At 71.3% G+C, this 54,051-nt stretch carries 54 protein-coding genes (1 of these 54 running past the window's edge); 25 read left to right on the top strand and 29 right to left on the bottom strand.

What is annotated here, in order from left to right; all coding sequences use genetic code 11:
* Window positions 1-682, top strand: the 3' portion of a protein-coding gene (egtC, locus tag ACFUNE_RS04050; protein WP_383561963.1) for an ergothioneine biosynthesis protein EgtC. 74 nt of this gene lie to the left of the window's left edge; 682 of the gene's 756 nt are visible here — the last part of the coding sequence; its start codon lies beyond the left edge, outside the window; its stop codon occupies window positions 680-682.
* On the top strand, window positions 679-1,641 hold the full coding sequence (egtD, locus tag ACFUNE_RS04045; RefSeq protein WP_383561961.1) for an L-histidine N(alpha)-methyltransferase: 963 nt from the start codon (window positions 679-681) through the stop codon (window positions 1,639-1,641). The genes egtC and egtD overlap by 4 nt, the downstream gene beginning before the upstream one ends.
* On the opposite strand, the gene ACFUNE_RS04040 is transcribed toward egtD, so the two are convergent.
* The 3 genes from ACFUNE_RS04040 to ACFUNE_RS04030 all read right to left on the bottom strand — a co-directional run bounded on the left by ACFUNE_RS04040 (window position 1,584) and on the right by ACFUNE_RS04030 (window position 4,716).
* A complete protein-coding gene (locus ACFUNE_RS04040; protein WP_383561959.1) occupies window positions 1,584-2,423 on the bottom strand; it encodes a lysophospholipid acyltransferase family protein in 840 nt (279 codons plus the stop codon). The two genes, egtD and ACFUNE_RS04040, sit on opposite strands and share 58 nt — an antisense overlap.
* Window positions 2,420-3,226: a GNAT family N-acetyltransferase gene (locus tag ACFUNE_RS04035; RefSeq protein WP_383561957.1), complete on the bottom strand. Its 807-nt coding sequence runs from the start codon at window positions 3,224-3,226 to the stop codon at window positions 2,420-2,422. Before ACFUNE_RS04035 ends, ACFUNE_RS04040 begins: the two co-directional genes overlap by 4 nt.
* Window positions 3,227-3,462: 236 nt before the next feature.
* Window positions 3,463-4,716 (bottom strand): extracellular solute-binding protein, encoded by a 1,254-nt coding sequence (locus ACFUNE_RS04030; RefSeq protein ID WP_383561955.1) that lies wholly within the window; start codon window positions 4,714-4,716, stop codon window positions 3,463-3,465.
* Between the two features lie 205 nt (window positions 4,717-4,921).
* On the opposite strand from ACFUNE_RS04030, the gene ACFUNE_RS04025 reads away from it, so the two are divergent.
* Entirely contained in the window at window positions 4,922-5,137 is a 216-nt protein-coding gene (locus tag ACFUNE_RS04025; protein ID WP_383561953.1) for a dodecin, read from the top strand.
* Between the two features lie 71 nt (window positions 5,138-5,208).
* Here the strand turns inward: ACFUNE_RS04025 and ACFUNE_RS04020 are convergent, their stop codons facing one another.
* A complete protein-coding gene (locus ACFUNE_RS04020; RefSeq protein WP_383561951.1) occupies window positions 5,209-5,676 on the bottom strand; it encodes a hypothetical protein in 468 nt (155 codons plus the stop codon).
* A 61-nt stretch (window positions 5,677-5,737) separates the two neighbouring features.
* Between ACFUNE_RS04020 and ACFUNE_RS04015 the strand changes: the two genes are divergently transcribed.
* A complete protein-coding gene (locus ACFUNE_RS04015) occupies window positions 5,738-6,301 on the top strand; it encodes a type 1 glutamine amidotransferase domain-containing protein (protein ID WP_383561949.1) in 564 nt (187 codons plus the stop codon).
* Here ACFUNE_RS04015 and ACFUNE_RS04010 read toward each other — a convergent pair.
* Entirely contained in the window at window positions 6,298-6,624 is a 327-nt protein-coding gene (locus tag ACFUNE_RS04010) for a plasmid stabilization protein (RefSeq protein WP_383561947.1), read from the bottom strand. The two genes, ACFUNE_RS04015 and ACFUNE_RS04010, sit on opposite strands and share 4 nt — an antisense overlap.
* Before the next feature lie 194 nt (window positions 6,625-6,818).
* On the opposite strand from ACFUNE_RS04010, the gene ACFUNE_RS04005 reads away from it, so the two are divergent.
* A complete protein-coding gene (locus ACFUNE_RS04005) occupies window positions 6,819-7,010 on the top strand; it encodes a DUF6381 family protein (RefSeq protein WP_383561945.1) in 192 nt (63 codons plus the stop codon).
* Between the two features lie 112 nt (window positions 7,011-7,122).
* Entirely contained in the window at window positions 7,123-9,564 is a 2,442-nt protein-coding gene (locus ACFUNE_RS04000) for an ABC transporter (protein WP_383561943.1), read from the top strand.
* Between the two features lie 8 nt (window positions 9,565-9,572).
* Here the strand turns inward: ACFUNE_RS04000 and ACFUNE_RS03995 are convergent, their stop codons facing one another.
* From ACFUNE_RS03995 to ACFUNE_RS03985, 3 genes are read right to left on the bottom strand one after another with little or no spacing between them, the layout of a single operon-like run.
* On the bottom strand, window positions 9,573-10,319 hold the full coding sequence (locus tag ACFUNE_RS03995) for a succinate dehydrogenase/fumarate reductase iron-sulfur subunit (protein ID WP_383561941.1): 747 nt from the start codon (window positions 10,317-10,319) through the stop codon (window positions 9,573-9,575).
* Window positions 10,316-12,265, bottom strand: a complete 1,950-nt coding sequence (locus tag ACFUNE_RS03990; RefSeq protein WP_383561939.1) for a fumarate reductase/succinate dehydrogenase flavoprotein subunit — start codon at window positions 12,263-12,265, stop codon at window positions 10,316-10,318. Before ACFUNE_RS03990 ends, ACFUNE_RS03995 begins: the two co-directional genes overlap by 4 nt.
* Before the next feature lies 1 nt (window position 12,266).
* Window positions 12,267-12,974 (bottom strand): succinate dehydrogenase, encoded by a 708-nt coding sequence (locus tag ACFUNE_RS03985; protein WP_383561937.1) that lies wholly within the window; start codon window positions 12,972-12,974, stop codon window positions 12,267-12,269.
* A 95-nt stretch (window positions 12,975-13,069) separates the two neighbouring features.
* Here ACFUNE_RS03985 and ACFUNE_RS03980 point away from each other — a divergent pair, with 95 nt between their 5' ends.
* Complete coding sequence (locus tag ACFUNE_RS03980) at window positions 13,070-14,002, top strand: LysR family transcriptional regulator (RefSeq protein ID WP_383561935.1); 933 nt, start codon at window positions 13,070-13,072, stop codon at window positions 14,000-14,002.
* 38 nt (window positions 14,003-14,040) lie between these two features.
* On the opposite strand, the gene ACFUNE_RS03975 is transcribed toward ACFUNE_RS03980, so the two are convergent.
* The 3 genes from ACFUNE_RS03975 to ACFUNE_RS03965 form a co-directional block, all read right to left on the bottom strand.
* A complete protein-coding gene (locus tag ACFUNE_RS03975) occupies window positions 14,041-16,215 on the bottom strand; it encodes a putative bifunctional diguanylate cyclase/phosphodiesterase (RefSeq protein ID WP_383561933.1) in 2,175 nt (724 codons plus the stop codon).
* A complete protein-coding gene (locus ACFUNE_RS03970; protein WP_383561931.1) occupies window positions 16,212-17,030 on the bottom strand; it encodes an SAM-dependent methyltransferase in 819 nt (272 codons plus the stop codon). The genes ACFUNE_RS03975 and ACFUNE_RS03970 overlap by 4 nt, the downstream gene beginning before the upstream one ends.
* 202 nt (window positions 17,031-17,232) lie before the next feature.
* Window positions 17,233-18,192, bottom strand: a complete 960-nt coding sequence (locus tag ACFUNE_RS03965; RefSeq protein WP_383561929.1) for an SCO0930 family lipoprotein — start codon at window positions 18,190-18,192, stop codon at window positions 17,233-17,235.
* Window positions 18,193-18,763: 571 nt separating this feature from the next.
* Between ACFUNE_RS03965 and ACFUNE_RS03960 the strand changes: the two genes are divergently transcribed.
* The 3 genes from ACFUNE_RS03960 to ACFUNE_RS03950 all read left to right on the top strand — a co-directional run bounded on the left by ACFUNE_RS03960 (window position 18,764) and on the right by ACFUNE_RS03950 (window position 20,433).
* The gene (locus ACFUNE_RS03960) at window positions 18,764-18,928 is read left to right on the top strand and encodes a hypothetical protein (protein ID WP_383561927.1); all 165 of its coding nucleotides are present in this window, start codon (window positions 18,764-18,766) and stop codon (window positions 18,926-18,928) included.
* 16 nt (window positions 18,929-18,944) lie between these two features.
* Window positions 18,945-19,712 carry a hypothetical protein gene (locus ACFUNE_RS03955; protein ID WP_383561925.1) on the top strand — a complete coding sequence of 256 codons (768 nt, stop codon included), beginning with the start codon at window positions 18,945-18,947 and terminating at the stop codon, window positions 19,710-19,712.
* A 184-nt stretch (window positions 19,713-19,896) separates the two neighbouring features.
* Window positions 19,897-20,433 (top strand): hypothetical protein, encoded by a 537-nt coding sequence (locus tag ACFUNE_RS03950; protein ID WP_383561923.1) that lies wholly within the window; start codon window positions 19,897-19,899, stop codon window positions 20,431-20,433.
* A gap of 98 nt (window positions 20,434-20,531) precedes the next feature.
* Here the strand turns inward: ACFUNE_RS03950 and ACFUNE_RS03945 are convergent, their stop codons facing one another.
* Entirely contained in the window at window positions 20,532-21,269 is a 738-nt protein-coding gene (locus ACFUNE_RS03945; RefSeq protein ID WP_383563082.1) for a hypothetical protein, read from the bottom strand.
* A 322-nt stretch (window positions 21,270-21,591) separates the two neighbouring features.
* Between ACFUNE_RS03945 and ACFUNE_RS03940 the strand changes: the two genes are divergently transcribed.
* The gene (locus ACFUNE_RS03940; RefSeq protein WP_383561921.1) at window positions 21,592-22,254 is read left to right on the top strand and encodes a class F sortase; all 663 of its coding nucleotides are present in this window, start codon (window positions 21,592-21,594) and stop codon (window positions 22,252-22,254) included.
* 21 nt (window positions 22,255-22,275) lie between these two features.
* Here ACFUNE_RS03940 and ACFUNE_RS03935 read toward each other — a convergent pair whose 3' ends face one another.
* The gene (locus ACFUNE_RS03935) at window positions 22,276-23,121 is read right to left on the bottom strand and encodes a polysaccharide deacetylase family protein (RefSeq protein ID WP_383561919.1); all 846 of its coding nucleotides are present in this window, start codon (window positions 23,119-23,121) and stop codon (window positions 22,276-22,278) included.
* A gap of 163 nt (window positions 23,122-23,284) precedes the next feature.
* Here ACFUNE_RS03935 and ACFUNE_RS03930 point away from each other — a divergent pair, with 163 nt between their 5' ends.
* Entirely contained in the window at window positions 23,285-23,746 is a 462-nt protein-coding gene (locus tag ACFUNE_RS03930) for a universal stress protein (protein WP_383561917.1), read from the top strand.
* Between the two features lie 78 nt (window positions 23,747-23,824).
* On the opposite strand, the gene ACFUNE_RS03925 is transcribed toward ACFUNE_RS03930, so the two are convergent.
* Window positions 23,825-25,045 carry a CapA family protein gene (locus ACFUNE_RS03925; RefSeq protein WP_383561915.1) on the bottom strand — a complete coding sequence of 407 codons (1,221 nt, stop codon included), beginning with the start codon at window positions 25,043-25,045 and terminating at the stop codon, window positions 23,825-23,827.
* 254 nt (window positions 25,046-25,299) lie between these two features.
* Here ACFUNE_RS03925 and ACFUNE_RS03920 point away from each other — a divergent pair, with 254 nt between their 5' ends.
* The gene (locus ACFUNE_RS03920; RefSeq protein ID WP_383561913.1) at window positions 25,300-25,872 is read left to right on the top strand and encodes a sigma-70 family RNA polymerase sigma factor; all 573 of its coding nucleotides are present in this window, start codon (window positions 25,300-25,302) and stop codon (window positions 25,870-25,872) included.
* Here the strand turns inward: ACFUNE_RS03920 and ACFUNE_RS03915 are convergent.
* Window positions 25,806-26,003: a zf-HC2 domain-containing protein gene (locus tag ACFUNE_RS03915; protein WP_383561911.1), complete on the bottom strand. Its 198-nt coding sequence runs from the start codon at window positions 26,001-26,003 to the stop codon at window positions 25,806-25,808. The genes ACFUNE_RS03920 and ACFUNE_RS03915 overlap by 67 nt on opposite strands.
* 111 nt (window positions 26,004-26,114) lie before the next feature.
* On the opposite strand from ACFUNE_RS03915, the gene ACFUNE_RS03910 reads away from it, so the two are divergent.
* On the top strand, window positions 26,115-26,627 hold the full coding sequence (locus ACFUNE_RS03910) for a hypothetical protein (RefSeq protein WP_383561909.1): 513 nt from the start codon (window positions 26,115-26,117) through the stop codon (window positions 26,625-26,627).
* 21 nt (window positions 26,628-26,648) lie between these two features.
* Here ACFUNE_RS03910 and ACFUNE_RS03905 read toward each other — a convergent pair whose 3' ends face one another.
* The 4 genes from ACFUNE_RS03905 to ACFUNE_RS03890 form a co-directional block, all read right to left on the bottom strand.
* The gene (locus ACFUNE_RS03905) at window positions 26,649-27,875 is read right to left on the bottom strand and encodes a sensor histidine kinase (RefSeq protein ID WP_383561907.1); all 1,227 of its coding nucleotides are present in this window, start codon (window positions 27,873-27,875) and stop codon (window positions 26,649-26,651) included.
* The gene (locus ACFUNE_RS03900; RefSeq protein WP_383561905.1) at window positions 27,872-29,362 is read right to left on the bottom strand and encodes a cation acetate symporter; all 1,491 of its coding nucleotides are present in this window, start codon (window positions 29,360-29,362) and stop codon (window positions 27,872-27,874) included. The genes ACFUNE_RS03905 and ACFUNE_RS03900 overlap by 4 nt, the downstream gene beginning before the upstream one ends.
* Complete coding sequence (locus ACFUNE_RS03895) at window positions 29,359-29,721, bottom strand: hypothetical protein (protein ID WP_383561903.1); 363 nt, start codon at window positions 29,719-29,721, stop codon at window positions 29,359-29,361. The genes ACFUNE_RS03900 and ACFUNE_RS03895 overlap by 4 nt, the downstream gene beginning before the upstream one ends.
* A gap of 62 nt (window positions 29,722-29,783) precedes the next feature.
* Window positions 29,784-30,536, bottom strand: a complete 753-nt coding sequence (locus ACFUNE_RS03890) for a LytR/AlgR family response regulator transcription factor (protein ID WP_383561901.1) — start codon at window positions 30,534-30,536, stop codon at window positions 29,784-29,786.
* Window positions 30,537-30,608: 72 nt separating this feature from the next.
* Here ACFUNE_RS03890 and ACFUNE_RS03885 point away from each other — a divergent pair, with 72 nt between their 5' ends.
* Window positions 30,609-30,836 (top strand): zf-HC2 domain-containing protein, encoded by a 228-nt coding sequence (locus ACFUNE_RS03885; RefSeq protein WP_383561899.1) that lies wholly within the window; start codon window positions 30,609-30,611, stop codon window positions 30,834-30,836.
* Here the strand turns inward: ACFUNE_RS03885 and ACFUNE_RS03880 are convergent.
* The 5 genes from ACFUNE_RS03880 to ACFUNE_RS03860 all read right to left on the bottom strand — a co-directional run bounded on the left by ACFUNE_RS03880 (window position 30,829) and on the right by ACFUNE_RS03860 (window position 37,207).
* A complete protein-coding gene (locus tag ACFUNE_RS03880; RefSeq protein ID WP_383561897.1) occupies window positions 30,829-31,689 on the bottom strand; it encodes an Fpg/Nei family DNA glycosylase in 861 nt (286 codons plus the stop codon). The two genes, ACFUNE_RS03885 and ACFUNE_RS03880, sit on opposite strands and share 8 nt — an antisense overlap.
* Before the next feature lie 45 nt (window positions 31,690-31,734).
* Entirely contained in the window at window positions 31,735-32,604 is an 870-nt protein-coding gene (locus ACFUNE_RS03875) for an amidohydrolase family protein (RefSeq protein ID WP_383561895.1), read from the bottom strand.
* Window positions 32,601-33,569 (bottom strand): aldo/keto reductase, encoded by a 969-nt coding sequence (locus ACFUNE_RS03870; protein WP_383561893.1) that lies wholly within the window; start codon window positions 33,567-33,569, stop codon window positions 32,601-32,603. Before ACFUNE_RS03870 ends, ACFUNE_RS03875 begins: the two co-directional genes overlap by 4 nt.
* 92 nt (window positions 33,570-33,661) lie before the next feature.
* A complete protein-coding gene (locus ACFUNE_RS03865; RefSeq protein WP_383561891.1) occupies window positions 33,662-35,020 on the bottom strand; it encodes a wax ester/triacylglycerol synthase family O-acyltransferase in 1,359 nt (452 codons plus the stop codon).
* Between the two features lie 120 nt (window positions 35,021-35,140).
* Entirely contained in the window at window positions 35,141-37,207 is a 2,067-nt protein-coding gene (locus ACFUNE_RS03860) for a SpoIIE family protein phosphatase (protein WP_383561889.1), read from the bottom strand.
* 183 nt (window positions 37,208-37,390) lie between these two features.
* Between ACFUNE_RS03860 and ACFUNE_RS03855 the strand changes: the two genes are divergently transcribed.
* From ACFUNE_RS03855 to ACFUNE_RS03845, 3 genes are read left to right on the top strand one after another with little or no spacing between them, the layout of a single operon-like run.
* The gene (locus ACFUNE_RS03855; protein ID WP_383561887.1) at window positions 37,391-38,227 is read left to right on the top strand and encodes a YndJ family protein; all 837 of its coding nucleotides are present in this window, start codon (window positions 37,391-37,393) and stop codon (window positions 38,225-38,227) included.
* Entirely contained in the window at window positions 38,224-38,733 is a 510-nt protein-coding gene (locus tag ACFUNE_RS03850) for a DUF1990 family protein (protein WP_383561885.1), read from the top strand. The genes ACFUNE_RS03855 and ACFUNE_RS03850 overlap by 4 nt, the downstream gene beginning before the upstream one ends.
* A 28-nt stretch (window positions 38,734-38,761) precedes the next feature.
* A complete protein-coding gene (locus ACFUNE_RS03845) occupies window positions 38,762-40,204 on the top strand; it encodes a lipase maturation factor family protein (protein WP_383561883.1) in 1,443 nt (480 codons plus the stop codon).
* Between the two features lie 81 nt (window positions 40,205-40,285).
* On the opposite strand, the gene ACFUNE_RS03840 is transcribed toward ACFUNE_RS03845, so the two are convergent.
* From ACFUNE_RS03840 to ACFUNE_RS03830, 3 genes are all read right to left on the bottom strand, one after another.
* Window positions 40,286-40,459 (bottom strand): hypothetical protein, encoded by a 174-nt coding sequence (locus ACFUNE_RS03840; protein WP_383563079.1) that lies wholly within the window; start codon window positions 40,457-40,459, stop codon window positions 40,286-40,288.
* Between the two features lie 392 nt (window positions 40,460-40,851).
* A complete protein-coding gene (locus tag ACFUNE_RS03835) occupies window positions 40,852-42,339 on the bottom strand; it encodes an SDR family NAD(P)-dependent oxidoreductase (protein WP_383561881.1) in 1,488 nt (495 codons plus the stop codon).
* 132 nt (window positions 42,340-42,471) lie between these two features.
* Window positions 42,472-43,947, bottom strand: coding sequence for an MFS transporter (locus tag ACFUNE_RS03830; protein WP_383561879.1), 1,476 nt, complete (start codon window positions 43,945-43,947; stop codon window positions 42,472-42,474).
* A 231-nt stretch (window positions 43,948-44,178) separates the two neighbouring features.
* Between ACFUNE_RS03830 and ACFUNE_RS03825 the strand changes: the two genes are divergently transcribed.
* The 6 genes from ACFUNE_RS03825 to ACFUNE_RS03800 all read left to right on the top strand — a co-directional run bounded on the left by ACFUNE_RS03825 (window position 44,179) and on the right by ACFUNE_RS03800 (window position 50,448).
* Window positions 44,179-45,075, top strand: coding sequence for an RNA polymerase sigma factor SigF (locus ACFUNE_RS03825; RefSeq protein WP_383561877.1), 897 nt, complete (start codon window positions 44,179-44,181; stop codon window positions 45,073-45,075).
* A gap of 118 nt (window positions 45,076-45,193) precedes the next feature.
* Window positions 45,194-46,450 (top strand): PP2C family protein-serine/threonine phosphatase, encoded by a 1,257-nt coding sequence (locus ACFUNE_RS03820; RefSeq protein ID WP_383561875.1) that lies wholly within the window; start codon window positions 45,194-45,196, stop codon window positions 46,448-46,450.
* Window positions 46,447-48,072 (top strand): ATP-binding protein, encoded by a 1,626-nt coding sequence (locus ACFUNE_RS03815; protein WP_383561873.1) that lies wholly within the window; start codon window positions 46,447-46,449, stop codon window positions 48,070-48,072. The genes ACFUNE_RS03820 and ACFUNE_RS03815 overlap by 4 nt, the downstream gene beginning before the upstream one ends.
* Window positions 48,069-48,512, top strand: coding sequence for a response regulator (locus ACFUNE_RS03810; RefSeq protein WP_147960939.1), 444 nt, complete (start codon window positions 48,069-48,071; stop codon window positions 48,510-48,512). The genes ACFUNE_RS03815 and ACFUNE_RS03810 overlap by 4 nt, the downstream gene beginning before the upstream one ends.
* A 98-nt stretch (window positions 48,513-48,610) precedes the next feature.
* Window positions 48,611-49,066, top strand: a complete 456-nt coding sequence (locus ACFUNE_RS03805) for an ATP-binding protein (RefSeq protein WP_383563010.1) — start codon at window positions 48,611-48,613, stop codon at window positions 49,064-49,066.
* A gap of 230 nt (window positions 49,067-49,296) precedes the next feature.
* The gene (locus ACFUNE_RS03800) at window positions 49,297-50,448 is read left to right on the top strand and encodes a DMT family transporter (RefSeq protein WP_383561871.1); all 1,152 of its coding nucleotides are present in this window, start codon (window positions 49,297-49,299) and stop codon (window positions 50,446-50,448) included.
* On the opposite strand, the gene ACFUNE_RS03795 is transcribed toward ACFUNE_RS03800, so the two are convergent.
* Window positions 50,418-51,716 carry a peptidoglycan DD-metalloendopeptidase family protein gene (locus tag ACFUNE_RS03795; RefSeq protein ID WP_383561869.1) on the bottom strand — a complete coding sequence of 433 codons (1,299 nt, stop codon included), beginning with the start codon at window positions 51,714-51,716 and terminating at the stop codon, window positions 50,418-50,420. The two genes, ACFUNE_RS03800 and ACFUNE_RS03795, sit on opposite strands and share 31 nt — an antisense overlap.
* A 211-nt stretch (window positions 51,717-51,927) precedes the next feature.
* Between ACFUNE_RS03795 and ACFUNE_RS03790 the strand changes: the two genes are divergently transcribed.
* Window positions 51,928-52,998: a LacI family DNA-binding transcriptional regulator gene (locus ACFUNE_RS03790; protein ID WP_383561867.1), complete on the top strand. Its 1,071-nt coding sequence runs from the start codon at window positions 51,928-51,930 to the stop codon at window positions 52,996-52,998.
* 79 nt (window positions 52,999-53,077) lie between these two features.
* On the opposite strand, the gene ACFUNE_RS03785 is transcribed toward ACFUNE_RS03790, so the two are convergent.
* Window positions 53,078-53,974 carry an arginase family protein gene (locus ACFUNE_RS03785; protein ID WP_383561865.1) on the bottom strand — a complete coding sequence of 299 codons (897 nt, stop codon included), beginning with the start codon at window positions 53,972-53,974 and terminating at the stop codon, window positions 53,078-53,080.
* Window positions 53,975-54,051 lie beyond the last annotated feature (77 nt).

The following is a 54,051-nucleotide window of genomic DNA, read 5'->3' as shown; positions in this document are numbered from 1 at the left end:
GGTCCGCCAGTCGTGGGAACCCCGCCGCCAGCGGAACGGCACGGTCAACGCCGACGGTTTCGGGGTGGGCTGGTACGCGGACGGGGACCCCGTCCCGGGGCGCTACCGGCGCACCGGGCCGGTCTGGGGCGACGAGACGTTCGCCGATCTGGCCCGCGTGGTGCGCAGCACGGCGCTGCTCGCAGCGGTCCGTGACGCGACGTTCGCCGGGGCGGACGGGGAGGCGGCCGCCGCTCCCTTCGCCGAGGGACGGCTGCTGTTCAGCCACAACGGTGCGGTGCGGGGCTGGCCGGGCTCCCTGGCATCGCCGGCGGGATCCCTGCCCCCCGAGAGGCTGCTCGCCCTCGCCGCGCGGAACGATTCGGCACTGATCTGGGCGCTGGTCCTCCACCGGGTGGCGCAGGGTGACGAGATAGCGCAGGCGGTCGCCGACACCGTGCTCGAAGTCGCCGCCGCCGCCCCCGGCTCACGTCTCAATCTGCTGCTCACCGACGGTTCCCACATCGTGGCGACCACCTGGGGCGACTCCCTCTGGTATCTCCACGAGCCGGGCCGCCGCACGGTGGTGGCCTCGGAGCCGTACGACGACGATCCGTTCTGGCGCGAGGTCCCGGACCGCACCCTGCTGGCCGCGACGCGCACCGATGTCCTGCTGACCCCGCTCAAGGAGCCCACCGCGTGAGTCCCTTCCTGCTGACCCGCACCCTGCCTGCGGACGCGACGGACGCGGCGCTGCGCGCCGATGTGCTGAGCGGTCTGACCCGGCACCCGAAGACGCTGCCGCCCAAGTGGTTCTACGACGCGCGCGGCAGTGACCTCTTCGAGGAGATCACCCGGCTGACCGAGTACTACCCGACGCGCGCCGAGCGGGAGATCCTCGTCGCCCGTGCCGGTGAGATCGCCAGGGTGTCCGGGGCGAGGACCCTGATCGAGCTCGGGTCCGGCTCCTCGGATAAGACGAGGCACCTGCTGGACGCGCTGCCGGACCTGCACACCTATGTGCCGGTCGACGTCAGTGAGAGCGCCCTGGCGGGCGCGGCCGAGGCTCTGCTGGCCGAACGCCCGCAGCTCTCCGTGCACGCGCTCGTCGCCGATTTCACGCAGGCCCTGGAGCTGCCCGAGAGCCCCGGCCCGCGGCTGGTGGTCTTCCTCGGCGGCACGCTGGGCAATCTGCTGCCGGCGGAGCGCGCCGAGTTCCTGCGCTCCGTCCGGGCGCGGCTCGCCCCCGGAGACGGGCTGCTGCTCGGCACGGACCTGGTCAAGGACGAGGGGACGCTCGTCGCCGCGTACGACGACGCGGCCGGGGTGACCGCCTCGTTCAACAAGAACGTGCTGGCGGTGGTGAACCGCGAGCTGGGAGCGGACTTCCCGGCCGACGATTTCGACCATGTGGCTCTCTGGGACCCGGACAACGAATGGATCGAGATGCGGCTGCGCGCGCGCCGGGCGCTGACGGTCAAGGTCCGGGAGCTGGATCTCGTGGTGCAGTTCGAGGAAGGGGAGGACCTGCGGACGGAGGTCTCGGCGAAGTTCCGCGAGGAGCGGGTGCGGGAGGAACTGGCCGCGGCCGGTCTGCGGCTGGATCAGTGGTGGACGGACGCGGCGGGCAGGTTCGCACTGTCGCTGGCCACGGCCGACTGAGCCGCGCGCGCCAGTGCCCGCCGCCCGGGCTCGGATCCTGCGGGGACCGGTGGCAGGATCCGGACCTCGGCGGTGAGCCCGGCGGCGGTCACCACGCGCCACAGTGAGGCGGCGAGCGGGTCGTCCCCGACGAACGCGGCGGCTCCCGCCGCGTTCGTCCCCGTCGTCCGGTAGCTGATGTGAACCGGGCGGACGGCGGAGCCCGCGTCGATCGCAGCCTGGAAGGCGGCGGGCCGGAACCGGCCGCCGGCGCAGCGCCCGCACCAGGTGGTGCCCTGCGGGAACACCGCCACCCGCGATCCGGCGGCCAGAGCCCCGGCGAGGGCCCGCACCGCCTCCGGCAGCGCCCGCAACCGTTCCCTCTCGATGAACAGCGTGCCGCCGAGCGCGGCGAGCGGTCCGAGCAGCGGCCAGTTCCGTATCTCGCTCTTGGCGACCATCCGGGCGGGAAGCACCGCGGCGACCAGCGGGACGTCCAGCCAGGAGACGTGGTTGGCGACCACCAGCTCCCCCGCCCCCGGTCCGGCCCGCCCGGCCGTGAGCCCTGTCACCCGTATGCGTACGCCGAAGGACCGCACCACCGCGTACGCCCACCGGCGGATGACCAGGTCGCGGTGCGCGGGTCCCAGGAGCAGTACCGCGGGCACGCAGAGAACGCCCAGGAGGGTCAGGGCGCATCCGGCGCACAGCAGAGCCGTCGCGAGCAGCGGGGCCCGCGTGGCGCCCTCGTGGTGCGCGCAGTCGCGCGGGGTGCAGGGAGCCACGGGCAGCCAGGCGCTCATCGCAGCGGTGCCAGCGAGAGGAAGTGGCGCAGGTAGCGCGGGTCGGTGCGGTGCATCGAGAGCAGGACGTAGAGGTCGGCGACGCCGAAGTCGGGGTCGTGGGCGGGAGCTCCGCAGACCCAGGCGCCGAGCCTCAGGTAGCCACGCAGCAGTGGCGGAAGGCCTGCCCGGCCGCCCGCACCGCCGACGGGGTGGCCCGTGGTGTCCCAGAGGCGGTGAGGGGTCACCCAGTACTCCTCGGGCGCCAGGTTGTGGGTCCGCACGGTGTCCCAGCTCCTGGCGGCCAGCGCGCCTCCGTCGGCGAGGGACACGGAGCAGCAGCCGGCCAGCCAGGTGTGGCCGGTGCGCTCCATGTAGCGGGCGAGTCCCGCCCAGATCAGGGCGATGACCGTACCGTCCCGATGTGCGGGGTGGACACAGGACCTGCCCACCTCGACGAGGTCGTCCCTGATCGGGCCCAGGCGGGCGAGGTCGAACTCGCTCTCCGCGTAGAGGCCGCCCGCACGCCTGGCACCCTCGGGCGGCAGGAGCCGGTAGGTGGCGACGACGTCGCCGGTGGCCGTCTCGCGCACCAGCAGGTGGTCGCAGTGCGCGTCGAAGGCGTCGCTGTCCAGGCCCGGTTCGTCGCTGTCGAGCCGGGCGCCGAACTCGCCGGCGAACACGGCATGGCGCAGGCGCTGGGCGGCCCGTACGTCGTCCTGGCAGGTGGCCAGGGAGACCTGGTAGTCCGAGGTGGCGGCGGGGCGGGGCGCGGGTATGCCGATGGGTGCGGGGGTCGGGAAGGCCAGGGGAAGCGCGGTCATGGCGGTCTCCGGGGACGGATCAGCGGGTGGCTGCCGGGCCGCCGCAGGTGCGACGGCCCGGCTCCCTACTTCTTCCGTCACTGGCTGGATTCGACATGACCGCAGTGGAGCGAGGGGATGTGAGGAGCCTGAATCCCCGGGTCGGGACAACGGCCGCCACACCCCGCACCGGCCCGGCGGCCACCCCGCGCGGCCGCCTCGTCCCGCACCCGCCCGGCGGCCACCCCGCCGCACCGTCAGCCGGTGATCAGCTTCGACGTGATGCGGTCGGACGCCTTCTTCGCCTCCTCGGCCGGATCGGCGCCCTCCAGCACCGCCGTCATGTACGGCTTGATCGGGTTGTCGGCCTCCACGGCGGGCCAGAACGGCGAGTTGGGGGTCGCTCTGCCCTCGGTGGCGCCCTCCGCCATCGCGGAGGTCCCCTCCTGGCCTCCGACGACGCTCGCGAGGGCTGGCTTGTTCGGCACGTAGCTCATGGCCCGGGCGAGCTCGGTCTGCCACTCCTCCCCCGCGAGCGCCTTGACGACCTCGATGCCCTCGCCCCGCTGGTCGGCCCCCTCCGGCACGATCAGGTCCGACCCTCCGGTGAAGACGGCGCCCGGCTTCTTCGCGCTCTTGCCGGGAATGGGGAAGTAACCCAGCTTGCCCTTGAGTTCGGGATTCTGCTGCTCGATGAGCGCGGCGCTCCCGGGCACGGAGATGATCTGGGCGACCGTGCCCTCGGCGAACACGTCGGTCTCCGGGGGCGTCTGTTCGTCGGCGTCCGTGGGTCCGTCGCCGAGCGCCTGCAGCGTCTTGTAGAAGTCCATGCCCCGCAGCGCGGCCGGCGAGTCGAGTGCGCCCTGCCAGTCGCCGCCGCTGTCGTCGGCCAGTTCGCCGCCCTCGTCCCAGACGAACCCGGCGAGTACGTACCAGTTCTGTCCGGCGAGGTAGATGCCCTGTTGGCCGGCGGTGTTCAGCCTCTCGGTGATCTCCACCCACTCCTCGCGGGTCTCGGGGAGTTCGGTGATCCCCGCCTCTGCGAAGAGGTCCTTGTTGTAGATCACCACGCGGTTGGCCGCGTACCAGGGGATTCCGTACTGTCCGCCGTTGACCTTGCCCGGCTCCGCGAGTCCCGGGAGCCAGTCCTCCCCGCCCAGGTCGCGCATGGACTCCAGGGTGAGGTCGCGCAGCTCACCGCTCTCCGCGTACTGGGCGACCTGGGTGTTGCCGACCTCGATGACGTCAGGTGCGTCGTCGCCTTCGAGCGCCTTCAGGACCTTGGGTCCGATACCGCCCCATTCCTGGAGGACGAACTCCAGCTCGACCGACGGGTGCTCGGCCTCGTACGACTCCTTGAAACGGTCCAGGAAGCCCTGCGAGGCGCTGCCCTTCATCAGCCACACCGTCACCGTGCTGTTGTCGTCACCCGCGCCGGGGAGAAGTCCGCAGCCGCTCAGCGTGACGGAGGAAACGAGCGCGACGGCTCCGGCCAGTATGCGGATCTTCACGGGGGTCACCTTCTGCGAAACGGCACGACGACATGTCAGGACCCGGGTGGGGGGACTGCGGGCGGCGCTCGCACGGGCGTATGGGTCGGAGTTTGGTATGGACCAATCCGCAGGTCAAGGGCCTGCCCGCCATCGACCATCGGCCGGGACACCTCGCGCGACGACGCGGAGTGAGGCACCGTGGAACCACGAAAGGAGACATTAGATGTCTAATCACACCTACCGGGTCACCGAGATCGTAGGAACCTCCGAGGAGGGCATCGACGCGGCGATCCGGAACGGCGTCGCAAGAGCCTCCGAAACGTTGCACAATCTCGACTGGTTCGAGATGACGCAGGTCCGTGGACACATCGAGAACGGCCGCATCGCGCACTACCAGGTGGGACTCAAGGTCGGCTTCCGGCTCGACGGGGACGCCTGAGCCGACCTCCCCGGCAGCGGCCGGGGCAGGGCACTTCGGCCCCGCAGCGATACGACGTCCACGCAGCCGCGTCAGGTGCGCCCCTCGCGCTGCTGCGCGTCCCTGAGCGACTGCGGGGTGACGGCCCATCGGGCGCGCACGACGGTGAATCCGGCCCGTTCGGCCGCGTCGCACACCAGCTCGTCGTCGTCGACGAAGACACGCACCTCCCGTTGCCCGCCGAGACGCTCCAGCACCTCCAGCTTCGTACGGCGGGCCGGCCGCCGGTCCCCGTCACGCCTCATGTGGACGTCGCCCCTCGGCATCCCCTGCCGCTCCAGCCAGTCCACGGTGTCCCGGCGGCACCGTTCCGGCCGCCCGGTGAGGTACACGACCTCGCACTCCCGCGCGCTCGCCAGAACCAGGCGCACTCCTTCGTCCAGCGGGGGATCGTGGGGTGCCGCCGAGAAGAACCTCTCCCAGTCGCGCCGCCGGCCCTCGAGGAAGTGCTGCCGGTGGCCACTGTCGGCGAGCGTCCCGTCAAGATCGAATACGGCCAACGGCCGAGGGTAGTCGCTCAACGCAGTCCCATCCTGGAAAACATGCCGAAAGGATAGACGGATGACCGACGACCTCGGCGGACGCCGCGTACTGGCGATCGTGAGCAACTACGGCGTCGAACAGGACGAACTCGTGCTGCCCGTACGGCAGATGCGTGCGGCCGGCGCCACGGTGGACATCGCGGCGGTCTCGAAGGACCCCGTCCGGACGCTCGTCGGCGACAAGGACCCGGGAGAACCCGTCCGCCCCACGCTCACCCTCGCCGACGCGGACCCGGCCGACTACGACCTGCTGCTCGTACCCGGCGGCACCCTCAACGCCGACACCCTGCGCCTGCAGGAGGCCACCACCCGGATCGTCCACTCGTTCACGACGACGGGCCGGCCGGTCGCCGCCATCTGCCACGGCCCCTGGGTACTCGTCGAGTCGGATGTCGTCAGGGGCAAGACGCTCACCTCCTACCCCTCGCTCCGGACGGACATCCGGAACGCGGGCGGCAGCTGGGTGGACACGTCCGTCGCCAAGGACGACGGCGGCGGATGGACCCTGATCACCTCGCGCACGCCCAAGGACCTGGACGACTTCATCAGCGAGATCGGCAAGGAGCTCTCGACGACGGCCTAGCGCCCGAGCGCCCTGCGCAGCTGCTCCTTGTTCATCGAGGACCGCCCCTCGACGTTGCGCTTCTTGGCCTCCTCGTACAGCTGGTCCCTCGTGGGCCCCTGAGCTCCGCTGTGCGACCGCTGCCCACCGCGCTCGGAGGCCGACTTGGGATCCCGCAGCGACGCCGGGCTCGCGGTCCTGGACTCTCCCGAGCGGGCCCGCTCCTTGTTCACGGTGCGCGCCGCGATCTCTTGCGCGCGCTTGGTGGAGGTGCCGCGGTCCTCGGCGCTCTCCTTGATGTGCTCGTACTGGCGTTCGCGCTTGGAGCTGGATCCTGTGGGCATGACGCCTCTCCTCACTGCCGGACGACGGTGGTGCACCGCCGCACCCACCACCCCACACCTTCGCCCTTGCGCCTGCCGGGCGGGAGGCCCGAACGGGGCACGGGCCGATCGCCGTGCGTGACCGTTCGAGATGCAGCCGCACCGGTGCGCTGATTCGCTGAGGGTGTCCGCTCCCCACAGATCCAGGAGTGATCATGAGCGTTGCAGGTGAGCCCGGCGGCCGAGCCAAGCAGCTGCGGGCCAAGGCGCAGGAACTCAACGAGGCCGCGGAGCGCGCCACCGATCCGGAGCAGCGGCAGCGGCTCCAGGACAAGGCCCGCCGCCTGCGGGAGCAGAGCGAGCAGGAGAGCTCCATGACCGACCGCGGCATGGACCCGATGGTCTAGGGCAGGGACCCGACGCCCCGCCCCGCCGGTGGTCCTCACCCGTACCCCCGTACGGAAGGATCACCGGCAGCAGCACGCACACTCCCCCGATCCCCACGGAGCCGCACCGCCGATGTCCACCCCCCATGACCCCTACGTCCGGGTGCGCGGCGCGCGCGAGCACAATCTCCGCGATGTGGACGTCGACATCCCGCGCGACGCCCTCGCGGTCTTCACCGGCGTCTCGGGGTCGGGGAAGTCCTCCCTGGCGTTCGGGACGATCTACGCGGAGGCGCAGCGGCGCTATTTCGAGTCGGTAGCCCCGTACGCCCGACGGCTGATCCACCAGGTGGGCGCTCCCGACGTCGGTGAGATCACCGGTCTGCCGCCCGCGGTGTCCCTGGAGCAGCGCCGGTCGGCGCCCGGGTCGCGCTCGTCGGTGGGTACGGTCACCACACTGTCCAACTCCCTGCGGATGCTCTTCTCCCGTGCCGGTGACTACCCGCCCGGCGCCGAGCGCCTCGACTCCGACTCCTTCTCGCCGAACACCGCGGCCGGGGCGTGCCCCGAGTGCCACGGACTGGGGCTGATCCACCGCACCACCGAGGAGCTGCTCGTACCCGAACCGTCGTTGTCGATCCGGGAGGGGGCGATCGCGGCCTGGCCGGGAGCCTGGCAGGGGAAGAACCTGCGCGACGTCCTGGACGCCCTGGGGTACGACATCGAGCGCCCCTGGCACGAGTTGGAGCCGGCCGACCGCGAGTGGATCCTGTTCACCGACGAGCAGCCGGTGGTGACGGTCCACCCGGTGCGTGACGCGGGCCGCATCCAACGTCCTTACCAGGGCACGTACATGAGCGCGCGCCGCTATGTGATGCACACCTTCGCGGACACCAGGAGCCGGTCACTGCGGGCGAAGGCGGAACGCTTCCTCACGAGCGCGCCGTGTCCGGTGTGCGGGGGCGGCCGGCTGCGGGCCGAGGCCATGGCGGTCACCTTCGCGGGCCGTACGATCGCCGACATCGTCGCGCTTCCCCTCACCGCCCTCACGGAGGTGCTGCTGGAGGCGGGCGGCGGTAGCGACACCGCTCGGGTGCTGACGGCCGATCTGCTGGCCAGGATCGAGCCGGTCACCGAGCTCGGTCTCGGCTATCTCAGCCTCGACCGTACGACCCCCTCCCTCTCCTCGGGCGAGCTTCAGCGGCTGAGGCTCGCCACTCAGCTGAGGTCGGGTCTGTTCGGCGTCGTCTATGTGCTGGACGAGCCGTCGGCAGGCCTCCACCCGGCCGACACCGAGTCACTCCTCGGCGTGCTCGGCAGGCTCAAGCAGGCGGGGAACACCGTCTTCGTGGTGGAGCACCAGATGGATGTGGTGCGGCAGGCCGACTGGCTGGTGGACGTGGGTCCCCTGGCGGGCGAGCACGGGGGCAGGGTGCTGCACAGCGGCCCCCCGGCGGACCTCGCCGGTGTGAGCGGGTCCGCGACCCGGCGATTCCTCTTCGACGAGGATCCGGCACCGGCCAGGGAGCCCCGCGTCCCGTCCGGCTGGATCACACTGCGCGGGGTCGACCTGCACAATGTGCGCGGCGTCGACGCCGCGTTCCCGCTCGGCGTGCTGACGGCGGTCACCGGCGTGTCCGGGTCGGGCAAGTCGACCCTCGTGGGCCAGGTCCTGGCGGGTGCGCTCGCCGACCGCCGGTCGGCGGAGCCGGCCGAGGATCCCGCCGCGCCGGTGGCACGGGGCTGCGCGTCGGCGGAGGGCCTGGAGGCGGTGGACAGGCTGGTACAGGTCGACCAGAAGCCCATCGGCCGCACCCCGCGGTCCAACCTGGCAACGTACACCGGGCTGTTCGACGTCGTACGGAAGCTCTTCGCGGAGACGGAGACGGCACGGGCGAGGAAGTACCGCGCGGGCCGGTTCTCGTTCAATGTGGCGGGCGGGCGGTGCGAGACCTGTCAGGGCGAGGGGTTCGTCTCGGTCGAGCTGCTGTTCCTGCCCAGTACGTACACCCCTTGCCCGGACTGCCACGGTGCGCGCTACAACCCGCAGACCCTCGAAGTCACCCTGCGCGGCCTCACGATCGCCGGGGTGCTGGACCTGACGGTCGAGGCGGCCGCCGGCTTCCTCGCCGGTACCCCGGCCGCCGAGCGCAGTCTGCGTGCCCTGCTCGACGTGGGGCTCGGCTATCTGCGCCTGGGGCAGCCGGCGACGGAGCTGTCGGGCGGCGAGGCGCAGCGGATCAAGCTCGCCACCGAGCTGCAGCGCGCCCGCAGGGGCCACACGCTGTACCTGCTGGACGAGCCGACGACCGGGCTGCATCCGGCCGATGTGGAGGTGCTGATGCGGCAGCTGCACGGTCTGGTGGACGCGGGGAGCACCGTGGTGGTCGTGGAGCACGACATGGCGGTGGTGGCCGGCGCGGACCAGGTGATCGATCTCGGGCCCGGGGGCGGGGACCGGGGCGGCAGGATCGTCGCCACCGGGACGCCGCGTGAGGTAGCCCGCGCGGCGGGGAGCCGTACGGCCGCGTACCTGGCGAAGGCGTTGCGGACCGTCCGACTCCCCGCCGGGTGAGGGCGCGGTCAGCGGCGCACCTTGCGGTTGGCGCGCAGCCACTCCTTGTTCATCGCGGTGATCGACGGGAGCGGGATGCCCTTGGGGCAGGCCGTCGCGCATTCGCCGGTGAGGGTGCAGCCGCCGAATCCCTCGTCGTCCATGGTGGCGACCATGTCGAGCACCCGGGTCTCCCTCTCGGGCGCGCCCTGAGGGAGCACGTTCAGGTGATTGATCTTGGCCGAGGTGAAGAGCATCGCCGAGCCGTTCGGGCAGGCGGCCACGCAGGCGCCGCAGCCGATGCACTCGGCGTGCTCGAAGGCGGAGTCGGCGTCGGGCTTGGGCACCGGTGTGGCGTGCGCGTCGGGCGCCGTACCGGTGGGCGCCGAGATGTATCCGCCGGACTGGATGATCCGGTCGAAGGAGGAACGGTCGACGACGAGGTCCTTCACGACCGGGAAGGCCGAGGCGCGCCACGGCTCGATGTCGATCGTGTCGCCGTCGCTGAAGGACCGCATGTGGAGCTGGCAGGTGGTGGTCCGCTCCGGGCCGTGCGCGTCGCCGTTGATGACGAGGCTGCACGCGCCGCAGATGCCTTCGCGGCAGTCGTGGTCGAAGGCGACGGGCTCGTCCCCGCCGAGGATGAGCTCCTCGTTGAGGGTGTCGAGCATCTCCAGGAACGACATGTCCTGGGAGATTCCGTCGACTTCGTAGGTGGCCATGGCGCCGGGCGCCTCGGCGTTCTGCTGGCGCCAGACGCGCAGGGTGAGCTTCATGCGTAGCTCCGCTGAGTGGGGTGTACGTACTCGAAGACCAGGTCTTCCTTGTGCAGGACGGGGGCGTCGCCGGTGGCGCTGAACTCCCAGGCGGCGGCGTAGGAGAACTCCTCGTCCCGGCGGGCGGCTTCGCCGTCCGCGGTCTGCGACTCCTCGCGGAAGTGGCCGCCGCAGGATTCGGCGCGGTGCAGGGCGTCGAGGCACATGAGCTCGGCGAGCTCCAGGTAGTCGACGACGCGGTTGGCCTTCTCCAGCGACTGGTTGAACTGTTCTCCGGTGCCGGGCACCTTGATGCGGCGCCAGAACTCCTCGCGGATCTGCGGGAGCCGGTCCAGGGCCTTCCGCAGCCCGTCCTCGGTGCGGGCCATCCCGCAGAACTCCCACATGAGTTCGCCGATCTCACGGTGGAAGGAGTCCGGTGTGCGGTCGCCGTCGACCGCGAGGAGCAGGTTGAGCCGGTCCTCGGTCTCGGCGACGGCCTCCGTGACCGCCGGGTGCCCGGCGTCGACCGCCTCGGTGTGCGGGTTGCGGGCGAGGTAGTCGTTGATGGTCGACGGCAGGACGAAGTAGCCGTCGGCGAGCCCCTGCATCAGGGCGGAGGCGCCGAGGCGGTTGGCTCCGTGGTCGGAGAAGTTGGCCTCGCCGATGGCGAAGAGGCCGGGGACGGTGGTCTGGAGGTCGTAGTCGACCCAGAGGCCGCCCATCGTGTAGTGCACGGCGGGATAGATGCGCATCGGCGTCTCGTACGGGTTCTCCGCGGTGATCCGTGCGTACATGTCGAAGAGGTTGCCGTACTTCTCCTCGACCTTCTTCCTGCCCATGCGCGCGATGGCCTCGGCGAAGTCGAGGTAGACGCCCTGACCGCCGGGTCCGACGCCTCGGCCCTCGTCGCAGACGTTCTTCGCGGCGCGGGATGCGATGTCGCGGGGCACGAGGTTGCCGAAGGCCGGGTAGATGCGCTCCAGGTAGTAGTCCCGCTCGTCCTCCGGGATCTGGTTGGCGGGGCGGTCGTCGCCCTTGGCCTTCGGGACCCAGATGCGCCCGTCGTTGCGCAGCGACTCGCTCATCAGCGTCAGCTTGGACTGGTGGTCACCGGTCCGTGGGATGCACGTGGGGTGGATCTGCGTGAAGCAGGGGTTGGCGAAGTACGCACCACGCCTGTGAGCACGCCAGATCGCGGTGGCGTTGGAGTTCATCGCGTTCGTCGACAGGTAGAAGACGTTGCCGTAGCCGCCGGTGGCCAGGACGACCGCGTCTGCGAAGTAGGTGTCGATCTTCCCGGTGACGAGGTCGCGGGCCACGATGCCGCGGGCCTTGCCGTCGACGACGATCAGGTCGAGCATCTCCGTGCGGGCGTGCAGTTCGACGTTGCCCGCGGCGATCTGGCGGGAGAGCGCCTGGTAGGCGCCGAGGAGGAGCTGCTGCCCCGTCTGGCCGCGGGCGTAGAAGGTACGGGAGACCTGGACCCCGCCGAAGGAGCGGTTGTCGAGGAGGCCGCCGTACTCGCGGGCGAAGGGGACGCCCTGGGCGACGCACTGGTCGATGATCTCCACGGAGATCTCGGCCAGGCGGTGGACGTTGGACTCGCGGGCGCGGAAGTCGCCGCCCTTGACGGTGTCGTAGAAGAGCCGGTGGACCGAGTCTCCGTCGTTGCGGTAGTTCTTGGCCGCGTTGATCCCGCCCTGGGCGGCGACGGAGTGGGCTCGCCTGGGCGAGTCCTGGAAGCAGAACTGGACGACGTGGTAGCCCTGTTCGGCGAGCGTCGCGCCGGCCGAGCCGCCGGCGAGGCCGGTGCCGACGACGATCACCGTGTGCTTGCGCCGGTTGGCCGGGTTGACCAGCTTCGCCTCGAAGCGTCGGGTGTCCCAGCGGTCGGCGACGGGTCCGTCCGGCGCCTTGGCATCGACGACGGGCTCGCCGGTGCGGTAGTTCGTGTAGTCGCTCATGTCAGCTCACCACTCCGGTCATCACGGCGACGGGCACGGAGACGAATCCGGCCGTCAGCACCACTGCGAAGGCAGTGGCGAGGGTCTTCAGGACGCGGTCCCGGGTCGCGCTGCCCACACCGAGGGTCTGCGCCGCACTCCAAAATCCGTGCTGGATGTGCAGGCCCAGGGCGAGCACGGCGACGATGTAGACGACGTTGCCGTACCAGGTCGAGAAGGTGTCGAGCACGTTCTGGTAGGGGTGCCCCGACTGGAATCCGCCGCTGTGCACCGTGCCCGTCGTGAGGTCCAGGATGTGCCAGACGATGAACAGCGCGAGGATGACGCCGCCGTAGCGCATGGTGCGCGTGGCATAGCTCGATCGCGCCTTCTTGTGGACGTACGCCGTGGGGCGCGCCCTGAGGTCACGGCGGCTCAGCTGGTACGCGGAGACCGCGTGCAGGACGACGGCCGCGACGAGCACCACACGGATGATCCACAGCGCCCACTCGTAGTGCAGGAAGGGCTCCCCTATGGTCCGGAGCCAGTGCGCGTAGTGGTTGAACTCGTCGGACCCGAAGAAGATCTTCAGATTCCCCAGCATGTGGACCGCCAGGTAACCGAGCATGATCAGGCCGCTCACAGCCATGATCGTCTTCTTGCCGACGGACGAGTCCCAGAGCGTGCGCGTCATGGACGGTCGTCGATCCGTCCGCGTTGCCAATGCCATGGACACGACGCTAGAGGTGCACAGCACCATCAGTCCAAGACATGAAATGACTGATCTCCATAGGTAAAAGCTATGAAGGCGCTATCGTCGGCTCCATGCACTTCCAGCAGCTCGCCTACTTCGTGGCCGTGGCCGAGGCCAGGCACTTCACCCGGGCCGCGGAGGAGGTGCACGTGTCGCAGCCCTCGCTGTCCCAGCAGATCAAGGCCCTGGAGAACGAACTGGGCGCCGAGCTGTTCAGCCGCGCGCGCGGCAACATCGCACTGACCGACGCCGGCGAGGCGCTGCTGCCACTGGCCCGCAGGATCCTGGCGGACGCGGACACCGCGCGGCACGAGGTGCTGGAGCTGGTGCAGCTGCGCCGGGGGCGGATCAGACTGGGAGCCACCCCGAGCGTCTGCACGGGGCTGCTGCCGGACGTGCTGCGCGCCTTCCACGGCGCCCACCCGGGTATCCAGCTCCTGATCGAGGAGGGCGGGTCCCACGACCTCGTACGGCAGCTGGCCAGGGGCGCTCTGGACCTGGCGCTGCTCGTGCTGCCGCTGCCCGCCGCCTCTCCGGCGCTCACCACCGTGGAGCTGCTCCACGAGGACCTGGTGGTGGTGTCATCGGCAACCCGGCCCGCTCCGGGGCGGAAGGGGTCCGTGCGCGTCGCCGACCTGGAGAACGAACCGCTGGTGATGTTCCGGCACGGCTACGACCTGCGGGAGCTGACCGTCGCCGCGTGCCGCGCGGAGGGCTTCGAGCCGTCGTTCACGGTGGAGGGCGGCGAGATGGACGCCGTGCTGGGCTTCGTACGTGCGGGGCTCGGGATCGCCGTCGTGCCGCGCATGGTCGCCGTGCGGGCAGGCCAGGATCTGCGGACGACCCCGCTGGCCTCGCCGGGGCTGCGGCGGACCATCGCGCTCGCGCACCGCAGCGACGTCGAACCTCCGCGTGCGGCGCGCGAGCTGCAGCGGATGCTCCTGGGGGCGGGTCCGCCCGCAGCGCCCCCGGCCGCCGGCGGGCCGGACCCGGCCGGCGGCTGAGGACTGCGTCTGCGGACCGCGCCCGAGGCGCCGGGCTGTCAGACCGCGTCGGCCAGCAGCAGTGAGTGGATCCGATCCGGGGCACCCGGCCGTGCGTAGTACCAGCCCTGGGCCGTGTCGCAGCCCAGCTGCCGCAGCTGCTCGGCCTGGGCGCCCGTCTCCACACCCTCGACCGTGACCGCGAGGTCCAGGCTGTGGGCGAGCGACACGATGCCTTCGACGATCTTCAGATCGACCGGGTCGGCAGGGTGGTGCTGCATGCCCTGGGTGAAGGAACGATCCAGTTTGAGCACGCTCACGGGCAGCCTGCGCAGGTTCGCCAGATTCGAGTAGCCCGTGCCGAAGTCGTCCAGCGCGATGTCGACGCCCATCTCCGCCAGCTGCCGCAGCGGCTTGAGCAGATCGTCGTCGGCGCCGATCAGCGCGGACTCCGTGACCTCGAGGCAGAGGGCGCCCGGCTCCAGGCCGGAGCGTTCCAGCACGTCGACGGTCTCGGCGACCAGGCTCGGGTGGTGCAGCTGGGTCGGGGAGAGGTTGACGTTGATGCGTAGGGGGCCGCCGTCGGTGTGACGTTCCTGCCAGAAGTTCGCCTGCCGCACGGACTCCTCCAGCACCCAGCGGCCGAGCGGCACGATCAGCCCGGTGTGCTCGGCGAGCGGGATGAACCGGTCCGGACCGAGCACACCGTGCTGCGGATGGCACCAGCGCACCAGCGCCTCGGCACCGTGCACGCTGCCGTCACCGAGGTGCACGAGCGGCTGGTACTCGATGAAGAACTCGCCCCGGTCCAGCGCGGCCGGGAGCGCCGTGGTCAGTCCATGACGGGTGATGGCGCGGGCGTCGGCCTCGGCGTCGGCGAGCGCGAAGCGGTTCCCGCCCGCCGCCTTGGCCCGGTACATCGTGATGTCGGCGCTGCGCAGCACCTCTGCGGCCGTGCGCTCGCCCGAAGGACCTTCGACGACGCCGATCGATCCGCGTACCGTCAGTTCCCGGCCGTCGAGGCGGATGGGCGTGGCGAGCGCCGAGAGGATGCGCCCGGCCAGCTCGTGGACCTCGTCCTGGGTGCGCGGTCCGGTCGTGAGAGCCACGAACTCGTCACCACCGAGCCGCGCGACCATCTCCCCCGGGGCCGTCCCACAGCTCTGCAGCCGGTCCGCGACCTCGACCAGGAGCCGGTCCCCCGCCGCGTGCCCCAGGCTGTCGTTGATCGCCTTGAAGCCGTCGAGGTCGAGATAGCAGAGCCCGAAGCGCATGCCCTCCCTGGGCGCGAGCGCCTTCTCCAGGCGCTCGAAGAACAGCGTCCGGTTGGGCAGGCCCGTGAGCGCGTCGTGGGTGGCCTCGTAGCGCAGCCGCAGGTTGAGCAGCCGGCGCTCCGTGGTGTCCTCCATGAGGGCCAGCTGGTACTCCGGCCGCCCCTCCGAGTCCCGCAGCAGCGACACGGTGAGGTTGGTCCACAGCACGGTGCCGTCGTTGCGGTAGTACGGCTTCTCGACGCTGTAGTGCTCGCGCTCGCCGCGTACCAGCTCGTCGTAGTACTTCCAGACGTGCGGTGAGTCCTCGGGGTGCACCCACTCGTTCACCTTGTGGCTGCGGACGTGGTTCTCCAGGCCGCCGAACATCCTGGTCAGCGTGTCGTTGATCTCCAGGATGTTCCCGTCGAGGTCGGCGATGCCGATCCCGACGGCGGCGTCCTTGAAGACGGCGCGGAAGCGTGCCTCGGTGGCGTGCAGGGCCTGTTCGGCGTGCGAGCGAGCGGTGAGCGCCGAGCGGGCGATGGCCTCCTGCTCGGCGAGCGTCCGTTCCCGCAGGGCCTGGCTGAAGCCGCCGGCGAGCGCGTGCTGGATCCGTGCGCACCGGGCCCGGCTGTCCTCGGTCGACAGCTCCACCGGTCCGTTGCCGCCGCAGTAGAGGACCAGGTAGGAGTCGACGACGCCGAGGGTCGAGCTCAGGGCGTCGGGATCCGTGCAGTGCGCGGCGACCAGCGCGGCTCCGACGGCGTGCGCCGGGGTCGCGTCGAAGATCCGTGTGTGCAGGATGCCGTTGAGCTCCCGGGCGAGAGGCAGCAGATGCTCCTCGAACTCCGGGCGGGTCAAGGAGGTGGCCGTGGAGGGGAAGATCGCCCGGCTCCAGATGGTGGCGAATCTCCGGAGCCGGCCCTCGGGGCCGTCGGGTTCCGCGTCCGGGGCACCGGACGACTGGACGGGAATGCTCACGCCTTGCGTCCAACACCGGCGAAGCCCGAGAAGGCGAACGGATCTTCCTGCGCGAGCGTCTCGGGGGACTCCGGACGCCACTCGGGCATGGAGACGAGGCCGGGGTCGACCATCTCGTACCCCTCGAAGAAGCGGCTGATCTCCGTGCGCGAACGCATGATCAGCGGATTGCGGATGGTCCGGTAGACACCGACCGTCCCGCCGGCCTCCTCCTCGCTGAGCGGAATCCCCTCGTACGAGGCGTGGGTCAGGATCAGCAGGCTGCCGGGAGCCAGTGCGTTGCGCAGTTCCGCGACCGCCGCGTAGGGCTCGTCGGAGTCCTCGATGAAGTGGAGCACCGCCACCAGGAGCAGCGCCACCGGCTTGTCGAGGTCGAGGAAGCCGTTGATCTCCGGGTGCGCCAGGAGTTCCTGGGGTTTGCGCAGGTCCGCGGCGGCGATGACGGCCCGCTCGTTGCCCTCGAGCACCGCCTGGCTGTGGGCGACCGCGACCGAGTCGTGGTCGACGTAGGCGATCCGGGCCTCGGGGTCGGCTGCCTGCGCGACTTCATGGACATTGCCGAAGGTCGGTATGCCTGACCCTATGTCCAGGAACTGATTGACGCCCGCCGTGGTGGCGTAGTGCACGGCCCGCCGCATAAAGGCCCGATTCGCCTGCATGACCTTGGGCAGGCCCGGCATGAACTCCATGGCCTTGCGGGCCGCTTCCCTGTCCACCTCGAAATTGTGCGAACCGCCCAGGTAGAAATCGTACATGCGGGACACGCTCGGCACTGAGATGTCAATGCCCTGCGGTGCCCAGGCGGGACGCTCCATCGATGTCTCCAACAAGTCGCCACGGCGATCCGGCCATGTTCATGGTCAGTGTTGACCAGAGGCTACTGATCGACCGCCAAGAGAGCGAGTGGAAACGGAAATTAGAGATCCGTTATTGGTCACACACCGGAGGCATGTGCGACCGGCCCGTCGCTGCGTGTGCGCATTCGGCGACGGACCGGCACCACAGGGCTGTCGAGTCCTACTTGGGAGCCCCGACCAACTTCGCGTCGGGCGAGACCGCGTACCATGTCCCCCCGACACCTTGGCCGTTGGTGTCCCCGGGCTTCTTGTCCCCGGAGAAGGTGTAGACGGGCCAGCAGTCGAGCGACTGCTGCTTGATGCCGTCCGGCCGATTGAAGGTGACAAATCCCTTCGTGGTGACTCCGTCGACGTCATTCTTCTGCACAGGGTCGACGACCGGCCACTTTTCCAGACAGGCACCCGTGCAGGCGGACTTCATCGGCCACGCCGAGTCCTTCTTGAAGCGGTAAACCGTCATGCCGCGCTTGTCGACGACGACATCGCCCAGTTCCGGGTCCTTGCGGACCGAAAGTCCGGCAAGATCGGCCTCTTCGCCGCTGGAAGGCCCGTCCGCGTTCACCGCCGCTTTCTTTCCGTCGGGAGCGGCGGCGAACCATGTGTTTCCGACACCCTGCCCCTTGGCATCCCCCGGAGCGGCGTCCTGGGCATAGCGGTACATCGGCCAGCCCGCGACGGTCAGCTGCTTGGTCCCGTCGGTCCGAGTGACCTCGCCGATCAGCGAAGCCTCGGTCCCGGCGGCGGCCGTGGCATTCTCCGCGGGCACCGCGGGCCAGGCCTTCGCACAGTCGCCCTCGCAATTCGACGCGGGTGGTTCGGCGGTGTCCTTGTCGAACCGGTAGAGGGTGAAGCCCTCGCTGTCGGTCAGCACCTCGCCCAGCTTCTTGCTGTCCCACACCGCGAGTTGCCCGGCCTGCTTCGGTGCCGTGCCCGAGTCCGCGCCGGATCCGTACCCGCCGTCGGAGCCGTAGCCGCTGTCCGCCGGGGCCTGTGCGGGGGCGGCGTTGCCCACGGTCTGGCCGTTGGGGGACGCACTGCCCTTCTCCTGACCGCACGCCGTCGTCAGCGCCAGCAGGGCCACCGCCGTCATCGCGAGCGAGGCGTTCCGCCAGGTATCCATGTCGACTCCCGTTGTCCTCTGCCGTCCGGGACGCGAGTCCGCGCCTTTCGTGGCCCTAGGTACGGTCCGCCGGTGGTCAGTTGTTCAAAGTTCCGGGGAAAAAGTTTTGCCGGGCGCAAACGCGAATCGCCGAATGTCCCCACCATCAGGCGAATCGTCTCCCAGGTCCGCGTGTCCGGCGGCCGGAAGGAACATGCTCCCCGGCGTGTACGGATCACGCATATGGCGGCTGACGGCCGCCACCCTTCTCCTGCTGCTCGCCGCACCGCTGCCGGCGGCCGGTGACGACTGCGCGGTCGCCTCCATCGGGCAGGGGGACGGCGGCTCCTCCATCGCGGTGGCTGGAGAGGGGCGGTGCGGCGCTGTCATCGCCGAACCCGAACCCGAACCCGAGCCGGCGCCGCCTCCACCTCCGCCCCCTCCACCACCACCGCCACCGCCTCCCCCGCCGCCACCACCACCACCACCACCGCCTCCTCCCCCGCCGCCGCCTCCACCGCCTATCGCTGCGCCTCCCGCCCCGCCGCCGCCCGAACCGGAACCGGCACCGGAACCCCCGCCACCACCGACCGTGCGCCCCGCGCCACCGCCCCCCGCGCCCGTCGCGCTGCCCACCTACCGGAAACCGCCCCGCAAGACGCCCCGGAGCGGGCCGTCACTCGTCTCGCTCACCCTTCTGATCACCGCACCCGCCGTCTTCGCCGTGGCCGTGCTGCGGCCCCGCTCCTCCCGCTGACCGAAGAAGGGAACCCATGTCGGAATGGCTTGTTCTGACCATTGCCATGGCGTCGGCCTGCGCCGTCGTCCTGACCACCGCTGTTCTCAGCAACCGCCGCATCGCCGACGACGACGATCCGTCCGAGACCCCCGATGTCATCGAGTACATGACGATGATGATCGGCGTGGTGTACGCGATCGTCCTCGGTCTGGCCATCGCGGGTGTCTGGGAGGGCAGGAGCGCCGCCCAGGAGTCGGTGCGCCTGGAGGCCCAGGCGCTGCACGAGGTGAGCGCCCGGTCGGCCGTCTACCCCGTCGAGGTGCGCGACCGCATCCGCACCGATGTCGACGCGTACGTCGCCCATGTCGTCGGTGACGAGTGGAGGTGGATGACGGATCACGGGGGTCTCACCGAGGAGGGCACCAGGCTGCTCGACCGGGTGCGGGCCGACGTCACGGAGTACAAGCCGCAGAACGACCACGAAGGCCAGGCGTACCAGCCGCTGGTGGACCAGGTGGCCGCCGTCGACGACGCGCGCGGGGCCCGGGGGCAGAACGCGGGCGCGACCATGCCCGGGGTGGTCTGGTTCGGCCTGATCACCGGGGCCGTGGTCACGGTCGGGCTGATCTTCACCCTCCAGATCCGCAGAACCTTCCGGGAACTGCTGCTGGCGGGGCTCTTCAGCGTCCTGATCGCGTTCCTGCTCTTCCTGATCTGGGACTTCGACGCGCCGTTCGGCCGGGGGATCTCGGCGACCACGGCTCCCTTCGTCGATCTGTTCCCGCACGCCACGGGCGGATAGCCGCCCGCCCCGCACCGCTGTGTCCCCCGGCCGGTCCCCCGGCCGGGGGACAAGGCTGCCCCATTCGCCTGACCCCGATAGCGGGTGGTATGCGGCACTTCTACCGTTTCGGCATCGAGGGGCATCTCTCCTGTCTGGCGGAAATCCGTTCCGCGGGTGCTCCTCGGGACCCGGAGGATTCACCATGCGCGCGATACGTGTCGCTCCCGTCGCCCTGTTGGGCGCCGCCGCCTGCTTTCTGACGGCACCGGCCGCATCGGCCGATGTGCTGACCGGCGGCACGTCCACCTCGTTCACGCCGACCATCACACCGTCGACGGTCGCGCCGGGAGGCCAGGTCACTCTCGGCGCCATGGGGTGCACCACCGACGCGACCGCGTTCTCGGGCGTGTTCGACACGACCACCATTCCCAGCGGGAGGTCGGCCACGGCCACGGTCGACGCGGACGCCAGGCGCGGCGCTGTCTACGAGGTGACCTTCCGCTGCGGCAGCACGACGCGGTCGGCGAACCTGACCATCACGAGCGGCGCCACCGCCTCCCCCACCACCGCTCCCACGACCAGTTCCACCGCCTCACCCAGCGGCGTGCTGGGCGGCCTCGGCGGCAGCGTCGACACCATGGACCCCGCCGAGATCGCAGCCGGCTCCGCACTGGTGGCGGTCGCTTCGGCCGGCGCCTTCTACGTCCTGCGCAAGCGGCGCACCGGCCGTCAGCACTGACCGTCCGACACCGCGTACAGACGCACGACAGTCGCCCCGGGTCCTGATCCAGGACTCGGGGCGACGGGCGTATCGGGCCGGGCGGGAGGTTCGAGCCGTCAGATCGCCGCATCGCTCATCCGGCGACGACGGACGACGAAGACGGCACCGCCGACGGCTGCCGCCGCGACGAGACCGCCACCGACCTGCATCTCGACGGAGCTGGGCCCCATCGATCCGCCGAGGCCGCCCTGCGCGCCCCGTGAGGGGAGCACGGTGAAGCGGGCCGTCGCGACCGGGTCGCCGTTGCCACCCTGGCCGCCACCGTTGCCACCCTGGCCACCGTTACCGCCACCGTTGCCACCCTGGCCGCCATTGCCGCCACCGTTGCCACCCTGGCCGCCATTGCCGCCCTGGCCGCCGTTACCGCCGCCATTGCCGCCACCCTGGCCGCCGTTACCGCCGCCATTGCCGCCCTGGCCGCCGTTGCCCTGGCCGCGGTCGCCTCCGTTGCCGCCGCCGAAGTTGTTGTCGCTGTCGTTGCACCGCACGGAGAGGCTGTACTGACCGGGCGTCGCGTTGTCCCGGATACGCGCGGTGGCGTAGCCGACCCGGCCCGGCGAGAGGTTCACCGTCGGGAACGCGTTCGACCACACCCTGCCGCCGGAGCGCCCGCAGCCCTCCGCGCTGACCTGCATCGTGGCGCCCTGGAAGACCGAGGACGGATTGACGGTGACGTTGGTCGGGAAGTTGCTCGGGTTGCTGCCCGGCCCACCTCCGGCGGCGGCCAGCGGAGCGGCGAGCCCGACCGCCGCGAATGCGGTCGCGGTCACCGCGAGAGCGCGTGAAGCACGCATCTTCGAACCTCCAGCGGGAAGCGCCCCGGAGTCTTGTCCTCCGGGATCAGTCGACGAATACGCGTCCCATGACGAACCCTCACCAGATACCGCACATGTCGCACTTCGGCACTGCTCCACCCCGGTGAGCCGACACGCCGTGGGCGGTGTACGTGATCTGACGGAGCCGCAGGTCACGGACCGTCAGAACTTTTATCCGCTCATTACTCCGAAGAGCAGACCCCGCCGCCGGCGCCGGTCGGCCGCCACCCGTTCGCTCCTCCCTGATCGCCGGGTCACCGCCCCGCGCCTAGCGTGACGATGTCGCGACGAAGGGAGAACCATGGGCCGGGACCAGTGGGGCGCCGAGCGGAGCAGACGCACACCGTGGGGCGCGATCGCCCTGGTGATGCTCACCGGGCTCGCTCTCATGCGCAACGGCGTGGAGACGTCCCCGGGGCCGCCGCAGCCCGCCGCCGCGGCTTCGGTGGCCGGCGTCCGGGACGCGACGGTGTCCGCACCGGTCGAGGGCGAGCCCGTACAGCCGCTCGCGTACGCTCCCGCCGAGCGCATCCAGATTCCCTCGATCCAGGTCGACGCGCCCGTCGTCGATGTGAATCTGGACCCGGCGGGCTGGATCGAGGCACCGCCCCCCCAGGACCCGAATCTCGCCGGCTGGTACCAGAACGGCATCGCCCCGGGCCAGCGCGGGACCGCCGTGATGGTCGGCCATGTCGACAACCTCGCCGGGCCGGCGGTCTTCTACGGCCTGGGCTCCCTCGGCAAGGGCAGGCAGATCGAGGTGTCCCGCTACGACAACCGGGTCGCCGTGTTCGAGATCTACGGCGTCGAGGTCTTCTCCAAGCACGACTTCCCCGGCGCCCGGGTGTACGGCGACACCGGGTATGCCGAGCTCCGGGTCATCACCTGCGGCGGGGGTTACTCGAAGGCCAACGGCTACGACGGGAACGTGGTGGTCTTCGCCCGGCTGGTCGAGACGCGGTAGCCGGAACGGACACCGGCCGCATCAGCTGCGGTGCGGAACGGTCGGGCGGTATCCCCTCTCGAGGAGCGCGGGCAGGTACCGCCGGAGGGCGGCCACGCTCTGGGACCGGTTGCCGCCCGCGTCGTGCGACAGCACCACGACGCCGGGCGCGGCGCCCTTCTTGACCCGGCGGACGATGGTGTCGGTGCCCGGGGTCGTCCAGTCCAGGGTGTCGACGGTCCAGGCCATCGGTTCCATGCCCATCGCGGCGCCGATCTCGAAGGAGTTGCGGTTCCAGGCGCCGTAGGGCGCCCGGTACCAGAGCGGCGGAGCGCCCAGCGTCTTCTCGATCACCTCGCTGGTGCTGCCGAGTTCGTCGCGGATCGCGCCGCGGGAGAGCTTCGGGATGAGGGGGTGCGACCAGGAATGGTTGCCGACCACGTGCCCGTCGTCGGCCATCTCCCGGAGCAGGTCACGGTTGTCGGTCGCCATCTCGCCGCAGACGAAGAACATCGCCCGTACACCGTACCGGCGCAGTGTGGCCAGGATGTCCGGCGTGTACCGGGGGTCGGGGCCGTCGTCGAAGGTGAGCACCATGGCATCGCTGCCCAGCTCGGGAAGCTCCTCGAACGGCCGGGTGCGGACGGGCGGCGCGGCCGGGCGGAAGCGGGACGGAGTGGTCGAGGTCATGGGCCGCAGCCGGTAGGTGCCCGGGCCGGCCTGGACCCGTGCGGGGGGCCCGGCGACAGGAGCCGGCGGCTCGCCGCCAGGACGCACGGGAGTGCCGGCCGGGTCTGCCGCGATCATGCGCACCGCGGTGGCGGCCCCCAGCGTGAGGGCCAGACGCAGGAGAGTACGACGATCCGCTGCAATCTGATCATGCTTCATGACCAACTGCTCGCACGGAGTCGTGCCCCTGCCCGCCGCCGACACCGGGGACGAGGTGTTTTGCACCCGATGGATGGAGTGTCCCGGCCGCATCCGGCGGCCGGCCCCTGGCCCCGTGGAGGCGCCGGAGGCGCCCGAGGGGGGAGCGGCTACCCTCGGGGCCGTGACAGACCAGCAACACCACCGGTTCGAGCGCGGCACGGACGGTCCCAAGGTGATCGTCGCGGGCCTCGACGGATCCGAGTCCTCGATGCGGGCCGCGGCGTACGCGGCGGGCCTCGCCCGCAGGCAGAACGCGATGCTCGCCCTCGTCTACGTCCAGCCGGTGATGACGGCCGGCGCCTCGTTGGGGGCACCGGTCGCCGAGACGACCGGTGAGGTCGCCGAGGGGCTGGTGAACGAGATCAGGACGGCGACGGAGCGGCTCAAGGACATATGGAACGTCCGCTGGGAGTTCCACACGTTCCGGGGGGATCCGTACAACGGGCTCGTGACGGCGGCCGACGAGCTGAAGGCGGACGCCGTGATCGTGGGCGCATCGGAGTCCGCCGGGCACCGTTTCATCGGCTCGGTGGCGGTCCGGCTCGTGAAGGCCGGGCGCTGGCCGGTCACGGTCGTGCCGTAACACCCCGCCCACGGCTTCCCGCGGTGACGGGTTCCGTGCCGGCCGGGCGGGATCGACGCGTCCCGTGCGCGACGGGCGTCACCTGCCGGCCACGAGACCGTCCTGGCCGCCGCCGCGGCTCAGGACGGCCCGGTGGATCCGGTCGCGGATCTCCTCGAGCCGGCCGCCCTCCCCTGCGGTCACCGGGCTCTTCGGATCCAGGGAGACGACGCGTCCCGCCGCGGGGTCGAACCACTGCGGAATGAATTCGGCCTTCTTCACGACCCATCTCTCCCCGGCTCTCGCCGGCGGCGCGAAGGTGAAGCGGCCCATCGAGCTCTCGTTGCCGCGCGGGTCCTGGACCCCTTCGTGGTTGGTCATGGCACCGGCGACCTGATCGCCCATGCCGTACACGATCCACGTTCCGTTGACCTTCTCGTACGCCTGCGGGACATGGGCGTGCGTACCGAGGATCAGGTCGATGTCGGGGCGTCCACCGGTGCCGGAGGCCGTGAGCTCGCGGCCGAGTCCGACCTGGACGTCGTCGGGGCCGTCCTGCCACTCGGTTCCCCAGTGCAGGGACACGACGACCACGTCGGCTCCGGCCTTGCGGGCGGCCCTGGCGTCCGCCACGATCCGTCCCCTGTCGATCAGGTTGACCGCCCAGGGCCGACCGGCGGGCAGCGGCACGTCGTTGGTGCCGTAGGTGTACGCGAGGTGGGCGACCTTCGCCGCGTCCTTGTCCTTGCCCGCCCTGAGCAGAGTGGGCCGGGTCGCCTCCTCGGCCGAGCGTGCGGATCCCGCGTGCGCGACGCCCGCACGGTCCAGCGCGTCGAGCGTGCGTCCGACGCCCTGGGCGCCGTCGTCCAGGGTGTGGTTGGAGGCGGTGGAGCAGGAGTCGAAGCCGGTGGCGCGCAGCGCGGTCGCCACCTCGGGCGGCGACTTGAAGGACGGGTAGCCGGTGTAGGGGCCGCCTTCCTGGCCGTACGCGGTCTCCATGTGGCAGATGGCCAGATCCGCTCCCGAGACCGCGGGGGCGGCGCCCTTGAGCATCGGACGGAAGTCGTAGCCCCTGCCGCCGGCGTCGGCTGCGGCGCGGTCGATGATCGAGGAGTGCGGCAGGATGTCGCCCGAGGCCAGCAGCGTGAAGCCGCCCGCCCCCTCCGCTCCCCCGGCCCCCGCGCCGTTCGCACCCCGCTCGGCGGATGGGTGCCGGCCCGCGAAACCGGGGGTCCCGGACGGTTGGCCGGTACAGGCTGTTGCGGTGGCGAGCAGGCCGGCGACTGCGATCGCCGCGCCCGGTCGGATGCGCTTCGTCATCTGCACGACTCCCAGTTCGCATGATTTCGGCCATCCGAATACACATATATTCATACTGGCGAGTCAAGGACAAAGGCGCCGAAGTACCTGAATCGGCCGTATCGTCGCCGCCCGACCGTTCACCGCACCACTCGCCGCTCCGTGCGACCGCTCGGCGCACGCCTCGGTACACCGCCTGTTCCCCCGAGCCCCGATGCGTTCGTATACGCCAGGCGGGAGCGAGGCGTCAGGGGCCTCTTCGGGAAAGGACGTTCATGATGACCACGGCGACAACCGATGAGCGGGCCCTCACGGAGCTGCAGCGGGAACACGGGCCCGCGCTCTTCCACTTCCTGCTGGGACTGACCTTCGGCGACCGGCAGCGGGCCGAGGACCTGCTCCAGGAGACGCTGGTACGCGCCTGGCAGCATCCCGAGGCCTTCGACGCTCCGTACGACTCGATGCGCCCGTGGCTCTTCACCGTGGCCCGCCGGCTGGCCATCGACGCCCGCAGGTCCCGCCAGGCACGGCCGGCGGAAGTCAGCGACGTGGTTCTGGAGAGCGCACCCGCCCAGGAGGACACGGCGGACTCGGCGGTCCACGCCCTCGACGTGCGCGAGGCCGTGCGGACGCTCAGCCCCGAGCACCGCGCGGTGCTCGTGCAGATCTACTTCCGGGGGCTCAGCGTGGGCGAGACCGCGCAGGTTCTCGGCATACCCGCGGGCACCGTCAAGTCCCGCTCGTACTACGCGCTGCGGCTGCTGAGCCGTAATCTTCCCGGCTACTCCAGCAGGTCGTCCGCGTTGAGCAGCGCGAGCAGGGACACCGCCTCGGCAACCTCCACATAGGCGGCGGCGCATGACTCGCACCGCTGGATGTGCCGGGCGACCGGACCGCTCTCCTCCGTCTCCAGGGCATCGAGCACGTAGGCACCCAGCAGCCGGTGCACATGCGGGTCGTCACCGCGGTCGGCCGTCATCGCACCTCGAATCTCCCGACGGATCCTGCCCTTCTGCCCACGCGGGGCGCGTGCCCCCGGTTCAATGCTGCGTGTAGCCCGGTGCCGAGTCGACGAAAGAGGCGAGACGGGATGCGTCCCGAACATCACGAAGGAACCGGTGGGGGCGGGCTGCTGGTCCCGATGGCCTGGCTGTACTCCGAGTACATCGCCGACGAAGTGTTGGAGACCGGCGACCTGATGGAGCCGACGACCCTGGAGTACCGCGCGGGGCGCGATGCCCTCGCCCTGACGATCTTCCTCTCCGACGGGGCGGTCGCCGAGGAGCTCCCCGCGGCGCGGATGGACGAGCTCCGGCTGCTCACGGCGTACGGCGCGGCCTGGCGACGCTGGGTCTGCGCGCGGCTGGAGGCGCTGGAGCGGCCGACCGCCCCGGCGGGGGTCGCAGATCCCGACCTGGCGCTGGCGCGGGCCGCCTGGCGGTGGCTGGAGGAGACCGAGCTGCTGGCCGCGGACCTCGACGCGATCGGCCCGCCGCCCTGGGAGCCGGTCGGCGACGAGGAGGAGGACAACGAGGCGCAGGTGTGGACGCCGGCCTGGCAGCTGGGTCTGCCGCTCGGCCATCTGGCCGTCCATCTGTACTGACGCGCGGGCGGACGGTTCCGGTCAGGAACCGTGGACACCCGCCCGGTACTTGGGCAGCCGCAGGGTGATCTTCATGCCTGCCCCGACACCTGTCTCGATGACGAGCCCGTACTCGTCGCCGTAGACCTGGCGGAGCCGTTCGTCCACATTGAGCAGACCGATGCCGGTGGAGGTGCCGCCCTCGCCCCGCAGGATCCGGCGGAGACGGTCCGGCTCCATCCCGGCGCCGTCGTCCTCGATGACGACCTCCGCCTCGGCTCCGGCGTCCAGCGCACTGATCGTGATGCGGATCGGGGCGTCCCCCGGCCGTGCGGAGCCCAGGGCACGCGGAAGCGTGACGGCGCCCTCCAGGCCGTGCTTGACGGCGTTCTCGACCAGGGGCTGGAGGCAGAGGAACGGGAGCGAGACGGGCAGCACCTCCGGGGCCACCTGGAGGGTCACCGAGAGCCGGTCACCGAAGCGAGCCCTCACCAGCGCCAAGTACTGGTCGATGGAGTGGAGTTCGTCGGCCAGAGTGGTGAACTCCCCGTGCCGGCGGAACGAGTAACGGGTGAAGTCGGCGAATTCCAGCAGGAGCTCACGCGCACGCTCGGGGTCGGTCCGGACGAACGACGCGATCGCGGCCAGTGAGTTGAAGATGAAGTGCGGGGAGATCTGAGCCCGCAGCGCCTTGATCTCGGCCTCGATGAGCTGTGTACGGGAGCGGTCGAGCTCGGCGAGTTCCAGCTGTACGCAGACCCAGCGGGCGACCTCGCCCGCCGCCCTGGCCAGCACCGCCGATTCCCTGGGCGCGTAGGCGACGAGCGTGCCGAGCACCCGGTGGTCGACCGTCAGCGGCACGGCGACGGCCCAGCGCAGCGGGCAGTCGAGGTCACCGCAGTCGCTGTGGAAGGCGGTGTCCCTGCCGCTGTCGAGGACACCCCGCACCTGGTGCATCACGTCCGTGCCGTGGTGGTCGCCCTCTCCGTCCCACACCAGCACCTGGTCGCGGTCGGTGAGGCACAGGGCTTCGGTGCCGAGGAGCGAGCGCAGCCCGCGCGCCGACCGGCGCGCGCTCTCCTCGGTGAGTCCCGCGCGCAGCGGCGGCGCAGCGAGCGAGGCCGTGTGCAGAGTCGCGAACGTGGCGTGCTCCACGGGCGTGCCCACATCACTGCTGCGTACGGGACGGGCGGTGCGGCCCAGGAGGAAGCCCGTGCCGAACAGCAGCAGGGCGAGCACGGCGATGGCGGCGATCCCGGCCCCGGTCATCGCCCGCGCCCCGAGGTCAGCGCTTCGGGCAGATGGAATCGGGTCATGGCCGCGTTGGTGCCCTGCGGTATCCGTCCCGGGGTGGCCAGCGAGACCAGGATCATCGCGAGGAAGCCGACCGGTACGGACCAGACGGCCGGCCAGGCGAGCAGTGCGTGCGGCCACCCGGGCGGACGCACGGCGCCGCTGACCGTGATGGCCACCGAGAGCAGCGCGGAGCCCCCGCCGAGCAGCAGGCCGGCGATCGCGCCGGGCGGGGTGAGCCGCCGCCACCAGATACCGAGGACGAGCAGGGGGCAGAAGGACGACGCGGAGACCGCGAAGGCCATCCCGACGGCGTCGGCCACCGGCACCCGGCTTACCACGAGGGAGCCGGCCAGCGGTACGGCGATGGCCAGGACGGTCGCCAGCCGGAAGTGCCGTACACCGCCCGAGGGCAGGACGTCCTGGGTGATCACTCCGGCGACGGCCATCGTGAGTCCGGAGGCCGTGGAGAGGAACGCGGCGAACGCGCCGCCGGCGAGGAGCGCACCGAGCAGATCGCCGCCGAGACCTCCGATCACCCGCGCGGGCAGCAGCAGGACGGCGGCGTCGGCGTCGCCCCCGTGCATGAGCTCGGGCGCGTACAGCCGGCCCAGAGCCCCGTAGACCGGGGGCAGCAGATAGAACAGGCCGACCAGGGCGAGGACGGCGACGGTGGTGCGGCGGGCGTCGCGGCCGTTGGGGCTGGTGTAGAAGCGGACCACCACGTGCGGCAGGCCCATGGTGCCGAGGAAGGTCGCCACGATCAGTCCGTACGTCGCGTAGAGCGGATGGTCGGCCCGGAACACGGAGATCTGCTCGTCGAAGCTGACACGGGGGCGGCCGTCGCCCTGCCAGGCCAGCACCAGGAAGATCGCGGGCACCAGCAGCGCGGTGAGCTTCAGCCAGTACTGGAACACCTGCACGAAGGTGATCGAGCGCATGCCTCCCGCCGCGACGGCGACCACCACGACGGAGGCGACGAGTACGTCGCCGAGCCAGCCGGGGGCGCCGGTGAGGATCTTCAGCGTGAGGCCGGCCCCCTGGAGCTGCGGCACCAGGTACACCCAGCCGGCGCCGACGACGAAGACGCTGACCAGGCGGCGGACCTGTCGCGACTCGAGACGCCCCTCGGCGAAGTCGGGCAGCGTGTACGCGCCCGAGCGGCGTAGCGGAGCGGCGACGAACACCAGCAGCACGAGGTAACCGGCGGTGTATCCGACCGGGTACCAGAGCATGTCGGGGCCGTGCACCAGCACCAGGCCGGCGATGCCGAGGAACGAGGCCGCTGACAGGTACTCGCCGCTGATCGCCGCGGCGTTGAGCCTCGGACGCACGGTGCGCGACGCGACGTAGAAGTCGGAGGTCGTACGGGAGATCCGCAGCCCGAACCCGCCCACGAGGACGGTGGCCAGGACGACGAGGGCGACCGCCGCCACCGCTGCGGGGTGGTCGGGTGCGCTCACGGTGCGGGAAGGTCTTCCACGAGTCTGGCGAAGTCGCGCTCGTTGCGCTCGGCCCGGCGCACGTACCACCACGCGGCCAGCGTGAGCGGCGGGTAGGTGGTGAAGCCGAGCACCGCCCAGACGACGGCGTTGCTGCCGAGGGCCTCGAAGACCAGGGGAAGGGTTCCCGCGACCAGGGCGAGGACGGCGAAGGCGGTGAGCCCGGCGCGGAGCTGGCTGCGCATCAGGGAGCGGACGTAGGCGCCGCCGAGGGCGGTCTGCTCGTCGATCTCCGACTGGGCGCGGTAACGGGGCAGCGGACGCACCCTCCGGGGCTCGCCCATGACCACTTCACGGCGGGGCGTGCTCTCTGCGGACATGGGCCCGGAGTGTAGGCGGCGCGGGGGCCCGCTGGGAAGGGGCTGCCCCGGGTAGGGCCAGGTCAGCGGCCGGTCTGCCGCATCAGCAGATCGCGCAGGGCACGGGTGTGACGACGGCTGACCGCTAGCTCGGCGTCCCCGATGCGGACGCTCATGCTGCCGGCGTCGAGCCGGAGCTCGTCGATCCGGTTCAACGCCACGAGGTGACGGCGGTGGATGCGTACGAACCCCCGGGTGCGCCAGCGTTCCTCCAGGGTCGTGAGCGGTATCCGGACGAGATGACTGCCGGTCGCGGTGTGCAGCCTGGCGTAGTCGCCCTGGGCCTCTGCGTAGGCGATGTCGTCGACGGCCACGAAGCGGATGATCCCGCCCAGTTCCACCGCGACCTGGTCGGCGGCAGCGTCGTGGACGGACGCGGAGCGTTCGCCGACCTGCTCGGCTGCCCGGCGTACCGCCTCGGCAAGGCGCTCGCGGCGGACGGGCTTGAGGACGTAGTCGACGGCCTTGAGGTCGAAGGCGTGCACGGCGAAGCCTTCGTGGGCGGTGACGAAGACGATGAGCGGGGGTGCCGCGAAGCCGGCGAGGAGCTGCGCCACGTCGAGTCCGGTCAGCCCGGCCATGTGGATGTCCAGGAACACGACGTCGATCGCCGACGGGTCCTCAGGTCCGGCGTCGACGGCTCCGCCGATGCGGCGCAGCGCCTCGGTGGCACCTGTGGCACCCTCGGCGCTCCGGATCCGGGGATCGGCACGCAGGAGGTAGAGGAGTTCCTCCAGGGCGGGTTCTTCGTCGTCGACGGCGAGTACGCGCAGCATGAGGCCGGAGTTTAGGTGCTCCACCCGTGTGGTGGCGTGAGTGATTCACGGGTTCGTCACGTATCTGGGACCATGCGCGCCATCGAACTTCACCGCGACGCCGGAGCCTACGCGCTAGGGGTGCTCGGGGCTGCCGACACCTGCCTCTTCGAGGAGCACCTGGCGGAGTGCGCCGCGTGTGTGGTGCAGGTGCGCGAGTTCGGCGCGGTGGTGGCGCACCTGGCGGTGTACGCGCACGCGCTGCCGCCCGGGGGCGCCCCGCCGCCCGCGCGGTGGCGCCGGCGGACCGGGCCTACTTGAGGAGGCGGGAGAGCCGCCGGTCGGCGAGCGGTCTGCCGCCGGTCTGGCAGGTGGGGCAGTACTGCAGTGACGAGTCGCTGAACGACACCTCCAGCACGGTGTCGCCGCAGACGGGGCAGGGCTGCCCGGTGCGGCCGTGGACGCGCATGCTGCTCTTCTTCTCGGCCTTGAGGCGCCCCGCCGCCATGCCCCGGGATCGCTCGACGGCGTCCTTGAGCGTGGTGCGCATGGCGTTGTACAGGTGGGTGATGTCGTGGTCGCCGAGGCTGGTGGTGAGCTTGAACGGCGACATCTTCGCGACGTGCAGGATCTCGTCGCTGTAGGCGTTGCCGATGCCCGCGATCAGCGACTGGTCGCGCAGCGCGCCCTTGACCTGCCGGCGCTCCGCGCCGAGCACCGCCGCGAAGGCGTCCCGGTCGAAGGAGTCGGCGAGCGGATCGGGCCCGAGGCGCGCCACCCCGGGCACGTCGGCGGGGTCGTGGACCAGGTGGACGGCGAGGCGCTTGGTGGTGCCCATCTCGGTCAGGTCGAAGCCGTCGCCGCCGGTGAGGACCGTCCGCAGGGCGAGCGGCCCCTTGCCGGGACGCGGCGGGGCCGCGGGGAAGCTGTCCTTCCACTGCAGCCAGCCCGCCCGCGCCAGGTGGATGAGCAGGTGGAGCTCCCCTGCCGTGATGTCGAGGAACTTTCCGTGCCGGGCAACCGAGGTGACGGTGGCGCCCTCCAGGGCGGCGGGCTGCGGGTCGTACGTCTTCATGACGCTGATCGTGAGCGGCAGGACGCGGGCGATCTCCTTGCCGACCAGATGGTCGTCGAGGAAGTCCCGCAGGGCTTCGACTTCCGGCAGTTCGGGCATGACTCCAGCCTGCCGCAGCGACCGTGTGAACGCGCGGCGTGGTGGTCAGCCGGCGGGGGCCCGCAGGCCGTAGACCCGCCGGGCGGTGCCCGAGAAGACGGCCTGGCGTCCGCCTTCCCCGAGCCCGTCGGTCAGCTCTCGTGCCGCGGCGAGGACATCGGCGTAGGGGGCGGCGAGCCGGCACACCGGCCAGTCGGAGCCGAACATCAGCCGGTCGGGGCCGAACGCCTCGATGACGGTGTCCGCGTAGGGGCGCAGGTCGGCGACGGTCCAGGACCGGGGGTCGGCCTCGGTGACCAGGCCGGAGAGTTTGCAGACGGTGTTGGGCAGCGCCGCGAGCGCCCGAAGGCCGTCGGCCCAGGGGTGGGTGACCCCGAGCGCCACGGGCGGCTTGCCCGCGTGATCGAGTACGAAGGTGAGCCCCGGCAGCAGCGCGGCGGCCCGGGCGGCCGCGGGCAGTTGACGGGGCCGGACGATGAGGTCGTAGACGAGCCCGGCGGCGGCGACGGCGCGCAGCCCGCGCAGGACGTCGGGGCGCAGCAGCCACTCCGGGTCGGGTTCGCCCTGGACCTGGTGGCGGATTCCGACGAGCCGGCCGCCGCCGGGCAGGGCGCGGAGGACGGCCAGGGTGTCGGCGATGTCCGGCGCGGTCAGGTCGGTCCAGCCGACGACGCCCGCGACCAGGGTGCTGCCGTCGGCGAGCGCGAGGAATTCGGGGGTCTCCTCGGCGACGGTGACCGTCTGGACGAGGACGGTGGCGGCCACACCGGCGGCGCGCGCCTCGGGCTCCAGGTCGGCGAGGGTGAAGGTGCGGCGGATCGGGGCGAGTTCCTCGCCGGTGATCCAGTCCTGGCCGCGCACCGCGAGGTCCCACACGTGGTGGTGGGCGTCGACGATGCTCAGGGGTGTCGTCACAGCAGCCCTTCGGCGCGGAGGTCGTCCCACAGGGCGTCCGGGACAGGCGTGCGCAGCTGCGCCGCCGCGTCCCGCACCTCGTCGGGGGAGCGGGTGCCGACGAGGACACCTGCGACGGCCGGGTGACGCAGCGGGTAGTGCAGGGCTGCGGCGCGCAGCGGAACGCCGTGCCTCCCGGCGACGGCCCGGATGCGCAGGGCCCGGTCCAGGAGAGGCGCGGGGGCCGCCGCGTAGTCGTATGTGGCGCCGGGCCTCGGGTCGGCGAGCAGACCGGAGTTGAAGACACCTCCGACGACCACTCCGCGGCCACGGGCGGCGGCCTCCGGCAGCAGAGTCTCGAGAGCACTGTGGTCCAGGAGGGTGAAGCGGCCGGCGCAGAGGACGGCGTCGACGTCGGTCTCGCGCAGGAAGCGGGTGAGCATCGCGGTCTGGTTCATGCCGGCGCCGATCGCTCCGACCATGCCCTCGGCGCGCAGCTTCTCCAGCTCCGGATAGCCCTCGCGGAAGGCCGCTTCCCCGTGGTCGTCGGGGTCGTGCAGATAGACGAGGTCGATCCGGTCCAGGCCGAGCCGTCCGAGGCTGTCCTCGATGCTGCGTCGGATCCCGTCGGCGCTGAAGTCCCAGCGGCGCCGGTGGGTGTGCGGCACGGCGAACCCGTCGGAGAGCCCCTGGTGGGCCGCCGTCTCGCCGGGGGTCAGGGGGTCGAGCAGGCGGCCGGCCTTCGTGGACACGGCGTAGGTGTCCCGCTGCCGGTCGCGCAGCGCCTCGCCGAGGCGGCGCTCGGAGAGCCCGAGACCGTAGTGCGGCGCGGTGTCGAAGTAGCGGACGCCCTCGTCCCACGCCGCGTCGACGGCGGCCGCGGCCCGGTCCGGAGCGACCTCGGTGAAGAGGTTGCCGATGGCCGCTGCGCCGAAGGAGAGTTCGGTGATCTCGACCGCGCTGCGGCCGAGTCTGTTGCGCCGCATGTCTGGCAGCCCCCCGATGATCCCTGATGGTCCGTAGAGGACTATTCATCGGATCAATCGGGTGCGTCAACCACCTTGCGGGGGATCGGCGCTCACGCGGGGGCGGGCACCGTGGGCACGAGTGCGTGCAGCTCGCACAGCTCCTCCTGGACCGCGGAGGCCAGCCGGTCGAGATCGGGGAGCGCCTTCCCGTCGGCGACCAGTCCGACCTGCACCCGCCCGCCGTAGGTGGACAGGGCGACGGCCAGTGCCTGGCCCCGGGCCAGTGGCGCCATGGGGTAGACGGCGCGCAGCGGGCAGCCGCCGAGAGAGAGCGCCGAGCGGGGCAGGGGAACGCTGGTGACCAGGATGTCGAAGAGCATCCGGGCCGCGTTCCCGGCCAGCGGCGCTCCGAACCGGTGGGCCAGCGCGGGCAGCTGGTCGGCCAGGACGGCGACGGCGCCCGCGCCGCGCAGCGGTCCGGCCGCCTTGTTGCGGTCCATGCCCGTACGGACGAGGCGCAGCCGTTCCCGGGCATCGGGTTCGCCGACGGGCAGCCCGAGCAGGTAGGCGGACAGCCTGTTCCCGGTGGCCGCCCCACCGGGCCGGCGCCGGGAGACCGGAACCAGGGCGCGCGGGTCGGCGCCCGGGAGCGGCTCCCCGCGCTCGGTCATCCAGCGCCGCAGCGCACCGGCGACCACCGCGAGCAGGACGTCGTTGGCGGTGCCGCCCTCGGTGCGCCGGATCCGCTGCACGGTCTCGGCGTCGAGTTCGGCGGTGGCCAGCCGGCGCGTTCCGCTGGAGCGTGCGGTCAGAGCGGTGGTGGCGCGCAGGTCGAGGCGGCTGGCGCGGACCACCGAGGCACCGACCCCCAGCGCCCGTCCGACATCCCCGAGCCGGTCCATCGCGATGCCCGCCGCCTCGTACGGGCCGGGCAGCCAGGAGCGGGGCGGTACGGGGGTCCGGCGGCGCACCCCGCCGCGGCCGGCGCCGGCGGAGGCGATCTGGTCGAAGATGCCGGCGCCGATGGCGACGGCCCGCATCCCGTCGGCGAGCGCGTGGTGCAGCTTCACGAGTACGGCGAACGGGCCGTCACCCGGGCTGTCGAGGAGGTACATCTGCCAGGGCGGCAGGCCCCGCCCCAGAGGGCGTTCCATGAGTTCACCTGCGAGCCGGGTCGCCCCCGCCATGAAGTCGCCCGGGGGGAGCACGACCCGCTTGACGTGCCGGTGCACGTCGAAGTCCTTGTCGGTGAACCAGGCCGCACCGCCCACGGGGAGCAGGACGTCGCGCACCCGCATCCGCAGCCGGGGGATGGCGGCGGCGCGGGCTCCGAGCAGTTCGAGCAGGTCCTGCGGGGCCACACCGGGTACCGGGTCGAAGACGGCGAGTGCGCCGAGGTGCATCGGATGGGCCTCGGATTCGAGGTGCCAGAAAGCCAGATCAAGAGGGGCCAGAAGCTCGGTACTCAACGGGGCCTCGCGTCTTCGACAGCGGAACGGCGGGATCGCAGTCAATCCCGCACGGCCGGTTACGGTCAAGTATGGACATGTTACGTACTGTTACAGTCTTGCTGCGACCTGGCTCGGGCGCTACCGGTGGCCCTGGACGAGGAATTCGCACCACACGCACTTGCCGTTGCCCCGGGACTCCACTCCCCAGACGTCGGCCAGTCGGTCGACGAGCATGAGCCCGCGGCCCGAGACGCCCGACTCCCCCGCCTCCCTGCGCCGGGGCAGTGCGCTGGAGCGGTCCTCCACGTCGACCCGGAGACGGCGCTCGGGTCCGGTGAGCACCCGGATGGTGACGATGGCACCGCCGTCGGTGTGCATCAGCGCGTTGGTGATGAGCTCGTCCGCCGCGAGCTCGACCTCGTCCGCGCGGCTTTTCGCCCCCCAGGCGCGGACCGCCGCCCGGATCATGTGACGGGCAGAGGTGAGCGCCTCGGGGTCGTTCTGCGCGACGTGCTGCTGGAGGCGGCCGCCCGGATGGGGGGCGTGGGCCGCGTTGCGGCGCAGCAGCAGCATCGCCATGTCGTCCTCGCCGCCGCGTTCGTCGACGACCTCGCAGAGCCGGTCGGCCAGCTTCTGGAGGTCCTGCGGACCGTCGCGCACGGTCGAGGCGAGCAGCAGCAGACCCTCGTCGAGGTCGGTGCCCGGCAGTTCCACCATTCCGTCGGTGTAGAGGATCATCGTCTGGCCCGGGTCCAGATCGACGGTGCTGACCGGGTATTCGAGCTGCCCGAACTCCGCGGACAGCCCCAGCGGCAGACCACCCTCCACCGGCAGTTTGCGGCAGCTGCCGTCGACGTCCCGCAGGGCCGGGTCGACGTGCCCGGCCCTCACCATCTGGACCACACCCGTGGTCAGGTCGGCTTCGGCGTAGGTGCAGGTCGCGAAGCGGTCGGTGTCGAGTTCGTGCAGGAACACCGAGGCCCGTGCCATGACCGTGGCCGGGCTGTGCCCTTCGGCCGCGTAGGCACGCAGCACGATCCGGAGCTGGCCCATCACGGCCGCCGCGTGCGTGTCGTGCCCCTGCACGTCGCCGATGACGGCGCCGACCCGGCCGCCGGGCAGCGGGATGATGTCGTACCAGTCGCCGCCGATGTCCCGGCCGAGCCGCGCCGAGCGGTAGCGGACCGCGACCTGCGCGCCGGGCACCTCGGGGATCCGGCGCGGCAGCATCGCCTGCTGGAGCCCCTCGGCGAGATCGTGCTCCTGCTCGTAGAGCATCGCCCGCTGGAGGCTCTGGGCGATCGAGCTGCCGAGGGCCACGAGCAGGTTCCGCTCGTCGCTGGTGAAGCCCGCCTTGTTCCCGTAGAGGAGGCCGAGTGCGCCGATCGGGCGGGCCTGGGCGATGAGGGGCATGTAGGCGGCCGCGGTGATGCCCAGGTGGCTGATGTGGGGCCAGAGGATGGGATAGGAGGCCGCGAAGTCCTCGGGGGTCTCGATGAATCGCGGCGTGAGTGTGCGGATCACTTCGCTCATCGGATAGGGCTCGTCGGTCCGGGTGTAGCGGGTGCCCTGCACGAACGCCCCTTCGGGGCCGTCCGCGACCAGGTGGATGCGCCCGGACTCGAGCAGCCCCATGACGAGGCTCGTGGCGCCGAGGTTGGCCAGGCCGCTGGAACTCTTCAGCACCTCGGTGACGTCCTTGACCGTCCGCGCGTGGGCCAGGGCGGCCGTAGTGCCCTCGACCAGGCTGGTACGGCGCCGCCGTTCCTCGTCGACGGTCCGCCGGGCGGTGGATTCGGCCAGCTCCTGGGTGGCGTCACGGATGATCCCGATGATCCGGCGGGGCCGCCCGGTGCCGTCGCGGCGGATGAAGCCCTGGGTGTGGGTCCAGCTCAGCGTGCCGTCCCGCTGCATCCTGCGGAAGTAGGCGCCGTAGTTGTTGCGGCCGCCCTTGAGCGCCTGCGACACCATGTCGTCGAGCCGGATCGCCTCGTCGGCGGGGACGCGCTGCGCGAGCCCCTCCGGACGGCCGTCGTACTCCTCGGGGCGCAGGTCGAACACGTCGAGGGCGGGCTCGTCCATGTGCATGAGGCCGCTGTCCAGATCCCAGTCGAAGCTGCCCATTCGGTTCAGGGCGAGACTGAGGTCCGGGTGGGCGGGCCAGTCGTCCGGGAGTGACAGGGCACCCGCTACCCGATCATCCATATGCGCCACTCTGCCATTATTTGTCCGATTCCTCGACTGAACAGGCCGCCTTGAACACGTTCAAGGCAAGCCCTATGATCGGCGTGAGGGCAATTGAACGTGTTCAACTAATTCATGACCGGCCGTCGAAGGGCTGTTCTTCACCAGCGACGGGCTGTTCTTCCACAACCGGGGGTGGGCGCGATGACCGTGCTGGTCGGGCTGATCGTGATGCTGGGCATGCTGGTGATCGTCCCCATGGGCCTGGGGCTCGTCGGTGACCCGGCCCTCGACCGGATGCGGCGCTGGTGGCCGCTCTTCGCGATACCCGGCGCCGTGTCCCTGTGGCTGCCACGCGGCGCCGCCGCCACCGCGCCGGCCCTCTGCTACGCGCTGGGGACGCTGCTCCTCGCCGGCCACGCCCTCCGGCGACTCGCCCGCACGCGCAGCGCACGCCCGGTGGAGGCCGCCCTGCTCACGGCGCTGGTCGCCCCGTCCGTCGCGGCGCTCGCCCTGGTGGCCGAGCGCTCGGGCCACGGACTGTTCGGATTCGGACTCGGCATCCTGGCCCTGACCGTGCCGCACTTCCACTTCGCCGGTTTCGCCGCCGCGCTCGTCGCAGGCCTCGTCTGCCGGACGGAGGACGGCCCGGCGGCCCGGTTCGCCGCCCTGAGCGTCCCGCTCGGCACCCTGCTCGTCCTCGTCGGCTACTTCACCGGGCAGTGGACCGAGCTGGCCGGTGCGCTCCTGCTCACCGCGGGGATGTGGACGGTAGCCCTGCTGACCTGGCGCACCGTACGCGCCGACGGCCGTGACCGCCTCACCCGCACCCTGCTCGCCGTGTCGGCCGGCGTGCTCGTGGTGACCATGGTGCTCGCGCTGAGCTGGGCCCTCGGCGAGGCCACCGGACTCCCCCACCCCACCCTGACCTGGATGGCCGCCACCCACGGGCTCGGCAACGCACTGGGCTTCGCCCTCTGCGCGCTGCTCGCCCGGCGCCGGCTCCAGGCCCACACCCACCCGGAAGGCAGGACCGCATGAGCACCCTGACGTATCCCGAGGTCGGAGCCACCCGGCTCGGGCCTCTTCCGGACGGCTACAACCATTTGCACCACCGCGCCGCGGTCGGCAGGGGCCGCGCGGAATTCGAGGCCGCGGGCGCCGCCGTCACCGAGTGGCGCCTCCACCGGGCGGCGGGAGCCGGGGTGAAGGCCTCCGCGCCGCGGGCCGCCACCGGGGTGACCGTCGACGTGTCCGCGGGCATCCGGCGGTTCCGGATCACCGCGCCCTGCGAGATCGTCTGGACGGCGTACGAGAGAGACCGCACCGGCTTCGCCTACGGCACCCGGCCGGGACATCCGGAGCGCGGGGAGGAGAGCTTCGTGGTGGAGCTGGCGGAGGACGGAACCGTGTGGTTCACGGTCACGGCCTTCTCGCGGCCGGCCGCCTGGTACGCCCGGCTGGCGGGTCCGCTCGCACCGATGGCCCAGCGCTGGTACGCCCGCCGGCTCGCCACCGTGCTGCGCCGGACGGCAGCCGCTGCCTGACAGCGGTCCCGGCCGGATACTGGAGACGATGGAGTGGTTCACCGCAGACGGCTACTGGCTGAGCAGACTGATCTTCCAGCGAGGGCTCGCGGCCGTCTACCTGGTCGCGTTCGTCGCCGCAGCGCTCCAGTTCCGGGCGCTGATCGGTTCCCGCGGCATGCTTCCCGTCCCCGATCTCCTGGCACACACCTCCTGGCGGGCCGCCCCCGGCCTGTTCCGGCTCCACTACTCCGACCGCTTCTTCGCACTGGTCGCCTGGACCGGCGCCGCGGTGTCGCTCGCCCTACTGGCAGGCGTGGACGGCTACGTCCCGCTGTGGGCGGCGATGGCCCTGTGGGCGGTGCCGTGGGTGCTGTACCTGTCCGTCGTCCAGGTCGGCCAGGTCTGGTACGGCTTCGGCTGGGAGTCCCTGCTGCTGGAGACGGGGTTCCTCGCCGTGTTCCTCGGAAACGGGGACACGGCGGCCCCGGTCCTGGTCCTGTGGCTGCTGCGCTGGCTGCTCTTCCGGGTGGAGTTCGGCGCGGGCCTCATCAAGATCCGGGGGGACGAGTGCTGGCGACGGCTGACCTGCCTGGACTTCCACCACGAGACCCAGCCCATGCCCGGCCCCCTGAGCCGGCTCTTCCACCGGCTCCCCGAACCGGTCCACCGGGTGGAGACCGCAGCCAACCACGTCACCCAGCTCGTGGTGCCCTTCCTGCTGTTCACCCCGCAGCCGGTGGCGAGCGTCGCCGCGGGGCTCATGGTCCTCACCCAGCTGTGGCTGGTGCTGTCCGGTAACTTCGCCTGGCTCAACTGGCTGACCATCGTCATCGCCCTCGCCGCGGTCGACTGGTCGCCCGTCGCCGGCCCTCCACCCGCACAGCCGGGGGCGCCCCTCTGGTACGAGGTGGTGGTCATGGCCGTCACCGCGCTCGTCCTGGCGCTCAGCTACCGTCCGGCCCGCAATCTCCTCTCGCGCCGCCAGGTCATGAACCGGTCCTTCGACCCGCTGCACCTGGTCAACACCTACGGAGCCTTCGGGAGCATCAGCAGGATGCGGCTGGAAGTGGTGATCGAGGGCACCGAGGAGGCGGTGATCCACCAGGGGACCCGCTGGCTCGAGTACGGCTTCCGCGGCAAACCCGGTGATCCGCGCAGGCTTCCGCGCCAGTTCGCTCCGTACCACCTGCGGCTGGACTGGATGATGTGGTTCGCGGCGCTCTCTCCCGCGTACGCCCGCTCCTGGTTCGAGCCGCTCGTCGAGCGGCTGCTCCAGGGCGACCGGGACACGCTGCGGCTTCTGGGCCGCAACCCGTTCCCCGACGGCCCGCCCGCCCACATCCGGGCCCGGGTCTTCCACTACCGGTACACGGACGCGCAGGAGCTGCGGGCCACCGGATGCCGGTGGCACAGGACCTACGTGAGGGACTTCATGAGGCCCGTGCCCCGTCCCGTACCTCTCCGGCCGCACGGGTACGCCCCGGAGTAGCCCGGTGGCCGTGAAAGAGCCCTGCCCCCGTCCGAGGACGGGGGCAGGGACCGAGGCGCCGTTCCGGAGACGCGCGGCCGGTCAGTCGATGCCGGGCAGGATGTGCGGCTCGGCCAGATCGTCCTCGTAGCCGGCCAGCCTGATCGGTGCCGACCTGGCCCAGACCTCGATGTTCCGGAGCTTCTCGGGCCGACGGGCCCGGTCTCCGGTCAGCTCGGCCGGGCGCGTCTCGGTCTTCGTCATTTCAGGTGTCACCGCGGACTCCTTATGTGTCGCGATACCCCGGGCGGTGGCGACGCTGCGGCTGTGAGAACCGTGTCGACCGCCCTCTGCGGGGCAGGGGCAGAAACAGTTCGGTCGCGGTGGCGCCGGTACGGGGTGGGACGGCGGGCTGGTTACAGACCTGTCCCAGGACGGCCGAGGAAGCTTCGTGGATCCCTTGGTGGCGTCCGTTCACCTCAGACTAACCAAATGAGCGCCATCCCGCTCGACAGAACGTGTGGCCTAGGTCACTTTCAGCCAACAGGACGGCGGCGGCCCCGCAGATCACGGGGCCGCCGCCGTTGCCGTTCGCCCACGCACGCGGCGTGAGGTACGGGAGAGGCTGAGGGGGTGCGGGGAGCCGGAGCGCCGGGGCCCGCCGGACGTCACCAGCCCGCAGGCGCGTAGTCCTTGAGGAAGCAGCCGTACAGCTCCTCGCCCGCTTCACCACGCACGATCGGGTCGTAGACCCGCGCGGCGCCGTCGACGAGATCGAGCGGGGCGTGAAAACCCTCCTCGGCGAGGCGCATCTTGTCGGGGTGCGGACGCTCGTCCGTGATCCAGCCGGTGTCGACGGCCGTCATCAGGATGCGGTCCTTCTCGAACATCTCCTGGGCGCTGGTGCGGGTCAGCATGTTCAGCGCGGCCTTGGCCATGTTGGTGTGCGGGTGCCCCGCGCCCTTGTACCCGCGGCCGAAGACACCCTCCATCGCGGAGACGTTCACCACGTAGGCGCGCCCCGCGGCGGCCGACATCGCCGGGCGGAGCCGGCTGATGAGGATGAACGGCGCCGTGGAGTTGCAGAGCTGGACCTCGAGGAGCTCGATCGGCTCGACCTCGTCGACGGTCTGGATCCAGCTGTTCGTGTCGTGCAGGTCGGGCACCAGGCCGCCGGCGTCGATGGCCGTACCCGAGGCGATACGGGCCGGCGAGGCGGACCCGGTCACCAGGGCGAGATCCGTCACGTCCTGGGCGCTCAGCCCCTCGCCCTCCCTGCGGGCCGCCGGCAGCGCGGCGACGCGGTCGACGGTGCCGCTGCCGAACGTGCCGATCACCTCGGCGGCAGGCAGCTCACCGGAAGGCAGCGGGGCGGACTCGGCGGAGAGCAGCTCGCTGTAGGCCTGCGGCGAGCGGCGGACGGTCTGCGCGGCGTTGTTGATCAGGATGTCCAGCGGGCCCTCGGCGGCGACGGAATCGGCCAGGGCGACGACCTGGGCCGGGTCGCGGAGGTCGATGCCGACGATCTTCAGGCGGTGGATCCACTCGTCGCTGTCCGGCATCGCCTTGAAGCGGCGGATCGCGTCGTTGGGGAAGCGGGTGGTGATGGTGGTGTGCGCGCCGTCACGCAGCAGGCGCAGCGCGATGTACATGCCGATCTTCGCCCGGCCGCCGGTGAGCAGGGCCCGGCGGCCGGTGAGGTCGGTGCGCGCGTCACGCCGCTCGCGGTTCTCCTTGGCGCACTGCTGGCAGAGCTGGTGGTAGAAGGCGTCCACCTCGACGTAGCGGGTCTTGCAGATGTAGCAGGACCTGGGCCGCTGGAGTATCCCCGCGATCTCGGCGGTGGCCGACGAGGACGGCAGGACGCCCTGCGTCTCGTCGTCGATGCGCTCGGCGGAGCCGGTCGCCGTGGCTTCGGTGACGGCCTTGTCGTGCGCGGTCTTGGAGGCGCGGCGCTCCTGGCGGCGGCGCTGCTTCACGGTGCGGTAGATGCCGGCGGTGGCACGTCGCACGGCGACGGCGTCCGGGTGGTCGACCTCGATGGTGTTGAGCTCGTCCAGCACGCCCAGGCAGACGGCCAGCCGCTCCGGGTCGATACCGGGACCGAACTCGTCGATACCGGGAGCGAACTCCTGGCTGTCCTCTGTCACCGTCATTGCCGTTCCTCTGTCACTCGTCACTCATGCCGCTGCCGGGCTTCGGTGGGGAGTGGTCCGGCCGGGAGCCGGCGAGGGCAGGCGCGCACGGGCCGATTGCCCCGGTCAAGTCTGCCATGAGTCGGGAGTTGCTCAGTTCGGTCCGGCGCCCTCCTTCTCCTGGGCGGAGAGCGGGGTCGCGATGTCCTCGAGGGACTTCCCCTCGGCGTCGACCGCGAAGACGAGGGCGACCAGTCCGCCGGCCACCATCAGTGCCGCACCGATGCAGAACGCCAGGGCCGTGTCCCCCGGGACACCGCTTCCGGTGAGGTCCGCGAAGACCAGCGGTCCCGTGATGCCGCCCGCCGCCGTGCCCACGGCGTAGAAGAAGGCGATGGCCATGGCCCGCGTCTCCATCGGGAAGATCTCGCTGACCGTGAGGTAGGCGGAGCTCGCGCCCGCGGAGGCGACGAAGAGGACCAGGCACCAGCACCCGGTCATGGTGGCGGCGGTCAGGGACCCGTTCTGGAAGAGCCAGGCGGTCGCGAAGAGCAGGAGCCCCGAGGTGATGTAGGTGCCGGCGATCATCGGTTTACGGCCCACCGTGTCGAACAGCCGGCCGAGGAACAGCGGCCCCAGGAAGTTGCAGAACGCGATGACCGCGAAGTAGTAGCCGGTGGCGCCGCTGGAGACGTCGAAGAACTTCACCAGGATCGAACCGAACCCGAAGGTGACGGCGTTGTACAGGAAGGCCTGTCCCACGAAGAGCGCCAGGCCGAGCACGGCCCGCTTGGGATAGGAGCGGAAGACGGTGCGGGCGATCAGGCCGAAGCCGATGCTCTTGCGCTGCCGCACGGTGATCGCCTGCTCGGCGGGCGGGAGCGGGCCGCCGATCTCCTCCTCCACCTGCCGCTCCACCCCGTCGACGAGCTTCTCCGCGGCTTCGTCCTGCCCGTGGATGAACATCCAGCGCGGGCTCTCCGGCACATGGCGGCGCACCAGCAGGATGACGAGCCCGAGGACGACGCCCAGCGCGAAGGTGAGCCGCCAGCCGATGTCCTTGGGGAAGATGTCGGTGTTGAGGGCGAGGACGGAGAGCAGCGAGCCGGCCACGGCCCCCAGCCAGAAGCTGCCGTTGATGATGAGGTCCACGCGCCCCCGGTACTTGCTGGGGATCAGCTCGTCGATGGCCGAGTTGATCGCCGCGTACTCCCCGCCGATGCCGAAGCCGGTCAGGAAGCGGAAGAGGAAGAACCACCACGCCGAGAACGAGACCGCCGTGAGCGCCGTGGCCGCCAGATAGACGGCCAGGGTGATCAGGAACAGCTTCTTGCGTCCGAAGCGGTCGGTGAGCCAGCCGAAGACCAGGGCACCGGAGCAGGCGCCCGCGACGTAGAGCGCGGCGGCGATGCCCGTGACCTGGGCGTCGGTGATGGCCAGACCGCTGCCGTCCTCCGACAGCCGGCTGGCGATGTTGCCGACGACCGTGACCTCGAGTCCGTCGAGGATCCAGACGGTGCCGAGGCCGATCACGATCATCCAGTGCCACCGCGACCAGGGCAGCCGGTCCAGCCGCGCCGGGATCCTGGTCGTCACGGTCGGTCCGCCCGGCACGCCGTTGCCACTCATGGGGCCCTCCTCTGCTTCCTGAACACCACAGGTGCCCGGAAGGAGGCGCGGCTCACACCTCGGCCGGAAGGAGTGACGGAAACCGCCCGCGCGGCCACGGATCGTTACGTCGGACGGGGGTATCCGCACCGCGAACGCTTCCGCGGAAAATAATTCGGTGTTCGGTGGCATCACTTCCGGATACCGGGGCATACGCCCGACACTGCAGTGGAGAACAGGGAGGGCGGGACCATGACGGCCATGTCAGTGCGAACCACCGATGCGATCGGCGCGGCGGGCACGCGGTGCGACGGGGCGGGTGCGGTAGCGGACGTGGCGGCACTGCCCTGGATCGAGGACGCGGGCAAGGTCGCTCCGCAGGACGCCCGGGCGATGTCGAAGATCTTCTTCGACCGGCTCCAGGTCCTCGAGGAGGGCACGCACGAGTACCAGTACGCGCGCAACACCCTGATCGAGATGAATCTCTCCCTGGTGCGCTTCGCGGCCTCGCGGTTCCGCAACCGGGGCGGTGACGACACCGAGGACATCATCCAGGTCGGCACGATCGGCCTGATCAAGGCGATCGACCGGTTCGACCTCTCGCGTGAGGTCGAGTTTGCGACCTTCGCGGTGCCGTACATCGTGGGTGAGATCAAGCGGTTCTTCCGCGACACGACCTGGTCCGTGCACGTGCCGCGACGGCTGCAGGAGCTTCGGGTCGAGCTGGCCAAGGCCAAGGAGCTGCTCTCGGCGAAGCTCGACCGCGACCCGACGGTCGCGGAGCTCGCCGCGCACCTCGATCTCCCCGAGGAGGAGATCATCGAAGGCCTCGTCGCCGCCAACGGCTACTCGGCGGGCTCGCTGGACACCCCGAACGCGGACAGCGAGTCGGGCAGCGACCAGCGCGCCTACGCCGATCTGCTCGGCGAGGACGACCCGGGGATGGAGAGCGTCGAGAACCTGCACACCCTGGCTCCGCTGCTGCGGCAGCTGGACGACCGTGAGCGGAAGATCGTCCGCATGCGGTTCGGTCAGGAGATGACGCAGGCGCAGATCGGTGCTGAGCTGGGCGTCTCCCAGATGCACGTGTCGCGCCTGCTGAGCAGGATCGTCCAGCGCCTGCGTGCGGGCATGAGCGTCGAGGCCTGATTCCGCGGCGTCCCGCAACGAAAGACCGAGGCCCGGCCGAGTGCCGGGCCTCAGTCACATATGCTTCCTGCCGATACGGCCGTGGGTGTCCCGTGCCGTCCGTAGGAGGGGGTGGAGTGTGACCGAGTCGCCTTCGGACACCTCTGTGCGCGTACAGCAGCCGAGGGGGATTCCGGAGCAGCACAGGGTGCTCGTCCCCGACACGTCCGTCTGGGACGTCGACGCCGTTCTGCTCCTGGTCGAGGACGACTCCGGCGACGCGCTCCTGGTCGAGGAGATGCTCACCGACAGCGAGCTGGACGCCCCGCTCACCTGGTGCAAGACGCTGGCCGAGGCCCGGCGGTTCCTCCTGGACTGCCGTTCGTCCGTCTGTGTCCTGCTCGACCTGCATCTGCCCGACGTCAACGGCCTCGACGCCGTCCGCCAGCTCGTCGGGTCGGCCCCCGACGCGGCGGTCATCGTGCTCACGGGTCTGGACGAGTCCCAGACCGGGCTGTCCGCGGTGGCGCAGGGCGCGCAGGACTACCTCGTGAAGGGCCGGATCGATCCCGAGGTGCTGGGTCGCGCGGTCCGCTACGCCCTCCAGCGCAAGCACGCCGAGCGCTCGGCTGCCGCGATGCGGACCAGTCAGCTGATCGCCCAGGAGAACGCCCGCCTGGAGCGCGCGCTGCTGCCGATTCCGCTCCTGCAGGACGACAGCTTCCAGGTCGCCGCGCGCTACGAGGCCGGCCGGGCCCACGGACTGCTGAGCGGTGACTTCTACGATGTCGTGCAGACCCCGGACGGCGCTGTCCACGCGGTGATCGGCGACGTGTCCGGACACGGCGCCGCGGAGGCGGCGCTGGGCGTCTGCCTGCGGGTCGCCTGGCGCACCGCGGTGCTCACCGGTGTCAGTCAGCTCGAGAAGACCGGTCTGCTGGAGGGGATACTCGTCGCCGAGCGGTCCGACCCCCATGTGTTCGCGACCGTGACCACGCTGGTCTTCCCTCCCAGCAGGGACAAGGTACTCATCGCGCGGGCCGGGCATCCCGGGCTGCTGCTGCGGCACGGGTCGGACGTCGGCTGGGTGGAGCCCGAGGCGGGGATGGCCCTCGGGCTGCTGCCCGGCGCCGGCCACTGGACGATCACGGAGCTGGGCCTCTCCCCGGGCGACGAGCTCGTCCTGTTCACCGACGGTCTGTTCGAGGGGCGCACGGGACCCAGTTCCCGGCTCGGCGAGGACGGCCTGCTCGCCATGGCCGGCAAGTACGGCGAACTGGAACCCCACGCGTTCATCGACGCGCTGGTGGGCGAGGCCACCGAGAGCGCCTCACCGTACGGCGGCCTCGCGGACGACGTCGCGGTACTGCACCTGGGCTGGAAGGCAAAGTCATGAGCACCCACGAACCGGCGCCCGGACGGCCCGGCCCGATAGCGCGGCTGTCCGTGCAGAACTGGGTCCATCTGATCCTGGCCGGTTTCGTGGTGGTGGTCTGCGGATGCCTCGTCGTGGGCGGGCTCGTCCTCTCCCGCATCTCCGACCGCACCACGGACCTGGTGGACCGCATCCAGCCCGCCCGCTCCGCCTCGTTCCAGCTGCAGAACGCGCTCCTGGACCAGGAGACCGGCGTACGCGGCTTCGCGCTCACCGGCGACACCACCTTCCTGGAGCCCTACGAGGCGGGCAGGCGGGCCGAGCGGGAGCGGCAGGAACGGGTGCGCACGCTCATCGGGACCGACCGGCCGTACGCGGAGGACCTGGACCGGATCGAGGCGGCCGCCCAGCAGTGGCGCACCCTGCGGGCGGAGCCGTTGATCGCCGCTGTCCGGGCGAGCGGGCCCACCGGTGCGTCCTCGGCTCCCATCCTGCGGAGCAAGGCGGACTTCGATGCCCTGCGCGCGCTGTACGCCGAGCAGCAGAGTCACCTGGACGACGCGCGTGACCGGGCCCGCGCCGAGCTCGACGACGCGCGCACCACCCGCGACCGGGTGCTCATCGCCCTGGTGATCGGCTTCGTGCTGGCCGTCGTGTCGATCGGTCTTCTGCTGCACCGTGTGGTGGGACGGCCGCTGGCCGAGCTGACCGCCGCGTCCGACAGGGTGCGGTCGGGCGCCTTCGGCAGTCGCATCGAGGTCCGCGGCCCCTCCGACGTCACAGCGGTGGCCGCGGCGGCCGAGGACATGCGCCGACGCCTCGTCGCGGAGCTCGCCGACTCCCAGGAGCGGGAGACACTGCTGGCCGAGCAGACCGTGGAACTGCGCCGGTCCAACTCCGAACTGGAGCAGTTCGCCTACGTCGCCTCGCACGACCTCCAGGAACCGCTGCGGAAGGTGGCCTCCTTCTGCCAGCTGCTGGAGAAGCGGTACAGCAAGGAACTGGACGATCGCGGCCGGCAGTACATCGACTTCGCGGTCGACGGCGCCAAGCGGATGCAGGTCCTCATCAACGACCTGCTGACCTTCTCCCGAGTGGGCCGGGTGCAGCAGAGCTGGAAGCCGGTCGACCTCGAGAGCTCCCTGGACCGTGCCCTGTCCAACCTCACGCTGGCCGTCGAGGAGTCCGGAGCCACCGTCGTGCGCGAGGACGCGCTCCCTGAGCTCCTCGGCGACTCGACGTCACTGACCATGGTCTGGCAGAACCTCATCGGGAACGCGATCAAGTTCCGCCGCACCGATGTGCCGTGCCGGATCACCGTGGGGTGCGTCCAGGAGGGCGAGGACTGGCACCTCACCGTCGCCGACAACGGCATCGGGATCGCGCCGGAGTTCGCCGACAAGGTGTTCGTCATCTTCCAGCGTCTGCACGCCCGCGACGAGTACGAGGGAACGGGGATCGGGCTCTCGCTCTGCCGCAAGATCGTCGAGTTCCACGGTGGCCGGATCTGGCTGGACCCGGAACCGGCCGAGGGCACGCTGTTCCACTTCACCCTGCCCGTCCTCCCTGAGGCACCCACCCACACCACGGCGGAGCTGCTCGCCCCCGCCCCGCTCACCCCCCGGTCGGGAGACACCCCGTGAACGACGCCGTCAAGCCCATCGAGGTCCTGCTCGTCGAGGACGACCCCGGCGACGAGCTGATGACCCGTGAGGCGTTCGAGGACAACAAGATCCGCAACACGCTCCATGTGGTGCGGGACGGGCAGGAGGCGCTGGACTTCCTCTACCGCCAGGGCGAGTACGCCGACGCCCCGCGCCCGGATCTGGTGCTCCTCGACCTGAACCTGCCGAGGTACGACGGACGGCAGGTACTGGAGCGGATCAAGACCGACCCGGAACTGGCACTGATCCCGGTCGTGGTCCTCACCACCTCCTCGGCCGAGGAGGACATCCTGCGCAGCTACAAACTGCACGCCAACGCCTACGTCACCAAGCCGGTCGACCTGGAACAGTTCATCGGGGCGGTGCGCCAGATCGACGACTTCTTCGTGAGCGTGGTCCGGCTGCCCCGGCGTGCGTAAGATCTGGAGGGATCTCCCGGAGTGGGATCTCTCGACGCGGGTAGACGAACGGCGAGAAGAGGTCCATGACCTCCCCTGCGGCGCCCTGGCTGGAGCACATGAACGAACAGGCCACCTCACGGCCGGACGACCCCTTCTGCGGGTCACCGTCCTCGGAGGTTCTGCTCGTCGCTGAGGTGTTCGACGGCGAGCCCGGATGCATCGCGCTGGCCCGCGCGTTGGCCGACCGCTTCCTGGCGCGGCTCTCGGCGGAGTGGCTCGCGGTGCTCGGGGAGCACACCCGGAGCGACCTGATGCTGGCGGTCAGCGAGCTCGTCACCAATGCGGACCGCTACAGCCACGGCCCCTATCTGCTGGAGCTCGAGGGCGACGCCCGGCGCATAAGCGTGACGGTGTACGACAGCAGCACGGCTCTCCCCGTGCTCTACTCCCCCGACCCGGCCCGCCTCGGCGGTCACGGCATGGAGATCGTGGTCGCGCTCTGCGACCGGCTGACCGCCGAGCGGGTTCCCGTCGGCAAGCGCATTCGCGCGGAGTTCATGCTCAGCACCTGAGCGATCCCACGGCCCTGCCCCGAGAGACCGGTCCGGCACGGTTTCGGACACCTGGCGCTACCGGACGACGGCACGGCGTGACCTTCCCGGCGAACTTCTGAGCCCTCGGGCGAGGAGGACTACCGTCGAGAGGAGGACCCGGGGTTGATGTACGTACTACTGGAGCAGTACGCCGAATCGCCGCCTCAAGGACGACGACGTGGCGGCTCCGACGGGACATCGTGGTGTTCATGAGTTCCCTCGCGCTTTCCGTGCTGCTGTCGCTGGTCTCCGCCGTCGCCTACGCGGCCGGCGCGATCGTCCAGGAGCGCGTGGCCGCGGCCGGTGACAGCCGCCCGTACGCGCCGCTGCGCAACGGCGTCTGGTGGGTCGCCGTGGGTCTCAACGGCGTGGGAGCGGTGCTGCACGTCGTGGCGCTCGCGTACGGTCCGCTGAGCCTCGTCCAGCCGCTCGGAGCACTGACGATCGTCTTCGCGCTTCCCATGGCCGCGCTCTTCGTCCACCGCAGGGCGGGACGGACGGCCTGGCGGGGAGCGCTCATGGCCACGGTCGGCCTGGCCGGGCTTCTGGCGCTGACGGGGAGCGCGGGATCCCACTCCCTGGCCGGACCGGAGCAGTTGATGCTGGCGGTGGGGACGGCCGGCGCCGTGGTGGCCCTGCTGGTCCTCGCCAAGGGGCTGCACCGGCCGATGCTGCACAGCGTGGTGCTGGCCACGGGCGCCGGGATCGCCTTCGGGATGGCCTCGGTGTTCACGAAGACCGTGGCGGTGGAGTGGACGTCGGGCTCGGTGACGTCCGGGCTGCCGACGCTGCTGGTGATCGCCGGTCTCGCTGCCGCGGGTCTGCTGCTGTCCCAGGCCGCGTACCGGGGAGCCGGCCTGACCGCCCCGCTGGCGACGGTCACCGTGGTCAACCCGGTCGTGGCGGCGGCCGTGGGCATCACCATGTTCGGGGAGCAGTTCCGGTACGGGGTGACGGGCACCCTGCTCGCGGTCGGCTGCGGTGCGCTGGCCGCGGCCGGACTGGTGCTGCTGACCATGGAGCGGGTGGGGGCGGAAGAGCGTGACCAGGAGCGGGAGGCGTCCGAAGGGCGTACGCCGGAGGAACACGCCGGGAGCCCGGCCGAGGGCAGGGGCGCCCGTCACACCGTGGTGCTGCCCGAGCCGGCGAGGCCCGCGCTTCCCCAGGGTGCGGCGGTGCTGCCTGACCCTTTTCCGGCTCCCACGGCCCTCTCGCTGCCGCTGACCCTGCCGCTGGACCACGGCGGCGGGCGCGTGGAGTTCGGCGGCAGCAGGCCTGCACCGGGTCCGGCACGCCGGGGTGACTTAGCGGATCGGGCAGGGCTGCCCGTTCAGACGCTGACGCCCCCGGCCCTGAGGTAGGCCAGCGGGTCGATGTCGGATCCGTAGCCGGGGCCGGTGCGGATCTCGAAGTGCAGGTGCGGGCCGGTGCTGTTGCCGGTCGACCCCGAGCGCGCGATCCGCTGGCCGGCGGCGATCTGCTGGCCCTCGCGCACGTGGAGCGAGGAGAGGTGCGCGTACTGGCTGTACCTGCCGTCGCCGTGCCGGATGACGACCTCGTAGCCGTACGCTCCGGCCCAGCCGGCCGAGACGACCTTCCCGGACGACACGGCCTTCACGGAGGTGCCGGTGGGAACCGGGAAGTCGACGCCCGTGTGGTAGCCGCTGGACCAGGAACCGGCCTGGTGGTACGGCGTTCCCGTGCGGGCCGACACGGGGGCGGTGAGGCCGGACCTGGGCTTGGACGCCTTCTTCTCGGCGGGCTTCGCGGCCTGCTCCCGGGCCGGTTCCGCCGCCCGCTCGGGAGCGGCGGCCTTGGGCGCGGCCCTCTCCGCGGCCTTCGGGGCGACGGCCCTGGGTGCCGGCTTCTCCGTGGCCTTCGGGGCTGACGCCCTCTGCTTCGGAGCCGTGGCCGGCTTCGGGTCGGCGAGGGGCGTCCCGGCGACGTCGAGGGTCAGCCGCTGCCCCGGCAGGATCAGGTCGGGGTCGGTGCCCACGACGACACGGTTGGCCGCGTACAGCCGCTGCCAGCCGCCCTGGACCCGCTCGGCGGACGCGATGCCGGAGAGGGAGTCGCCACGTGCGACGGTGTACCCCTCCCGCTTGCCGGGCACTGCCGTCGGTGACACGTTCGACGGCGCGGCATTCCGGGCCGTCGGCTTCGCCGGGCGGGACTCCGGCGCCGTGCCCTGCGCGGTCTTCGTGGCGGTGGCCGGGCGCTTCGTCTGCGGGGCGATGTCCGGCGCGTCGCCGCCCTGTTCCAGGCCTGCCCGGACGGAACACGTCGGCCAGGCCCCGGGGCCCTGCCCGTCGAGCACCTTCTCGGCCACGGCTATCTGCTGGTCCTTGGTCGCCAGGTCGGCCCGTGCCGCATGGGCCGTGCCGCCGTAGGCGGACCAGGTCGACCGGGTGAACTGCAGGCCGCCGTAGTAGCCGTTACCCGTGTTGATGTGCCAGTCGCCGGTCGACTCGCAGGCGGCGACCTTCTCCCACACATCGGTCGAGGCCGCCCCGGCAGAGGCGGCGGTGAGGAGCGGGAGCGCGATGCCCGCGCCGCCCGCCGTCACCGTGAGCGAAGCACGGTTGATCCGGCTGGGCTGGTATCTGCGGTGCCGTCCGTTCGCGGCCATGATCAGGCTCCCCCACTGGCTTTAGGACACGTCGCAAGCCGACAACGTAGAGGCAGACAGCGGGTGATGACAAGTGAACAGTCGGCGACCACCGGCCCGGCGCACCGGCGCACCACCCCCGCCACCGGAGCCCGCACCGGCCGCCGGACCAGTCGCGTCGACTCGGGAGAGCGCTCTATCTCCCCCCGTTCCTGATGCTATAAATGCCCCCATGACGGATGCTCTGCGGCCGACCGGTGCGACACCCACCCTGGAGGACGTGGCGCGGGCGGCCGGTGTCTCACGCGCCACGGTCTCGCGGGTCGTCAACGGGGTGCGCAATGTGGACCCGTCGATCCAGGAGGCCGTGCGGCAGGCGATCTCGGTCACGGGTTACACGCCCAACCGCGCGGCCCGCTCCCTGGTCACCCGGCGCACGGACGCCATCGCGCTGGTGGTGTCGGGGACGGGGGTCGGCCCGGACGGGGAGGGCCCCGCCGAAGAGGGTTCCTTCACCGCCCAGGTCTTCGCCGATCCCTTCTTCGGCCGGGTGGTGACCGGGGTCGTCAACTACCTGCGCCCGCGCGGAATGCACCCGGTGCTGATGTTCGCCGAGACGTCGAAGGCACGGGACGAGGTCGTGGCCTATCTGCGTCAGGGCAGCGCGGACGGCGCCCTGATCGTGTCGACCCACGCGGAGGATCCTCTGCCGGGCATGGTCGTGGACGCCGGGCTGCCCGCCGTGCTGTACGCACGCCCCGTCCTGCCGGTCCGGATCAGCTACGTCGATCTGGCCCACCGGGACGGAGCCCGGCTGGCCGCCGAGCACCTGCTGGCGCGCGGCTGCCGCCGGATCGTCACCATCAGCGGCCCCCTGGACATACCGGCGGGGCAGGAGAGGCTCGCGGGCTTCCGGGACGTCATGACGCGGAGCGGGCACAGCGACGTACCGGTCGCCGAGGGGCAGTTCACGCAGGAGAGCGGCGAAGCCGCGATGGAGCGACTGCTGGCCGAACACCCCGACCTGGACGGGGTGTTCGCCGGGAACGACCTGATGGCGACGGGCGCCTGCCATGTGCTGCGGGACCACGGCAGGCGGGTGCCGGAGGACGTGGCCGTGATCGGCTTCGACGACAGCAGCGCCGCCTCCGCCTGCCGGCCGCCCCTGACGACTGTGCGGCAGCCGGTGGAGGACATGGCCGCGGAAATGACCGGACTGCTGCTGGACCGGCTGGCCGCACCGGACAGGCCGGCGACATCGGTGGTCTTCGAACCGGTGCTGGTCGTCAGGGACTCGGCCTAGTACGGCGACGGACTCGGCCCGGCGCGCGGGCAGTTCCGGATGGAGTACGCCCGTGACACCCCTGGCGGCCGAGACGGGCTCACATCAGGATGCGCTGCGCCCTGGCGTACTGGTGGATCAGTTCGCCACCGATCTCCGAGGCCAGCGCGGCCGTGATCCCGGACCGGTCCTGGGGCGGCGACACCCCCGTCACCTCGAACCCGACCGGGCACAGGTCCCCGACGCAGCGCAGCAACCCGAGAACCTCCCGTGAGGTGAGCCCTCCCGGCACCCGGATGCCGGCACCGGGAGCGAAGGCCGGATCGGCGACGTCGACCGCCACCGAGACGTAGACGGGCCGGCGGCCGATCCGGTGCCGGACGAATCCGGCGGCACCCCGGACGCCGAGTCGGCCGAACCGGCCGACGTCGAGCATCACCCCGCCCTGGTCACGGCCGGAGTCACCGGCGCCGCGCAGTCCGATCCGGACCACTGCGGACGGGTCGACGAGGTGTTCGTCGACCGCCTGGTGCAAGCAGTCACCCTCGGGGGGCGAGCCCGCGGTGTCCGCGGCCAGGCGGAGAAGGGCGACAGGACCGTGTATCTCGGCCACCGCGCGCAGCGCCGCCAGGGTCAGCGACCGGCTGCCGCCGAGCAGCAGCACGGCGGCGTTGCCCGCGAGGAGGTGGGAGAGACGCTTGTACAGGACCTCGGGGACGGCACCGGAGATCCAGGGCGTCAGATCGAAGTCCCCTCCGTCCACACAGTCGACGAGGTCGAAGGTGCCCGGGCCACGGTCCGCACCGGGAGAGTGCGCGAGGGCGGACGCGTCCCGGACGGCACCCGGCCCCAGGCGAGTCCCGGGGCACCGGCCCGACTCGTCGTACGGCACCCCGAGAACCACGAGGTCACGGGCCGTCGGGTCGAGGTCGAGCGGCAGCCGCATGAATGTGGGGGGGCGCGCGCGAGAGCGCGCCGACGGGTCGATGCGCTCCACGTGAGACGCTCCCTCCAGGCTCGGCGCGGGCGGACCGGCCGCCTGGGGACGGTCGGGCGGCCTCGGGCCACTCTGCC

Source organism: Streptomyces sp. NPDC057287 (assembly GCF_042667905.1).
GTDB lineage: Bacteria > Actinomycetota > Actinomycetes > Streptomycetales > Streptomycetaceae > Streptomyces.
Note: the sequence above shows the minus strand (reverse complement) of the source record. Positions and strands in the feature narration are given on the sequence as shown.

What these genes read in the sequence shown, in the direction of transcription:
- ACFUNE_RS03985 (WP_383561937.1), bottom strand. Translation starts at nt 12,974, where the DNA reads ATGGCATTGGCAACGCGGACGGATCGACGACCGTCCATGACGCGCACG.
- ACFUNE_RS03925 (WP_383561915.1), bottom strand. Translation starts at nt 25,045, where the DNA reads ATGACGAAGCGCATCCGACCGGGCGCGGCGATCGCAGTCGCCGGCCTG.
- ACFUNE_RS03890 (WP_383561901.1), bottom strand. Translation starts at nt 30,536, where the DNA reads ATGCTGCGCGTACTCGCCGTCGACGACGAAGAACCCGCCCTGGAGGAA.
- ACFUNE_RS03830 (WP_383561879.1), bottom strand. Translation starts at nt 43,947, where the DNA reads ATGAGTGGCAACGGCGTGCCGGGCGGACCGACCGTGACGACCAGGATC.
- ACFUNE_RS03850 (WP_383561885.1), top strand. Translation starts at nt 38,224, where the DNA reads ATGAGCACCCTGACGTATCCCGAGGTCGGAGCCACCCGGCTCGGGCCT.
- ACFUNE_RS03880 (WP_383561897.1), bottom strand. Translation starts at nt 31,689, where the DNA reads ATGCCCGAACTGCCGGAAGTCGAAGCCCTGCGGGACTTCCTCGACGAC.
- ACFUNE_RS03805 (WP_383563010.1), top strand. Translation starts at nt 48,611, where the DNA reads ATGAACGAACAGGCCACCTCACGGCCGGACGACCCCTTCTGCGGGTCA.
- ACFUNE_RS03835 (WP_383561881.1), bottom strand. Translation starts at nt 42,339, where the DNA reads ATGACGGTGACAGAGGACAGCCAGGAGTTCGCTCCCGGTATCGACGAG.
- ACFUNE_RS03895 (WP_383561903.1), bottom strand. Translation starts at nt 29,721, where the DNA reads ATGTCCGCAGAGAGCACGCCCCGCCGTGAAGTGGTCATGGGCGAGCCC.
- ACFUNE_RS03995 (WP_383561941.1), bottom strand. Translation starts at nt 10,319, where the DNA reads ATGAAGCTCACCCTGCGCGTCTGGCGCCAGCAGAACGCCGAGGCGCCC.
- ACFUNE_RS03950 (WP_383561923.1), top strand. Translation starts at nt 19,897, where the DNA reads ATGCGCGCGATACGTGTCGCTCCCGTCGCCCTGTTGGGCGCCGCCGCC.
- ACFUNE_RS04015 (WP_383561949.1), top strand. Translation starts at nt 5,738, where the DNA reads ATGACCGACGACCTCGGCGGACGCCGCGTACTGGCGATCGTGAGCAAC.
- ACFUNE_RS03990 (WP_383561939.1), bottom strand. Translation starts at nt 12,265, where the DNA reads ATGAGCGACTACACGAACTACCGCACCGGCGAGCCCGTCGTCGATGCC.
- ACFUNE_RS04000 (WP_383561943.1), top strand. Translation starts at nt 7,123, where the DNA reads ATGTCCACCCCCCATGACCCCTACGTCCGGGTGCGCGGCGCGCGCGAG.
- ACFUNE_RS03855 (WP_383561887.1), top strand. Translation starts at nt 37,391, where the DNA reads ATGACCGTGCTGGTCGGGCTGATCGTGATGCTGGGCATGCTGGTGATC.
- ACFUNE_RS03795 (WP_383561869.1), bottom strand. Translation starts at nt 51,716, where the DNA reads ATGGCCGCGAACGGACGGCACCGCAGATACCAGCCCAGCCGGATCAAC.
- ACFUNE_RS04025 (WP_383561953.1), top strand. Translation starts at nt 4,922, where the DNA reads ATGTCTAATCACACCTACCGGGTCACCGAGATCGTAGGAACCTCCGAG.
- ACFUNE_RS04035 (WP_383561957.1), bottom strand. Translation starts at nt 3,226, where the DNA reads ATGACCGCGCTTCCCCTGGCCTTCCCGACCCCCGCACCCATCGGCATA.
- ACFUNE_RS03955 (WP_383561925.1), top strand. Translation starts at nt 18,945, where the DNA reads ATGTCGGAATGGCTTGTTCTGACCATTGCCATGGCGTCGGCCTGCGCC.
- ACFUNE_RS04040 (WP_383561959.1), bottom strand. Translation starts at nt 2,423, where the DNA reads ATGAGCGCCTGGCTGCCCGTGGCTCCCTGCACCCCGCGCGACTGCGCG.
- ACFUNE_RS03980 (WP_383561935.1), top strand. Translation starts at nt 13,070, where the DNA reads ATGCACTTCCAGCAGCTCGCCTACTTCGTGGCCGTGGCCGAGGCCAGG.
- ACFUNE_RS03800 (WP_383561871.1), top strand. Translation starts at nt 49,297, where the DNA reads ATGAGTTCCCTCGCGCTTTCCGTGCTGCTGTCGCTGGTCTCCGCCGTC.
- ACFUNE_RS03910 (WP_383561909.1), top strand. Translation starts at nt 26,115, where the DNA reads ATGCGTCCCGAACATCACGAAGGAACCGGTGGGGGCGGGCTGCTGGTC.
- ACFUNE_RS03970 (WP_383561931.1), bottom strand. Translation starts at nt 17,030, where the DNA reads ATGGAGCGTCCCGCCTGGGCACCGCAGGGCATTGACATCTCAGTGCCG.
- ACFUNE_RS03935 (WP_383561919.1), bottom strand. Translation starts at nt 23,121, where the DNA reads ATGAAGCATGATCAGATTGCAGCGGATCGTCGTACTCTCCTGCGTCTG.
- ACFUNE_RS03790 (WP_383561867.1), top strand. Translation starts at nt 51,928, where the DNA reads ATGACGGATGCTCTGCGGCCGACCGGTGCGACACCCACCCTGGAGGAC.
- ACFUNE_RS03870 (WP_383561893.1), bottom strand. Translation starts at nt 33,569, where the DNA reads ATGCGGCGCAACAGACTCGGCCGCAGCGCGGTCGAGATCACCGAACTC.
- ACFUNE_RS03915 (WP_383561911.1), bottom strand. Translation starts at nt 26,003, where the DNA reads ATGACGGCCGACCGCGGTGACGACCCGCATGTGCACCGGCTGCTGGGT.
- ACFUNE_RS03905 (WP_383561907.1), bottom strand. Translation starts at nt 27,875, where the DNA reads ATGACCGGGGCCGGGATCGCCGCCATCGCCGTGCTCGCCCTGCTGCTG.
- ACFUNE_RS03860 (WP_383561889.1), bottom strand. Translation starts at nt 37,207, where the DNA reads ATGGATGATCGGGTAGCGGGTGCCCTGTCACTCCCGGACGACTGGCCC.
- ACFUNE_RS03885 (WP_383561899.1), top strand. Translation starts at nt 30,609, where the DNA reads ATGCGCGCCATCGAACTTCACCGCGACGCCGGAGCCTACGCGCTAGGG.
- ACFUNE_RS03845 (WP_383561883.1), top strand. Translation starts at nt 38,762, where the DNA reads ATGGAGTGGTTCACCGCAGACGGCTACTGGCTGAGCAGACTGATCTTC.
- ACFUNE_RS04005 (WP_383561945.1), top strand. Translation starts at nt 6,819, where the DNA reads ATGAGCGTTGCAGGTGAGCCCGGCGGCCGAGCCAAGCAGCTGCGGGCC.
- ACFUNE_RS03815 (WP_383561873.1), top strand. Translation starts at nt 46,447, where the DNA reads ATGAGCACCCACGAACCGGCGCCCGGACGGCCCGGCCCGATAGCGCGG.
- ACFUNE_RS03920 (WP_383561913.1), top strand. Translation starts at nt 25,300, where the DNA reads ATGATGACCACGGCGACAACCGATGAGCGGGCCCTCACGGAGCTGCAG.
- ACFUNE_RS03825 (WP_383561877.1), top strand. Translation starts at nt 44,179, where the DNA reads ATGACGGCCATGTCAGTGCGAACCACCGATGCGATCGGCGCGGCGGGC.
- ACFUNE_RS03940 (WP_383561921.1), top strand. Translation starts at nt 21,592, where the DNA reads ATGGGCCGGGACCAGTGGGGCGCCGAGCGGAGCAGACGCACACCGTGG.
- ACFUNE_RS03965 (WP_383561929.1), bottom strand. Translation starts at nt 18,192, where the DNA reads ATGGATACCTGGCGGAACGCCTCGCTCGCGATGACGGCGGTGGCCCTG.
- ACFUNE_RS04010 (WP_383561947.1), bottom strand. Translation starts at nt 6,624, where the DNA reads ATGCCCACAGGATCCAGCTCCAAGCGCGAACGCCAGTACGAGCACATC.
- ACFUNE_RS03945 (WP_383563082.1), bottom strand. Translation starts at nt 21,269, where the DNA reads ATGCGTGCTTCACGCGCTCTCGCGGTGACCGCGACCGCATTCGCGGCG.